This is a genomic window from Pseudomonas sp. DWP3-1-3b3 (assembly GCF_049896305.1).
Taxonomy (GTDB): Bacteria; Pseudomonadota; Gammaproteobacteria; order Pseudomonadales; family Pseudomonadaceae; genus Aquipseudomonas; species Aquipseudomonas azotoformans_A.
Genome location: NZ_JAFCUA010000003.1, coordinates 568,513 through 625,722, shown reverse-complemented (window position 1 = coordinate 625,722; position 57,210 = coordinate 568,513). Strand labels below are relative to the sequence as shown.

Sequence of the window (57,210 nt, the reverse complement as noted above, 5' to 3'; positions counted from 1 at the left end):
ACGACTGGGCGATAACATCTACTACTCACAGGGCTGCAGTGGCCATGGCGTGACGTATACGCACCTGGCCGGCAAGGTACTGGCGGAAGCGCTCAGAGGCCAGGCAGAGCGTTTTGACGCGTTTGCCGACCTGCCGCACTACCCGTTCCCGGGCGGGCAACTGTTGCGTACGCCGTTCGCGGCAATGGGCGCCTGGTACTACGGGCTGCGGGACAAGCTGGGTTTCTGACAGCGCGATGGGTGCCGGCAAGCCGGCGCCCATCATGAACCACCAAATCGCAGACACAAAAAACCCCGGTCTTTCGACCAGGGTCTTTGCTATCGGATCAAAGTAGCCAGAGGCTTGCTTTGTGCTTCAAGGCGTTCAGTGGGCCTTAAGGCAGATATGGCGCAGCGGACGGGACTCGAACCCGCGACCCCCGGCGTGACAGGCCGGTATTCTAACCGACTGAACTACCGCTGCGTATCGCTTGACCGGCTGAGCATAAAACCCTCAACCGTCTTTAAACATCTGATCAATCAGCCGAGGCTTTTCAATCTCAAGCCCGACGAATCAGACCTGGAAAATATGGCGCAGCGGACGGGACTCGAACCCGCGACCCCCGGCGTGACAGGCCGGTATTCTAACCGACTGAACTACCGCTGCGCGTCGGTGCAACCTTTAACGTTGCGTCTTGCCCTGGGGCAAAACTCTCAAGAAGTGGTGGGTGATGACGGGATCGAACCGCCGACCCTCTGCTTGTAAGGCAGATGCTCTCCCAGCTGAGCTAATCACCCTTTGCTTCGTTGAGGCCGCGAAATTTACGCAGGTATCGGACCTAAGTCAATAGCCTGCTTGAAGTTTTTCTGAAAAAGACAAAATTGCTTCAAGACGGCTACCCGCCCTACTCGCTGTAAATCATCTTCTTGCTCATGCCACCGTCCACGACAAACTCTTGCCCGGTGACAAACCCCGCCTGGCGCGACAGCAGCCACGCGACCATCGCCGCCACGTCTTCTACAGTGCCTACCCTGCCCGCCGGATGTTGCGCATGATCAGCATCACTCAACGGCTCGGCGCGACGAGCGGCCGGATCACGCGCATCGATCCAGCCAGGGCTGACCGCATTGACCCGCACTTCCGGGCCCAAGCTCATTGCCAGGGCGTGCGTAAGGGCCAGCAGGCCACCTTTGCTCGCCGCGTAGGCTTCGGTGTCCGGCTCAGACTGTCGAGCCCGGGTGGATGCCAGGTTGACGATGGCACCGCCATGGGCGCGCAGATAAGGCGCACAGTGCTTGGCCAGCAACATCGGCCCACTGAGATTCACCGCAAGCACTCGATTCCAGTACGCCAGGTCGAGGCTTTCCAGGGTGATATTGCGCGGGTCAGCCACCGCCGCATTGCAGACCAACGCATCCAGGCGCCCAAACTGCCCCAATACCTCGGCAACACCTTGGGCCACCTGCTTTTCGTCGGCCACGTCCATGCTGATAAACCAGGCGTTATCACCCAGCACCTTGGACACCTTGGAGCCACGCTCACGGTCCAGGTCGGTCAACACCACCTGCCAGCCTTCGCTGATCAGCCACGCAGCAATCCCAAGGCCAATGCCCCGCGCCGCGCCCGTCACCAGCGCGACGCGCCCGTTACTGGCTGCCGCAGCCTCCATGGACCACTCGATCACAAGGCCGCCAGCCCGCGAGCCAGGTCAGCTTGCAAGTCAGCGACATCCTCAAGGCCGACCGCAATGCGGATCAGGCTGTCACGGATACCCGCCGCTTCACGCTCCTGCGGTGCCAGACGACCATGGGAAGTGGTGCTCGGATGAGTAATGGTGGTCTTGCTGTCACCCAGGTTGGCAGTGATGGAGATCAGACGGGTCGCATCGATAAAGCGCCATGCGCCCTCTTTGCCACCCTTCACCTCAAAGCTCACCACCGCCCCGAAACCACGCTGCTGGCGCCGGGCCAACTCATGTTGCGGGTGGCTCTTGAGACCGGCGTAATGCACCTTTTCGATACCGTCCTGCTGCTCCAGCCACTCGGCCAACGCCTGGGCGTTGGCGCAGTGGGCCTTCATCCGCAGGTTGAGGGTCTCAAGCCCCTTGAGGAAGATCCACGCATTGAACGGACTCAAGGTCGGGCCAGCCGTGCGCAGGAAGCCGACGACTTCTTTCATCTGCTCGCTGCGACCCGCGACCACGCCACCCATGCAACGGCCCTGGCCGTCGATGAACTTGGTCGCCGAGTGCACGACAATGTCCGCCCCCAGCTTCAACGGCTGTTGCAGCGCCGGGGTGCAGAAGCAGTTGTCTACGACCAGCATCGCGCCCTTGGCATGCGCCACTTCGGACAACGCAGCGATATCCACCAGCTCGGCCAATGGATTGGACGGCGACTCGACGAACAGCAACTTGGTGTTGGCCTTGATCGCCGCATCCCAACCGGAAAGATCCGCCAGGGGCACGTAGTCCACTTCGATGCCGAAGCGCTTGAAGTACTTCTCGAACAGGCTGATGGTCGAACCGAACACACTGCGCGATACCAATACATGGTCGCCCGCACTGCACAGGCTCATCACCACCGCGAGGATGGCCGCCATGCCAGTGGCCGTGGCCACCGCCTGCTCAGCGCCTTCCAGTGCCGCGAGACGCTCTTCGAACGCGCGCACGGTCGGGTTGGTATAACGCGAATACACGTTGCCCGGCACTTCGCCAGCAAAGCGCGCAGCAGCATCGGCCGCCGTGCGGAACACATAGCTGGAGGTGAAGAACATCGGGTCACCGTGCTCAGCTTCCGGGGTGCGGTGCTGGCCGGCGCGCACAGCCAGGGTATCGAAAGCTACGCCATCGAGGTCGCTGTCCAACCGACCGGCATCCCATTCCTGACTCATGCTGCGACTCCTTACTCAATTCTTTATTTAAGATACAAAACCGGCCCCTCAGGGCCGGTTGTCACTCAGTTGTTGTACAGGTCGATGATCGCGCTGACCGCCTGGGTCTTGATCTTCGACGAGTCGTTACGCGCCTGCTCGATCTTGTTCAGGTAGGCCTCGTCGACATCACCAGTCACATACTTGCCGTCAAACACGGCGCAGTCGAACTGGTCAATCTTGATCTTGCCACCGCCGACCGCCTCGATCAGGTCCGGCAGGTCCTGGTAGATCAGCCAATCAGCGCCGATCAGGTCGGCCACGTCCTGGGTCGAACGGTTGTGAGCGATCAGCTCATGGGCGCTCGGCATGTCGATGCCGTACACGTTCGGGTAACGCACCGCTGGAGCTGCAGAACAGAAGTACACGTTCTTCGCGCCGGCTTCGCGGGCCATCTGGATGATCTGCTTGCAGGTAGTCCCGCGCACGATGGAGTCATCCACCAGCATTACGTTCTTGCCGCGAAACTCCAGCTCGATAGCGTTGAGCTTCTGACGCACCGACTTCTTGCGTGCAGCCTGGCCCGGCATGATGAAGGTACGGCCGATGTAGCGGTTCTTCACAAAGCCTTCGCGGAACTTGACGCCCAAGTGGTTGGCCAGCTCAAGCGCAGCGGTGCGGCTGGTGTCCGGGATCGGGATCACAACATCGATGTCGTGCTCAGGACGCTCGCGCAGGATCTTCTCGGCCAGCTTCTCGCCCATGCGCAGACGCGCCTTGTAGACCGAAACACCGTCGATGATCGAATCCGGACGCGCCAGGTAGACGTGCTCGAAGATGCACGGGGTGAGTTTCGGTGCCACGGCGCACTGACGGGTGTGCAGCTTGCCGTCTTCGGTGATGTACACCGCTTCGCCTGGCGCAAGGTCGCGGATCAGGGTGAAGCCCAGCACGTCCAGGGACACGCTTTCGGACGCGATCATGTACTCGACGCCTTCGTCGGTGTGACGCTGGCCGAACACGATCGGACGGATACCATGCGGGTCACGGAAGCCGACGATGCCATAACCGGTGACCATGGCCACCACGGCGTAGCCACCGACGCAACGGTTGTGCACGTCAGTGACGGCGGCGAACACGTCTTCTTCGGTCGGCTGCAGCTTGCCGCGCTGGGCCAGCTCATGAGCGAACACGTTGAGCAGCACTTCCGAGTCGGAGCTGGTGTTGACGTGGCGCAGGTCAGATTCGTAAATCTCCTTGGCCAGTTGTTCAACGTTGGTCAGGTTACCGTTATGCGCCAGGGTGATGCCGTACGGCGAGTTGACGTAAAACGGTTGAGCTTCGGCCGAGGTCGAGCTACCGGCGGTCGGGTAACGCACATGGCCAATGCCCATGTGCCCGACCAGGCGCTGCATGTGACGCTGATGGAACACGTCACGCACCAGGCCATTGTCCTTGCGCAGGAATAACCGGCCGTCGTGGCTGGTCACAATACCGGCAGCGTCCTGGCCGCGGTGCTGGAGGACGGTTAGCGCGTCATACAGCGCCTGATTGACGTTCGACTTACCGACGATACCGACGATGCCACACATGCGACGCAACCCCTACTTAATGAATCTTGACTGAACACAGCTTACTGAGGCGTTTTGGCCGGTAAGAGGTGTTCCTTGAACGGAAGATCAGCGGGTACGCTGATTCCGCTGGCCAGCCACTGACTGCTCCACCCCAAAATGAGGTTCTTGGACCAATCTGCAACCAATAGAAATTTTGGCACGAGTACCGACTCCTGCCACCACGAATCCTGCTGTACCGGCCCCAGGCTCAACAGCCCGACCGCCACGACCACCAGCAACGCGCCACGCGCGGCGCCAAAGGCCATGCCGAGAAATCGATCGGTCCCGGAGAGGCCGGTGACACGTATCAACTCGCCGATAAGATAATTGACCATTGCTCCCACCAGCAGCGTGGCGATGAACATGATGGCGCAGCCCGCGATGACGCGAGCCGAAGGTGTCTCGATGTATCCGGCCAGGTAGACCGACAATGAACCGCCGAACATCCAGGCTACGACTCCTGCAATGATCCACGTCAGCAACGACAATGCTTCTTTTACGAAGCCGCGGCTTAGACTGATCAAAGCGGAGATGGCGACGATTGCGACGATCGCCCAATCAACCCAGGTAAATGGCACAGTTCAGCCTACGGACAGATAAGGCGGCGCATTTTAGCAGAGCGTCGGGCTATCGGTAAGCTGTGATTGTCAGCGCCTTGCAAATCAGTAGTTTGGGGCGAGCGAATCCAACATCAACCCCACCATAAAACGAATGTGGGAGCTGGCTTGCCTGCGATAGGGCAGGCACATTCAACATCACTGTTGACTGACCCACCGCTATCGCAGGCAAGCCAGCTCCCACATCTGACTTGCATTCCAACCAGAGACTAGCGGTATTAACCGCGCTCAGGCTGAAAACGGGTCACAAACCCCTTGAGGTTCTGCTGGCGATCCAGCAGGTCCCGCAGGCGGTCCGCCTCGGCACGCTCGATCAGCGGACCGATAAACACACGGTTCTTGCCATCGGCGCTGCGGATATAGGCGTTATAGCCCTGACTGCGCAGCTTCTTCTGCAAAGCATCAGCGCCTTCGCGATTGCCCAGGCTGGCCACTTGAATCGACCAACTGATCGGCAGGCCATTCGGATCAATACGGCTCTGCCCCACATCCGGCTTGCCCGGTGCCGCCGGTTGCGGCACTACCGGCTTAGGTGCGGGCGCAGGCGCGGCAGGCTTGGCCGCTACGGTCGGCGCAGGTGCTGGCTTGACCACCGGCACGCTCGGCTGAACCGGCATCGACGGGGCTTGCTGGGCGGCAACCTCCGCATCGCTCGGCACCGGCTCTTCTTCCGGCAAGGCCTGGGGCTCAGGCACCACCACCGGCTCAACCTGTACTTGCGGCACCGCCGGCGCCTGGGGCGCAGCCGGCGCTTCGACGACCACTTGGCGCTCTTCGTCCTGACGCGAGAACAGCATCGGCAGGAAAATCACCGCCAACGCCACCAGCACCAGGGCTCCGACCATTCGCTGCTTGTATGCGCTATCCAGTAATGCCATGTGCAGCTTCCTCCGTGGAGCGCCGGGCCAACCACTCGAGCGCCTCGGCAACACAATAAAATGACCCGAACAACAGAATCTCATCATCGGGGGTGGCAACGGCGCACTGCGCTTCAAGGGCAGCGGTCACGCTTGCATACGACGCCACCGGCGCACCAAGGTTCTGCAAGGCCACTTGCAGCTCGGCGGCCGGACGGCTGCGCGAGGTATCCAGGGGCGCTACGGCCCACGCCTGGACATTGCCCAGCAAGGGCGCAACCACACCGTCCAGGTCCTTATCGGCCAGCAAGCCAAAGACTGCAAGGCGACGACCGACCGGCGGCGTGCGCGACAGGCGCTGCGCCAGGTACTCGGCCGCATGGGGGTTATGCCCCACGTCCAGCAACAGGTTCAGGCGCTTGCCTTGCCATTGGAACTCACGACGATCCAATCGCCCGACTACACGTGTCGCCAGCAAGGTGGCGGCAATCTGCTCAGCATTCCACGGCAGATCCAGCAGTAGATAGGCCTGCAGTGCGAGCGCGGCGTTTTCCATTGGCAGGTTCAGCAGCGGCAGGTCGCACAGCTCTACGGCCTGGCCGCGAGCATCGTGCCCACGCCATTGCCAGTACTGCGCACCGATTTCCAGATTGAAGTCGCGACCGCGCAGGAAAAACGGGCAATCCAGCTCGCGCACCTTGTCGAGCAAGGTATGCGGCGGATCCAGATCACCGCACAGCGCAGGCTTGCCCTGGCGGAAGATCCCGGCTTTTTCGTAGGCCACGGATTCGCGGGTATTGCCCAGGTAGTCGGCGTGGTCCACACCAATACTGGTGACCAACGCCAGGTCGGCATCCACCACGTTGACCGTGTCCAGACGCCCGCCCAGGCCGACTTCCAGCACCACCACATCCAGTTGCGCACGCTCGAACAGCCAGAACGCCGCCAGGGTGCCCATTTCGAAGTAGGTCAGGGAAATCTCGCCCCGACCGGCATCGAGCGCGGCGAAGGCTTCGCAGAGTTGCTCGTCGGTGGCTTCGACACCATTGAGCTGCACCCGCTCGTTGTAACGCAGCAGGTGCGGGGAATTGTAGACGCCGACTTTCAGCCCTTGAGCCTGTAGCAGCGCCGCGACAAAGGCACAGGTAGAGCCTTTGCCGTTGGTGCCGGTCACCGTGATCACACGCGGTGCCGGCCGGCCCAACCCGAGGCGGGCCGCTACCTGTTGCGAGCGCTCCAGGCCCATGTCGATGGCGGACGGATGCAACTGCTCAAGGTAGGCGAGCCATTCGCCCAGGGTACGTTGGGTCATAGGTTTGCAGGCACCGGCGGCACGACGATTGGTTCAACTTTAGGCGCGACGTACACAGGGGTCGGCAGGCCCATCATTTGTGCCAGCAGGTTACCCAGGCGTGGACGCAGCTCACCGCGCGGGATGATCAGGTCAATCGCACCGTGCTCCAGCAGGAATTCGCTGCGCTGGAAGCCCTCAGGCAGTTTTTCACGTACGGTCTGCTCGATCACACGCGGGCCGGCAAAGCCGATCAGCGCCTTTGGCTCGCCGACGATCACGTCACCCAGCATCGCCAGGCTGGCGGAAACGCCGCCGTAGACCGGGTCGGTCAGCACGGAGATGAACGGGATGCCTTCTTCACGCAGACGCGCCAGCACCGCAGAGGTCTTGGCCATTTGCATCAGGGAGATCAGGGCTTCCTGCATGCGCGCACCACCGGAGGCGGCGAAGCAGATCATCGGGCAACGGTTTTCCAAGGCGTAGTTGGCGGCGCGAACGAAGCGCTCACCGACGATGGCACCCATGGAGCCGCCCATGAAGGAGAACTCGAACGCCGACACCACGACAGGCATGCCCAGCAGTTTGCCGCTGACGGAAATCAGCGCGTCCTTCTCGCCGGTCTGCTTCTGCGCGCCGACCAGACGGTCCTTGTACTTCTTGCTGTCGCGGAACTTGAGGCGGTCAACTGGCTCCAGGTCGGCACCCAGCTCGTTGCGGCCTTCGGCGTCCAGGAAAATGTCGATGCGGGCGCGGGCGCCGATACGCATGTGGTGGTTGCACTTGGGGCAAACGTCCAAGGTCTTTTCCAGCTCCGGACGGTACAACACCGCGTCGCAGGATGGGCACTTGTGCCACAGACCTTCAGGAACCGAGCTTTTTTTCACCTCGGAACGCATGATCGAAGGGATCAGTTTGTCTACTAACCAGTTGCTCATGCTTTCTTTCTCCAGTACCGGTGGCTTGAACACAGCCCCGCGTATGCCCTTGAGCTAAATTCATATGTGGCGATGACACATGCTGGACGGGGTCAGACGTTCGACCGGCCTTTTCCCGCATGTATCCTCAGCCTTCCAGACAACCTGCCAGTGCAGGGTTGCCACTTCGTTTCCAGGCCACCCTCAGGCGGCGCGGGCTGTTTTACACAGTGGTAGTTATGGACGGCGGCAGACTGCCAGCCGTCACATCCCGCGCACAGCTTGCATAAATGCGCGAATCTTGTCGTGATCCTTGATGCCCTTGCCCTGCTCCACGCCGCCGCTGACATCCACGGCATAAGGCCGCACCTGTTCTATCGCCGCCCCGACATTGCCGGGGTTGAGCCCGCCAGCCAGGATAATCGGCTGGCTCAAGCCAGCAGGAATCAACGACCAATCAAACGCCTCACCGGTACCGCCGGGCACGCCTTCGACATAGGTGTCGAGCAGGATCCCGCGAGCGCCACCATAGGCCGCACACGCTGCCGCGATGTCATCCCCGGCCTTCACGCGTAACGCCTTGATATACGGACGCTGGTAGCTTTCACATTCGTCCGGCGTTTCGTCGCCGTGGAACTGCAGCATATCCAGCTGTACGGCATCCAGGGTCTCGTTGAGTTCGCAGCGACTGGCGTTGACGAACAACCCCACGGTGGTCACAAACGGCGGCAAGGCGGCGATGATCGCCCGCGCCTGCAACACGTTCACCGCTCGCGGGCTCTTGGCATAGAACACGAAACCGATGGCGTCCGCCCCCGCCTCGACTGCCGCCAGCGCGTCTTCTATGCGGGTAATCCCGCAAATCTTGCTGCGAACGGCTGACATGTCGTGGAAACCCCAGGGATTGGACCGAGAAAGTCCCGGATGGTAACAAAAGCTTTTCCGGGCGTCAGCCGCCAAGTTCGCTGAAACCTGTGAGGAAGTGTGGCCCGATGAAACGTTCCGGCAATTGGAACTCGTCGCGGTACTCCACATCCACCAGGTACAGGCCGAACGGATGCGCCGTGACCCCGCCCGTACGGCGGACGCGGCTTTCCAGCACTTCCCTGGCCCATTCCACCGGACGCTCGCCGGTGCCGATGGTCATCAGCACCCCGGCAATGTTTCGAACCATATGGTGCAGGAACGCACCAGCGCGAATATCCAGCACGATCATCTTGCCGTGACGAGTCACCCGCAGATGATGGACTTCCTTGATCGGCGACTTCGCCTGGCACTGGCCGGCACGGAAGGCGCTGAAATCATGCACCCCCACCAGATGCTGCGCGGCCTCGGCCATGCGCTCGGCGTCGAGCGGGCGATGGTTCCAGGTGATTTCTTCGTTGAGGTGCGCCGGGCGGATCTGGTCGTTGTAGATCACATAGCGATAACGCCGGGCGATGGCCTTGAAGCGCGCATGAAAATGCGCCGGCATGACCTTGGCCCAGCTGACGCTGACGTCATGGGGCAGATTGATATTAGCGCCCATCACCCAGGCCTTCATGGACCGTTCAGCCTGGGTGTCGAAGTGCACCACCTGACCACAGGCATGCACGCCCGCATCGGTACGCCCGGCGCACATCAGCGACACCGGCGAATCAGCGACTTTCGACAGTGCTTTCTCCAAGGTTTCCTGCACCGTCAGTACGCCGGACGCCTGACGCTGCCAGCCGCGATAGCGCGAGCCTTTGTATTCCACGCCCAGGGCGATGCGGTAAAAGCCTGCGGCCGCCATTTCGGCGGCCGCGTTATCTATATTTGCCAAGAACTGAGAGCCTGATGAGTTGCGCAAAGGCGGCCATTATGCCGATTTGTGCGGGTGCCCACAAAAGCAAAACGGCGACCCGAAGGTCGCCGCTGCATTGACGCTTGGCGGTCAGGCCAACCGGCCGAGCATTTCCTTGGCCTCGCCGCGCTGAGTTTCGTCGCCTTCGGTCAGCACTTCGCTGAGGATGTCCCGTGCACCGTCCGCATCACCCATGTCGATGTAGGCCTGGGCCAGGTCGAGCTTGGTGGCCACCTCGTCTGTGCCAGAGAGGAAGTCGAACTCCGGCTCATCGTCGCCCTTCGCCGCATCTTCTGCGGTGAAGGAAGGCTCGATGGACGGATGTTCCAGGCTCTGGGACAAACGATCCAGCTCGGCGTTGACATCGTCCAACTCGGAGGCAAAGGCGTCAGGCTTGGCGGCAGCTTCCGGCTCATCGGCCAGGGACAGGTCGAAGTCTTCCGGCAGGTCGAAGTCATCCAGGGCCGCCGGGGTCAGGGTGGGCGGCTCGACGGCCGGCACATCCTTCATCTGCTCTTCCAAGCCGGAGAGGAAGTCGTCATCCGATTGCGCCGACGCCGGAGCATCCAGCTGCAGGTCCAAGTCGAAGTCCGACAGGTCATCCGGCGTAGCTTGGGCTTCGGTCTGCTGTTGCAGCAGCGATTCGAAGGTCTGCTGATCGTCCTTCACCACGGCTGGGGAGGCTTCTTCCAGTTCATCCAGGCTCAGGTCAAAATCGGTGTCGAAGGCTTCGGGTTCCGCAGGAGCCTGGGCCGGGGCCGGCTTGTCTTCCAGCAGATCCTTGACGTACTGAGCGTCCAAGGCAGCCGCGGCCACCGCAGCACTGACGCCCGCCGCCAGCACGGCCATGGCCGGGAAGCGACTCTTGAGCTGCTCGACCTGGGCATGGTTTTCACCATTGGCCACCAGTTGGCGCTCCTGGGTCACGAAACCGTCCTTGTCGTTTTGCAGGCCGTAGACTTCCATCAGCTTCAAACGCAGGTCGCTACGCTTGGGTTCCTGCTTGATGGCCTGTTCCAGCACGTCGGCGGCCTGGTTCAGGTGGCCACGGTCGACAAGCGACTGGGCTTGGGCCAGTGCATCGCTGGAGTTCACCGGCGCAACGGCAACCGCCAGCGGCGCCAGTACCGAGGCGACGGTCGGCACGACGACTGCCGGCTCAGCCGCTGGGGCTGGCGCAGCGGCCAGCTTGACGGTTGGCGGCGGCACTTCCAGGCCTTCGAAGCTGTCTGGCGGCAGGTCCTGATCGATGTTCGAGGTGAACACCGGCTCTTCAGCCAGGGCACGCGCCATGCGCAGGTGTTTTTCTTCTTCGCGACGGGCATTGCGATGGCGCGCCCACAACAGCAGGAGCAGCAGCACCAGCAGGCCGGCGGCACCACCGATCACGCCAAGCACGATCGGATTGGTCAGCAGGTCGTTGAATTTACCTTCGACGCTGGCAGGCGCGGAATCGGCCTTGGCCGGCTCAGGCGTGGCGGGCGCAGGTGTTGCAACGGCGGCATCGGGAGCGGCCGGAGCAGCCGCCGGATCAACCGCCAACTGCGCAGGCATTGCCGCTGTGGCCGGCGTTGCTGGGGCGCCTTTCTCAGCCTGCAGACGCGCGAGCTGATCGTTTTTCAGCTGAATCAGCTTTTGCAGCTTGTCCAACTGGCTTTGCAGGTCGGCCGCGCGGCTTTTCAGCTCTTCGTTGTCGCGACGGGTGGTGTCCAGTTGCTCCTGGGTCATCGCCAGTTTGTCGCTCAACCCCACACTATCGCCGGCCTTGCCCTTGGCGCCCTTCTTGGCCGCTTCGGCGGAAACCAGGCTCAGGTTGTCCTTGGCGTTAGTGCTCGCCGGGGCATTGCCGGCCTGGGTGCGTTTGGTGGCATCCAGTTGCTGCTTGCCCGCTGCCGGGTTGGTGGCAGCACGTCGGCCTTGGCGCCAGGCGGCATTCTGCGCGCTGACTTCGGCGATCGCCTGGGGTTGCGGCAGCGCAGTGCTTTGTACGGGATCGGGCAGACGCAGGACCTGGCCGGTCTTCAAACGGTTGATGTTGCCGTCGATAAACGCGTCGGGATTCAGCGCCTGGATCGCCAGCATGGTCTGCTGTACCGAGCCGCCATTGCGGTTCTTCGCGGCAATTTCCCACAAGGTGTCGCGGGAGGTGGTGGTGTGCTGTGCCGGTTTGCTTGCAGCTGGCGCGCTGCTGGCCGGTGCCGCCAGACGCGGCGCAGGCGCGGCGGTCGTCGGTGCCGGCTGGTCGAACTTGGCCGGGTCGAGCAACACGCTGTAGTCGCGCATCAACCGGCCATTGGGCCATTGCACCTGCAACAGGAAGCGTACGTAGGAATCGGGCAACGGCTTGTTGGAGGTGACACGCACCACGCTGCGGCCGTTGGGGTTGATAACCGGGGTAAACGTCAGGTCATCAAGGAACGCCTGGCGATCCACGCCCGCATCCACAAAGGCTTGGGACGACGCCAGGCTTGGCGTGATCTCGGAAGCGGTGAGGCCACCGACATCGAGCAATTCGATTTCCACCGCCAATGGCTGGTTCAACTTCGACTTGAGGGTCATCTCCCCCAGCTGCAGCGCCTGCGCCATACCGGAGGACAGCGCCGAGGCGGCCGCTATTGCTAACACCAGTTTGCGAACTTGAACCATAGCCTCATCCTTTGTTTGAACACTCCCCGGCCTGCGAGAAGGTTGGTAACCGCTGCCATAAGGCATGGCGAGCCGATAGGTCACCGACGCGCAACTTTTCCTGCCTGGGGCCAAGCATAGCGCCTGGCTAGAATCAATCTACAAATTGCCGCCAAGTATCTTTTACGCAAGGCCTTTTATCAACAACTGCGCCAGCTGCACGGCGTTCAGTGCGGCGCCTTTGCGTACGTTATCTGACGTCAGCCACAGATTTAGTTCCGCCGGGTCATCCACACCTGCGCGAACCCGTCCTACATAGACCACATCCTGACCGACCGCGTCGCCCACCGCTGTAGGGTAGTCACCCTCCTCAACCCGCTCTATTCCTGGCGCTGTGTCGAGCAAACGGTTCACAGCGGCGAGATCAACCGGTGCACCCAGTTGCAGCGACACTGTCAGGCTATCGCCAAAAAACACCGGGGCTTGAACGCAGGTTGCGGAAATCTTTAGCAAAGGTAATTCCAGCACTGCTCGCAGTTCGTGTACGAGGCGCTTCTCCAGGGCTGTATGACCTTGGGCGTCTGGCGTACCGACTTGTGCCAGCAAGTTGAAGGCAACCTGCCGATCAAACAGTTTCGGCTCCAGCGGGCGCATGTTCAGCAACTCAGCGGTTTGTCGGGCCAATTCACTGACGGCTTCACGCCCCTGGGACGACATCGCCAGGTTGGCGGTAACGCTCACACGCTGGATATCCAACAGGCTGCGCAAAGGCGCGAGGACGACCGCCAGGTTGGTCGCAGAGGGGCTTGGACTGCCGAGCTGGAACGGTTTTTTCAAGCCATCAAGCACATGGGCATTGGCTTCCGGCACCACCTGCGGAGCCTGCTCGGCCGGCAAGGCGCCAGACAAGTCAATCACCGAACAACCCGCCGCCGTAGCACGCGGGGCGAAACTCAAGGTCACCGCCGGCCCCGCCGCGAAGAACGCGAGTTGCGCCTTATTGAAGTCGAATTCATCGACCTCCTTGACCCGCACGTTCTTGCCACGAAACGGCACCGATGCGCCGGCGGAATTGCTGCCCGCCAGCAAATACAGGGTGCCCACCGGGAAGCTCAACTCTTCGAGGATCTGCACCAGGGTTTCGCCAACGGTGCCGGTAGCGCCGATCACGGCGATTTCAAAGGTCTGGGTCATGGGGGCTGCCTCGGGCATTGCGGGGGGAGCGGCACTTTACCGGGTGGCTGGGGGTGAGGCCAATAAAAAACCCGCGCCTGTGACCAGTCGCGGGTTTTTCATATTGCTTCAAGCGATCAACGCTCCAGCAAGATCCGCAGCATGCGGCGCAGCGGTTCGGCCGCGCCCCACAGCAGTTGGTCGCCCACGGTGAACGCGCCCAGGTACTGGGTGCCCATGTTCAGCTTGCGCAGACGGCCCACCGGCACATTCAGAGTGCCGGTGACCTTGGTCGGGCTCAGCTCCTGCATGCTGATGTCGCGGTTGTTCGGCACCAGCTTGACCCACGGGTTGTGCTGGCTGATCAAGGCTTCGATATCGCTGATCGGTACGTCTTTGTTCAGCTTGATGGTCAGCGCCTGGCTGTGGCAGCGCATCGCGCCAATACGCACGCAAATGCCGTCCACCGGGATCGGGCTCTTGAAGCGGCCGAGGATCTTGTTGGTCTCGGCCTGGGCCTTCCACTCTTCACGGCTCTGGCCGTTCGGCAGTTCCTTGTCGATCCACGGGATCAGGCTGCCGGCCAATGGCACACCAAAGTTCTCGGTCGGGTAGGCCTCGCTGCGCATGGCTTCGGCCACACGGCGATCGATGTCGAGGATCGCGCTGGCCGGGTCGGCCAGTTGATCGGCAACGGCGGCGTGGGTCGCGCCCATCTGCTTGATCAGTTCACGCATGTTCTGCGCGCCGGCACCGGAAGCCGCCTGATAGGTCATCGCACTCATCCACTCGACCAGGCCAGCTTCGAACAGGCCACCCAGCCCCATCAGCATCAGGCTGACGGTGCAGTTGCCACCGACGTAGTTCTTGGTGCCCGCGTCCAGCTGCTGGTCGATGACCTTGCGGTTCACCGGGTCGAGGATGATCACGGCATCGTCCTGCATGCGCAGGCTCGACGCGGCGTCGATCCAGTAGCCCTGCCAGCCGGCTTCACGCAGCTTGGGGAAGACTTCGCTGGTGTAGTCGCCACCCTGACAGGTCAGAATCACGTCGAGGGTTTTCAGCTCTTCAATGTTGTAGGCGTCCTTGAGCGGAGCAATATCCTTGCCCACGGACGGCCCCTGGCCACCGACATTCGAAGTGGTGAAAAACACCGGCTCAATAAGATCGAAATCCTGCTCTTCCAGCATCCGCTGCATGAGCACGGAACCGACCATACCGCGCCAACCGATCAGACCTACACGTTTCATCGCAACTACACCTTGTTAAAAAGTGGGCCGCCTGCAGCAAACTTCTGCAAGGGGGCCCGAGAGATTACAGATTCCGCAGCGCGGCGACTACTGCGTCGCCCATTTCTTGCGTACCGACCTTGGTGCAACCCTGCGACCAGATGTCGCCAGTGCGCAAGCCCTGGTCCAGCACCAGGCTCACGGCCTTCTCGATCGCGTCCGCCGCGTCCGCCAGGTTGAAGCTGTAACGCAGCATCATCGAGACCGACAAAATCGTCGCCAACGGGTTGGCAATGCCCTGGCCCGCGATGTCCGGCGCCGAACCGTGGCACGGCTCGTACATGCCCTTGTTGTTGGTATCCAGGGAGGCCGACGGCAGCATGCCGATGGAACCGGTGAGCATCGACGCCTGGTCGGACAGGATGTCGCCGAACAGGTTGTCGGTGACGATCACGTCAAACTGCTTAGGTGCACGCACCAGTTGCATGGCGGCGTTGTCGACGTACATGTGGCTCAGTTCGACATCCGGGTAGTCCTTGGCCACTTCTTCGACAATTTCGCGCCACAACTGGCTGGAGGCCAGGACGTTGGCCTTGTCCACCGAGCAGACCTTCTTGCCACGCACGCGGGCCATGTCGAAACCGACACGGGCGATACGGCGGATTTCGCTCTCGCTGTACGGCAGGGTGTCGTAGGCCTGGCGCTCGCCATTTTCCAGCTCACGCACGCCACGTGGCGAGCCGAAGTAGATACCGCCGGTCAACTCGCGCACGATGAGGATATCCAGGCCCGCGACCACTTCCGGCTTGAGGCTCGACGCGTCAGCCAGTTGCGGGTAGAGGATCGCCGGGCGCAGGTTGCCGAACAGGCCCAGTTGCGCACGGATCTTCAGCAGGCCGCGCTCAGGGCGGATGTCACGTTCGATCTTGTCCCATTTCGGGCCGCCCACAGCGCCGAGCAATACGGCGTCGGCCGCACGGGCGCGGTCCAGGGTTTCATCGGCCAGCGGCACGCCGTGCTTGTCGATGGCCGCGCCGCCGATCACGTCGTGGCTCAGCTCGAAGCCCAGGCTGTACTTGCTGTTGGCGAGTTCCAGGACCTTGACCGCTTCGGCCATGATTTCCGGACCAATACCGTCGCCAGGGAGAATCAGAATCTGCTTGCTCATGCGTTCCTCATTTCATCAAGCGACCCGCCCGTGGGCAGGTCGGGAAAAATCAATCAGCGTTCGGCAAAGACCACCAGCACGTCGGTGCTGAAGGTGCCGTCGGCCTGAATTTCGTAGTAATCGCGCACTTCCTGGCCCATCGCCTTCTGCAACTCAAGGATGGCAGCGCGCAGTACTGCTGGCGTGCGCATGCGCTCGACCCATGAGGTGTATTCCAGGCGCAGACGCTGGCGACTGCTGGTGCGCACATGCAAGCCGGACTCGCTGAGCTGCTGCATCCATTCGGCGGCGGAATAATCACGCACGTGGCTGGTGTCACGCAGCACTTCGACGGTTTGCAGGTAAGTGTCCAACAGCGGGCTGCCCGGTGACAAGACGTCGACGAACGCCGCCACACCGCCCGGTTTGAGTACGCGGCGCACTTCGCGCAGGGCCAGGCCGAGGTCGCTCCAGTGGTGGGCCGAATAACGGCTGAACACGAAGTCGAACTCGCCATCGGCGAATGGCAGGCGTTCGGCGGCGCCGTGGACGGTGCGGATGTTGTCCAAACCGCGATCTGTCGCCGCAGCGGCAACCACGTCGAGCATCTGCTGGGACAGGTCGTAGGCGACCACTTCTTTAACCAGCGGCGCTACATGAAAGCTGACATGACCGGCACCGCAGCCCAAATCCAACAGTCGCGGATTGCCCTGCCCGGCCAGTTCGGCCTGTAGCAGCGCGAATTCGGTGCCTTGGGCGTGCACGGCACTGCTCAGGTAGGCGGAGGCTTGCTCGCCGAATTGTTTTTGCACGACTTGGGTGTGGGCGGTGGTGGTCATGGTGGCTTTCCTTGGGTTTTGGGGTGTTGGTACTGGCGCTATCGCAGGCAAGCCAGCTCCCACATTCAACTGTATTCACAGATCAAAATGTGGGAGCGGGCTTGCCCGCGATGGGGCCTGCACGGTTACCGCCAATCAGGCATCGCGAAACAACCAAGGCTGGCTCGCCCGGTGCTTGGCTTCAAACGCGGCAATCGCATCGCCGTCCTGCAAGGTCAGGCCGATATCGTCCAGGCCGTTGATCAGGCAGTGCTTACGGAACGCATCCACTTCAAAGTGATACACCTTGCCATCCGGACGGGTCACGGTTTGCGCCGCCAGATCGACGGTCAACTGGTAACCCTCGTCGGCCTCGACCTGCTTGAACAACTCATCCACTTCGGCATCGGTCAAGATGATCGGCAACAGGCCGTTCTTGAAGCTGTTGTTGAAGAAGATGTCGGCATAGCTCGGCGCGATGATGCTGCGAAAGCCGTATTCTTCCAGGGCCCACGGCGCGTGCTCGCGGCTGGAGCCGCAACCGAAGTTCTCACGGGCCAGCAATACGCTGGCGCCTTGGTAACGTTCGGCATTGAGCACGAAGTCCTTGTTCAGCGGGCGCTTGGAGTTGTCCTGGTAGGCGTAGCCCACGTCCAGGTAGCGCCACTCGTCGAACAGGTTCGGGCCGAAACCGGTGCGCTTGATCGACTTCAAGAACTGCTTGGGGATGATCTGGTCGGTGTCGACGTTGGCGCGATCCAAAGGGGCGACAAGGCCGGTGTGTTGGGTAAAAGCACGCATCGGGTATTCCTCAGATCAATTCGCGAACGTCGATGAAACGACCGTTGACGGCCGCCGCAGCGGCCATGGCCGGGCTGACCAGGTGGGTACGCCCACCGGCGCCCTGACGCCCTTCGAAGTTACGGTTGGACGTAGACGCGCAATGCTCGCCCGATTCCAAACGGTCCGGGTTCATCGCCAGGCACATCGAGCAGCCTGGCTCACGCCATTCAAAACCGGCTTCGAGGAAGATCTTGTCGAGGCCTTCGGCTTCAGCCTGGGCTTTAACCAGACCGGAGCCTGGCACCACGATGGCTTGCTTGATGGTCGACGCCACTTTGCGGCCCTTGGCGATCACCGCCGCGGCGCGCAGGTCTTCGATCCGCGAGTTGGTGCAGGAACCGATGAACACGCGGTCCAACTGAATGTCGGTGATCGCCTGGTTGGCCTGCAAACCCATGTACTTCAAGGCGCGCTCGATGGAACCGCGCTTGACCAGATCGGCCTCTTTGGCCGGGTCCGGCACATTCTGGTCAACGGCCAAGACCATTTCCGGCGAAGTGCCCCAGCTGACTTGCGGCTTGATCTGGGCAGCGTCGAGTTCAACCACGGTGTCAAACACCGCATCGGCATCGGAAACCAGGTCTTTCCAGGCTTCTACCGCAGCGTCCCAATCCGCGCCTGCCGGAGCGAAGGGGCGACCCTTGACGTATTCAACAGTCTTTTCGTCCGCCGCCACCATGCCCACACGGGCACCGGCTTCGATGGACATGTTGCAGATGGTCATGCGGCCTTCGATGGACAGGTCGCGAATGGCGCTGCCGGCGAACTCGATGGCATGGCCGTTACCGCCGGCGGTGCCGATCTTGCCGATCACGGCGAGGACGATGTCTTTAGCGGTTACGCCGAACGGCAATTTGCCCTCAACGCGAACCAGCATGTTCTTCATCTTCTTGGCGACCAGGCACTGGGTGGCGAACACATGTTCCACCTCGGAAGTGCCGATGCCATGGGCCAGGGCGCCAAAAGCACCGTGGGTCGACGTGTGGGAGTCACCGCAGACCACGGTCATGCCCGGCAAGGTCGCGCCCTGCTCCGGGCCGATCACGTGCACGATGCCTTGACGTACGTCATTCATCTTGAATTCGGTAATGCCATATTCGTCGCAGTAGTCGTCGAGGGTCTGTACCTGCAAACGCGACACCTGGTCGGCAATGGCTTCGATGCCGCCCTTGCGCTCAGGGGTGGTCGGCACGTTGTGGTCAGGTGTGGCGATGATGGAGTCGACGCGCCAAGGCTTGCGCCCCGCCAGACGCAGGCCTTCGAACGCTTGGGGCGAGGTCACTTCATGGATGATGTGACGGTCGATATAGATCAACGACGAGCCATCGTCGCGCCGTTTCACTTCATGGGAATCCCAAAGCTTGTCGTAAAGCGTTTTGCCGGCCATCAGTCGGTCCTCATCAGCGGTGTTTCTCTATGCCGGGCTTTTCAATAACCCTTTGGCTTGTGAGGCTGATGGTATGGCGCTACATTAAATAACTCAAATTCATATTTTTTATGCTTTGGATTACCAACTGGAATACCACAATGGACCTGGCCAACCTCAACGCCTTTATTGCCATCGCCGAGACCGGCAGCTTCTCCGGCGCCGGTGAACGCCTGCACCTGACCCAACCGGCCATCAGCAAGCGCATTGCCGGCCTGGAACAACAATTGAAGGTGCGCCTGTTCGATCGCCTGGGTCGCGAAGTCGGCTTGACCGAGGCTGGACGGGCCTTGCTGCCGCGCGCTTATCAGATTCTCAACGTGCTGGACGACACCCGCCGCGCCCTGACCAACCTGACTGGCGAAGTCAGCGGCCGCCTGACCCTGGCCACCAGTCACCACATCGGCCTGCATCGCTTGCCGCCGGTACTGCGCACGTTTACCCGGGAATACCCGAATGTGGCGCTGGATATTCAGTTCCTCGATTCGGAAGTGGCCTACGAAGAAATCCTCCATGGCCGTGCCGAAGTGGCAGTGATCACCCTGGCGCCCGATCCTCACAACCTGGTACGTGCCACCCCGGTCTGGGATGACCCGCTGGATTTTGTGGTCGCGCCGGAACACAGCTTGATCAGCAACGGCGGCATCAGCCTGGCCGATATTGCCGGCCACCCCGCCGTTTTCCCCGGCGGCAACACCTTCACCCACCATATTGTCAGCCGATTGTTCGAGGCCCAGGGCCTCACGCCGAACATTGCGATGAGCACTAACTACCTGGAAACCATCAAGATGATGGTGTCGATCGGCCTGGCCTGGAGCGTGTTGCCACGCACCATGCTCGATGATCAGGTGGCAAGTATCGCTTTGCCGGGCATACAGCTCAGTCGCCAGCTAGGCTATATCGTGCACACCGAAAGGACGCTGTCGAACGCTGCGCGGGCTTTCATGAGCCTATTGGATGCACAGGTCGATCTGCCAGGGATACCGGCATGAAGCTGTGCGGCCTCAAGGCCTGAATAAAACCGCGCCGAACGCCCATTGAGCCAAGGCCCTTTGATAATGCGCAACCCCGTCGATTCCGTGCCACCCCTGCCCCGCATCTACGCCCTTGACCCTCAAGCGGCGGAACAAAGCTGGGACAGCGCCCCGCAATTGCTGGCAGCGCTTAATGCTGCCCGGCTGGGGGCATGGTGCTGGGAAATCGACACCGGCCGCATCAGTTGGTCACGGGGCACCCAGGCGTTGTTTGGCTTTGACCCACGCCAGCCGCTGCCCAAGGATCTGGATTACCTCGACCTGCTGGCTCCCGAAGACAGCGCCCGCGTGGTGCGGGCGTTCCATGCAGTGTTGGCGGGCGAGCCGTTCGAACAGGCCATGCATCACCGTATCCAATGGCCGGATGGGAGCCTGCATTGGCTGGAAATCAACGGCAGCCTGGCGCCGGACAAGGCGGGACGGCGCCGTATGATCGGAGTGATCCGCGAGATCACCCACCAACGCGACCGCGAAGCCGCCCTCAGCCACTCCGAAAAACGCTTCGCCACGCTGTTCCACCTGTGTCCGAACATGGTCCTGCTGACCCGCCAGGCCGACGGCCTGATCAGCGAAGCCAACCAGTATTTCGAAATGCTGTTCGGCTGGCCGCTCGCCGACGCCATCGGCCGCACCACCCTGGACCTCGGCCTGTGGCGTCACCCGGAGCAACGCGCGCAGCTGGTGAAAGCCACCCAGCGCAAGGGCGAGCCGATCACCATGGAAGTGCAGTTTTGCGCCAGCAATGGCCAAATCCACGATGGCACCCTCAGTGCGCAGAAGGTCGAACTGGAAGGCGAGGCCTACCTGATCAGTACCTTTCTCGACACCACCGAGCGCAAAAACGCCGAACAAGCCCTCAAGGACAGCCAGGAACGCCTCGACCTGGCCCTGGACTCGGCGCAACTGGGCACCTGGGACTGGCACATCCCCACCGGCATGCTTTATGGCTCGGCCCGCGCTGCCCAATTGCACGGCCTGCCGCCGGAACCCTTCCATGAATCCTTCGACGCTTTCTTCGAGGGCATGCCCGATGACGAGCGCGAGAGCATGCGCAACGCCTACCGCACCCTGCGCGAAGGCCCGGCGGGCAACTATCAACTGACCTATCGCGTGCCCATGGAGGACGGCAGCTCGCGCTACCTCGAAAGTCGTGCGCGCCTGTACCGCGACGAGCACGGCGCACCGCTGCGCATGGCCGGCACCTTGCTCGACATCACCGACCAGGTCGAACGTGAACAACGCCTGACCGCCTCCGAAGAAAAATTCGCCAGCCTGTTCCAGGCCAGCCCCGACCCGATCTGCGTCACCTGCCTGGACAGCGGCGCGTTTATCGAGATCAACCCCGCGTTTACCCAGACCTTTGGCTGGACGGCCGCCGAAGTGATCGACAAGAGTGCCGAGCAGATCGGCCTGTGGGACGAATCCAGCAAGCGCCTGCAACGGATCGAACGGGTGATCCGCGAGCAGGCACTGAGCAATGTGGCAATTGTGGTGCATCACAAAAATGGCCAGGCGCTGACCTGTGTGATTTCCAGCCGGCTGATCAAAGTGGGGGACCAACCGTGTATCGTCACCACCTTGCGCGACATCACCCAGCAACAACGCTCGGAAGCCGCGCTCAAGGCCAGCGAAGAGAAATTCGCCAAGGCCTTCCATTCCAGCCCTGATGCGATTTCCATCACCGAGCGCGATACCGGCCGTTATGTGGAGGTCAACGACGGTTTCTGCCGGTTGACCGGTTATCGCGCCGAGGAAGCCATTGGCCTGACCCTCTACCAGATCGGCATCTGGGCCGACGAGAACCAGCGTGCCGCGCTGCTGGCCGAATTGCACATCAAGGGTCGTATCCATCACCTGGAAATGCTCTGGCACAACAAACGCGGCGAGTTACTGGCGGTAGAAGTCTCGGTTGAACCCATCACCCTCAACGAAACCCCGTGCCTGCTGCTGACCGCACGGGACGTGAGCCTGCTGAAAAACGCCCAGGCACAGATCCGTCACCTGGCCTACCACGACCCGCTGACCAACCTGCCCAACCGTGCCCTGTTGATGGACCGCCTGAGCCAGCAGATCGCTCTGCTCAAGCGGCATAACCTGCGCGGCGCATTGTTGTTCCTCGACCTTGACCACTTCAAGCACATCAACGATTCCCTCGGCCATCCGGTGGGCGACACGGTGCTGAAGATCGTCACCGCCCGCCTGGAAGCCAGCGTGCGCATGGAAGACACCGTGGCGCGCCTGGGTGGCGATGAGTTCGTCGTGCTGCTCAGCGGCCTGGACGGCACGCGCACGGAAGTCAGCCGCCAGGTCCAGGAACTGGCCGACACCTTGCGTGAACTGCTCTCGGAGCCGATGTTCCTGGATGGCCATCGCTTGCAAGTCACGCCGAGCATTGGCGTGGCGTTGATTCCCGATCACGGCTCCACGCCGGCGGACTTGCTCAAGCGCGCCGATATCGCCCTGTACCGCGCCAAGGACTCCGGGCGTAACACCACGCAGATGTTCCACAACAGCATGCAAAAAACCGCCAGCGAACGCCTGCGCATGGAGACCGATCTGCGCCTGGCCCTGTCGCGCGGCGAGTTCAGCGTGCATTACCAACCGCAGGTGGACGCGCGGGGCAACCGGATCGTCGGCGCCGAGGCCTTGGTGCGCTGGCAGCACCCACAACTGGGTGCGCAATCGCCCTCCGAATTCATCAAGGTGCTGGAGGACAGCGGCCTGATCCTTGAAGTCGGCACCTGGATCCTCGATGAAGCCTGCGCCGCCTTCCAACAGTTGATCGCGGAAGGCCTGGTCGACCCACTGAATTTCAGCCTGTGCGTGAACATCAGCCCGAGGCAGTTTCGCCAGAACGACTTCGTGGAGCGGGTGGAGCGCAGCCTCAAGCAGCACGAACTGCCATTCAGCCTGTTGAAACTGGAAATCACCGAAGGCATCGTGATCCAGAACCTGGACGACACCATCAGTAAAATGCGCCGCCTGAAAAAACTCGGCGTGAGCTTTGCGATGGATGACTTCGGCACCGGCTATTCATCGCTGACCTACCTCAAGCGCCTGCCGGTGGACGCGCTGAAGATTGACCAATCCTTCGTGCGTGACGCCACCCATGACCCCAACGACGCCGAGATCATCCGCGCCATTGTCGCCATGGCCCGCAGCCTGAACCTGGAGGTGATTGCCGAAGGCGTGGAAACCCAGGACCAACTCGCCTTCCTGCAGGGCCTGGGTTGCCATTTGTACCAAGGGTATTTGCACAGCCGACCGCTGCCCATGATCGGATTCAGGGAACGCTTGCTCGCGGGAGATGGGCGGGGTTAAACCAGCTTCAAGGCGTGACCGCCCTGCTGCATCCAGTGCGAACTGTTCAAGTCACGCTTGTCCCCATAAGCATCAAGGGCACCGTTTACCACGACAACGGAATGCCCGAAGTTCGCCAGGGTGCCTGGCACGCCTGACGCCAGTTCCTCCACGCTGCTTGGGCGAGTGAATGCATACAAGCCAAGGCGTCGTAACGCATCGCCCGGGACTTCCCCATCATTCAACGTTTTGAGGGCGGCATTGAAGCCCGCACCGGCGCGAAACTCATGGTTCTCCAGTTGGGCACGCTTGGCACTTGCGGCATACAGGAACACCGCATCCTCAATCAGGCCTTTATCCGTTCCATGGAAGTTGGCAGCCTCTCGTGCCTGGCTCAGCTCGGCATGGGTGAGGCGCACCGTGCAACCATCCCGCATGGCGATGCTGAAACCTTCTGGCGTTTCAGTGACACGCTTGAAGATCCCCAGAGGGTTTTGTCCATACTTCATCATCGCTGCCTTGATGGCCGACACCGTGACACAGTTACCCTCAACACCTTGATAGAAACCGCTCCAGATATCGGCAGGCTTGACCCCCACGGACACCGCCGAGAACTGCGCAGGCTTACCGTTGGGGTCGACGGGGACGTCTGCGGCAAGCTGGTAGCCGTAATCCTTGCTGACCGCCGCTTGTTCACCGTTGCTATGCTTGATGCCATCCACGACGAGCGCGCCTGAATAGTTGAAGGTAGGGGTGACGCCGACGCTGTGGGGTTCTCGTAGTTTTTCGGGCGACACAACCCGCAAAAAGCCGGTCAGCCCCATGCCCTTCAAGACGTTGTAAATGTGCTCTCCGCACAACGTGCTCGAGAGCACGGCATCAAACTCAGCATTGCCTTCAACCTGTTTGCGCTTGGCAAAGGCCGCCAGCATGAAATTGGCATCGGCGACCTTTTGCACATCTGGACCGGCAAACCTTGACGCTGCGCCAGTGCGCTGCAACTCCTGCTTTGACAGCGTCACTTCAAACCCGTCTTTCATAGTGATGCTGTACCCCGTAGCGGTCGCCTCCACACGCTCAAACATATCGGAGGGCGACGGACCAAACCTGAGCATCATCAGCTTGATGACCGCGGCATGGCTGCTCAGGTCAAAGACTTCGCCGAATTTTCGCGTGCCCTCAATGAAGCCCTGCATAACCCCAGCGGCCTCGGGTCGGACCTCCGAGGTGGCCGGGTCAACCTTGGGTACGACGGTAGGCGCAACGGGGGCCGGGACCACGGGAGGCTTCGGTACGTTATCGCTCATCAACGTATACAGGTAGGCTCGATCCGGTGAGCGCTCCCTGCCAAACTGATGCGCCTTGCCGGCGTAAATCAGGGATGAACCTGCGTCATAGCTGTCTGCTACGCCTTCCCCGCCCTCAGCCACAAGCGTTGCGGTGGCTACATGCTGAAGATGACGGGATAAACCCATACCTTTGAGCATGTTAAAGGTCGTTTCACCCTGCAGAGACTCCGTCAGCACCGACTGAAAATCGGGTAAATCCGGCGTACTGCCGCGCTCGAGTTGTTTACGCTTGATGAACACTGCCAGCGCAAAATGGGCACTGTCCAACACATCGCTATCACTGCCGGTAAAACGCGATGCAGACGCTGCCTGTTGCAACTCCTGTTTGGACAGATGCAGCCGATAACCATCTTTCATGGTCACGTCGTAAGCCTCACCGTTGTTCCTTACATCGGTGAACATATCGCCAGGGCTTGGGCCGAACTTGAGCATCATCAACTTGATGACTGCGCTGTGTGAACTCGCGTTGAAATGCTCGCCAAAGCCCCTCTCCGGCACATCAAAAGCTGGGATGCGAGACGCTTCAGGGTGCTTTGATAATGGCGGCACAAGGGGATTTAAGCGCGCAAAAGATCCAATCGCAAACGTACTCATATCGTTCACTCTTTGCTGAAACAGTGGGAGAGTTCGAGACCGGAAACCCGGATCAGGCGAGGTGATCAGATCAACGCAACGGCCTGTCCATCCCTAGGTCGATTGCCTTTGCGCCCGTATATCTCCTCGCAACCCTCCACGACGGCAACCGAATGTCCGCGCCTATTGACCATACCGATCAGAGACGGGTCAGCTAATTCACTCACCTTGACCCTCTTCATGTGGTCCTTCAACCCCAGCCGCAGGAAGCCTTCGCCAGGTTTGTTCCTGTCTTCGTCTTCACCATTATTGAGCGTCGTGATCGCCGCATTGAAACTTCTGCTCGCCCATCCGTCATTGTTCTCCATCTGCGCACGCTTGGCGGAACAGGCAAACAGGAAGTGGGCATCCTTGAGCATTTCTGGATCACTCATGCCGACAAAGTTGGAACCGCGTATAGCCGCCTGCAACTCGGACTTGCTCAGCGTCAATTCAAACCCGTCACGCATAACAACTTTATAACCCTGCTCATTGGCCTCCACAGACTTATAAATATCCTTTGGGCTTTGACCAAACTTCGCCATCGCCGCCTTGATGGCGGAAATCGTTACGCAATTACCATTACTTCCCTGGCGAAAACCAGTCCAGATGTTGTTGGGCTTTTCACCTTTGCGTTTGTTGGAGAGCCCGGGAATGTATTCGTTTCGCTTGTCTGTCAGTGTCGCGTCGTCAGCGGGTTTCACGTGGGGCTGCGGAATGGGTACGTCGTTGTTTTTCGGCACCGGCGGGCGTACGCCTTTATCCAAGATGGCCTGCAACTGGTTGAAGAACTGCATGAACAAGTCCTTAAGCATACCCAACACGGCCTCGGGGTCTGCGGTGTTCCCGATATTCCTAGGCTGCGACGCTGCGGGTGAGGCCTGTGTCGCAGTGCGCACACTGTTTCGGCTGGCAGAATCGAGTGAAGCGCTACCTGAAAAACCTGACGCGCCATAAGGATCAATAGTGGGTCGTGTAATAGGAAGATGGTTAATCGACAACATGACTTCATACCTCATTGAGGAGGCTCCCTGACCACATCGGCCAGGGAACGATCATTACAGTGGTGTTTAACGCTTCAAGGCAGCAGGCTCAGAAGCGTGAGCGGAGGCTGGACCTGGAGAACCGGCTATGGGAGTGCCTGGCGAAATCGTCCGCCAAGTTATCGGGTGCGGGGGATGTAAGCTCCGGCGTGGGTTTTGTGTCGATGTTGGGCGTTACCACCGGCGGCGGCGTGGGTTGTGCGTCGACCTTCGGCGTTACCACCAGCGGCGGCGCAGGTTGTGTTTCAACCTTTGGCATCACCACCAGCGGCGGCGTGGGTTGTGCGTCGACCTTCGGCGTTACCACCGACGGCGGCGTGGGTTGTGCATCGACCTTTGGTGCCACCACTGACGGCGGCGTGGGTTGTGCGTCGACTTTCGAGGTAACCCGGGGTTGTGGCGGGTTTTTTTCGTCCGTATGCGGGCAATGGCAGTTCTGCACCTGCACAGTCACGTTGATATCAGACGACAGCTTATTCTGCTGTGCAACGTCGGTGAGGGCAGTCGTTACCTGCTTGGCATTGGGCTTACCGTCCGGCGTGACAGTCACTTGCGCAGGCCTATCTGGCGTGACGCGTGTATCTAGCTTGGGCTCCACCTTTGCCTTGGCGTCTGCTTGCGGCATGACCTTGGGTTGCAGTCCCGTATCCATGGCAACCTTGGTATCGGCACCGGGCATCACTTTTGGCTTGGTATCCGCTTCTGCAGTGACCTTGGGTTGGACGCCGGGATCCGTGGCAACCTTATTATCAGCAGCTGGCATCACTTTTGGCTTGGTATCCGCTGCAGGTGCTACCTTGCTCTGGGCCGCCGTATCCGCAACGATCTTGGCGTCCGGGCCGGGCTTCACCTGGGGCTGAGCATCCGCCTCACCGGGCAACTTGGGCAGCACCCCCATACCGGCGAGCATGCTACGCATCGCCTTGACCGCGAACTCAAACATGGCAAACAACTTTTCCAGCGACTCCTTATTCATCGGCACATGAGTATCTTTAGAGGCGGGATTAGTGTCCTTCAGAAACTTATTTACACTGTCCATCGAAGGAGATAACCCAGGTGTTTTATCCGTTTGCAAAGGAGACTGATTAAGTTGAGCGTAACCTGTATTCATCGGCACGAACTGTTGGGTCGAGACATTAGACATTTTCTTATTCCTATGACTTTGCCCAACTCCTGCAGTGGCAGGAGAGAGACAGTTATTGACTTGGTGCGTTAAAAAACGGCGAGTTCGAAAAACTCGTAAGGTTCGTGGGGCGTAACGACAATGAGTTCCGAAAAAACGCGGCTTATATAAGGAAACCAATTGAGCGCCAGGGGTGTTTGCCTATGGACAAACCGAGAAAAAGCCAGGCCGTGTACGCCTAAAGCGCTTTTTGGACTGGAAACTTAATGCAACACCCTCTGAACAAAGTAACTTAAAGAAAACAACACGCTCACCTTACAAGCGAAACCTATGTTAATTGACGCGCACACAAGTACTTTACCGCACACTAAAAAACACACAAATTCAAAACTTAGTTGCAGTCAAGCTCAAACACTCATAGACACTTGCATATATCTCGAAATAACACTTCACCCGCATTAGCAACACAACGACTGAAACCTACTCCAAACGGCAGACAATGACGCCAAACGTATTTTTCAGACAAAAAAAAGGCACCTTTCGGTGCCCTCTATCGCAATGATTGAAACACTTATATATGTAAACCTAATCTTGCAGCGTAACCGATTGTTCACGCTGACTGGGCATCCCCAGCAATCGCCCGACCTGCTCAAGGTCGGTTTCCCTACGCATCAGCGTAAACAACTCCACCGCCTCAGGGTAATTGCGGGTGAGCATCGCCAGCCATTGCTTCAAACGCCCCGGCGCCTGACGCTCAGTCAGTTGCGCCACCGACTGGGTCCAGAAATCCTGAAGCATGGGTTGCATCTCGGCCCAGGTCATCTCGATCACTTCCTCGCCTGCCCGCGCCGCAGCAATCTGCCGCGCCAGGTCCGGACGTGCGACCAGGCCCCGGCCCAGCATGATGTCTTCGGCACCACTGACTTCGCGGCAGCGCTTCCAGTCTTCAACGCTCCAGATATCACCATTGGCGAACACCGGTACCTTGACCACGTCTTGTACGCGCGGGATCCACTCCCAGTGAGCAGGCGGTTTGTAGCCGTCAGTCTTGGTCCGCGCATGCACCACGATGTGTGCCGCGCCACCCTCGGCCAGGGCCGTGGCACAGACCAGGGCGCCGTCCGGGCTGTCGAAACCCAGGCGCATCTTGGCGGTGACCGGAATGTGCGCCGGTACGGCGCGGCGCACGTGTTCGACGATCTGGTTGAGCAGCTCCGGCTCCTTGAGCAGCACTGCCCCGCCACGGGACTTGTTGACGGTCTTGGCCGGGCAGCCGAAATTCAGGTCGATGACCTGCGAGCCCAGCTCACACGCCAAGGCGGCGTTTTCCGCCAGGCAGACCGGGTCGGAGCCGAGCAATTGCACACGCAGCGGCACGCCGGCAGCGGTATGGGCGCCGTGCAGCAGTTCCGGGGCGAGCTTATGGAAATACGCGGGGGTAAGCAGGCGGTCGTTGACGCGGATGAACTCGGTCACGCACCAGTCAATACCGCCGACACGGGTGAGAACGTCCCGCAGGATGTTGTCGACCAACCCCTCCATGGGCGCCAAAGCAATTTGCATGGAAAACACTCAACAAAAATCGTGGCGCAGTTTACTGGGTTTCCTACAGCAACCGTTAACCCCCTGTCAGGGCGGGGCCATAACCGTCGAGAAATTCTGCGGGCATGCGCTTGGGCTTGCCGGTGGAGAGTTCAATGCAGACAAAGGTGGTTTGCGCACGCAGCAGGGTCGCGCCATCACGCGGGCGAAACAGCTGGAAGCGCCGGGTCATCTTCAGGCGCTGGTCCCAGTCGACGATCCAGGTGGCCAATTGCAGCTCGTCGCCTTCGTAGCCGGCGGCCAGGTAGTCGATCTCATGGCGCACCACTGCCATGGCGCGGTCCAGGCGGCGATACTCGGTCAGGTCCAGGCCCAAACGCTGGGAATGACGCCAGGCACAGCGCTCCAGCCAGGACACATACACCGCGTTGTTGGCGTGCCCCAGGCCGTCGATATCTTCAGGGGCCACCTGCAGATCGATGATAAACGGCGTTGCCAAATCCCAGCCCATGCCTTGCTCCCGGTCGATTAACGTATCCGGGGCAGTGTATCAGGCCGTTTGCCGCGCCTGTAGACGACGGCCGGCCAGCAGCACCAACACAGCCTCGATCACGCGCGGATCGGCCAGCACTTTCTGGTGACCGCCCTGCTCCAGGCGCAGCAGACGGCTGTCAAACCAGGCTTCGTGAATAGCTTGAGAGGCTTTGACCGGGACGAACGTATCGTCTTCGGCGTGCACGATCAGGCCAGGGATATTCATCTGGTAATGGGCCACATCCAGATGCTTGAGCGGCATGCCAAAGGTCTGCTCGACTTCCTGGATGAACGCCGAGCGTGCCCGCGCCGGCAAACCGACCATTTTGGTGAAGCCCCGCAACACATCCAGAAAGCGTGACGGTGCGGCAATGCTCACCAACGCCTCGGTGCGCAAGCCCAACTGCACCGCCAGCATCGCACTGGCACCCCCCATGGAATGACCGATCACCGCATGCAGCGCCGGCAACTCGGCAGCGGCTTCGAGCATGGCACGGGCGAACAGCAGCACATGGGCTTCACGCCCTGGCGAACGGCCATGGGCGGGACCGTCGAGGGCAATCACCGAGTAACCGTTGTCGACCAATGCCGTGATCAGGCTGGCGAATTGAGTGGGCCGCCCTTCCCAACCGTGCATCAACAACACCGCCGGCCCCTGGCCCCAGCGCAAGGCGGACAGACCGAAGCGTAAGGTGATGCGCTCCGATTGCGCCAGCAGCGGCAGCTCCCAAGCGCGCGGCGGCAGGTCGCGGGGGGTCATGAAGGCGCGGCGCATCTTGTTGGCCACCGTTTGCGGTGCCAGGTGCCCCAGGGTGCCGTTGAAGCGACGAATCCAGGTTAACGTGCCCATCATGACAGCCCTCTTCTAGCGCACGGCCGACTTGGCAGCGCGCAGCACACGGTCAGACAACTCACCCGGCCCCAAGGCGCGAGCCAAGGCCAGGCCACCGATCATCAGCGCCATGTCCGCCAGGGCTTTGTCGGTGTCTTCAGGGCTGGCGGCGAGTTGCGCGGCCATCAGCTCGCAGTGCTCGTTCAGCGCCTGGCGGAACTCATCCGGCAGGCGGCTCATCTCACCGACGGTCGCCGGGATCGGGCAGGCCTGGGCGGTAGAGTCACGGTGCTTGCGCGACAGATAGAACGCCGCCACCAGGCTTCTGCGCTCCTCACCGGTCAACTGGGCGTCCATGTCATCAATCGACGCACGACGCTTGGCCAGCAGCTGAGTGAAGGCCTCCAGCATCAGTGCGTCCTTGCTTTCGAAGTGCGCGTAGAAACCACCGACGGTCAGCCCCGCCGCGCCCATGACTTCACCCACACTCGGTTCGGCCGGGCCGCGCTGGATCAACGCGGCGCTGGCGGCCTGCAGAATGCGTTCGCGGGTTTGCGCTTTTTTATCGCTCATCATTGCCTCCGATGTTCATGGGTTGAATATTATTACCATAATAATATTTGGCAAGCCACAGGCGTGACCGCTGGTCAGAAGAGAAGAAGGGGATTAAAGAGAGATTTGGCCAAACGCCAGACAAACAAAAGGGCCATTCAATAATTGAATGACCCTTAAAAATCCCGCAGAGCGGGTAATCGTGGCGTCCCCTAGGGGACTCGAACCCCTGTTACCGCCGTGAAAGGGCGGTGTCCTAGGCCACTAGACGAAGGGGACACAAACCTTCTGTACACTGATCAGGCTGAGACTGATCGATCCAAGGACGGTGTGGCCGGAACCTTGGAACTGTAAATTGGTGGAGCTAAACGGGATCGAACCGTTGACCTCTTGCATGCCATGCAAGCGCTCTCCCAGCTGAGCTATAGCCCCGGATTTTTCGTCTCGCGACGCAGCAGGCCTTGCGAACTGCTTGTTGAAACTGGCGTCCCCTAGGGGACTCGAACCCCTGTTACCGCCGTGAAAGGGCGGTGTCCTAGGCCACTAGACGAAGGGGACAAAACCTTCTGTACAACTGATCAGCGCTGAGAGCTGATCGATTCAAGGACGGTGTGGCCAGACCTTGAACCTGTAAATTGGTGGAGCTAAACGGGATCGAACCGTTGACCTCTTGCATGCCATGCAAGCGCTCTCCCAGCTGAGCTATAGCCCCTCATCGGTGAGGACGGGGCGAATCTTAATGGCGCTTTGGAAGTGTGTCAAATTTATTTTCAACATTTTCCAAAATTTTTTGCCGGGATAACAATCACTTACCGTCGAAACCCCGGAAAACCGGGGTTTCGCCGTTTCAATCGCGTGCTTAAGCGATAGCGCCCAGCAGCTTTTCCCACTCTTTGTTTTCTTTCTTCGACACACCACCAAGCAAATCAAGGGCTTGGCGCAGGCGGAAACGGGTCAGGTCCGGGCCGAGGATTTCCATCGCATCCAGCACCGACACCGAACTGGCCTGCCCGGTGATCGCGGCAAACATCAACGGCATGGCATCGCGCAATTTCAGTTCCAGGGATTCCACCACCGCCTGGATCGTCGCGGTGATCGCATCTTTCTCCCACTGGCGCAGGCTTTCCAGCTTCCACAGGATCAACTGCATCAGCTGGCGAACCTGGTCACCGGAGAGTTTCTTCGACTCGAACAGCTTAGGATCCGGATTTACGCCCCCGGCAAAGAAGAAACTGGCCAACGGTGCGACCTGGCTGAAGGTCTCCACCCTGCCCTGCACCAGCGGCGCGATCTTCATCATGTACTCAGGGTTCAACGCCCACTGCTGCACGCGGCTGGCGAATTCTTCCACCGGCAGGTCACGCAGCCACTGGCCGTTGAGCCACGACAGTTTCTCGATATCGAAGATCGGCCCGCCCAGGGACACGCGGGACAAGTCGAAGTTATCGACCATTTCCTGCAACGAGAACTTCTCGCGCTCGTCCGGCATCGACCAGCCCATACGACCCAGGTAGTTGAGCATCGCTTCCGGCATGAAGCCCATGCGCTCGTAGAACGTCACCGAAGTCGGGTTCTTGCGCTTGGACAGCTTGCTCTTGTCCGGATTACGCAGCAGCGGCATGTAGCACAGCTGCGGCTGTTCCCAGCCGAAGTACTCGTAGAGCAGGATCAGTTTCGGCGCCGATGGCAACCACTCTTCGCCGCGCAGCACGTGGGTGATGCCCATCAGGTGGTCGTCGACCACGTTGGCCAGGAAGTACGTCGGCAGGCCGTCGGTCTTCATCAGCACTTGCATGTCCATGCGGTCCCACGGGATCTCGACGTCACCGCGCAGCATGTCCGGCACCACGCACACGCCTTCGCTTGGTACTTTCATGCGGATCACGTGAGGCTCGCCGGCCGCGAGGCGCTGGGCCACTTCCTCTTTCGACAGCAGCAGCGCACGGCCATCGTAGCGTGGGGTTTCGCCACGGGCCTGTTGCTCGGCACGCATCTGGTCCAGTTCTTCTGCGGTGCAGAAGCAAGGGAAGGCATGGCCCATGTCGACCAGTTGCTGGGTGTACTGCTTGTAGATGTCGCTGCGCTCGCTCTGGCGATACGGGCCGTGCGGGCCGCCGACGTCCGGGCCTTCGGCCCAGGTAATGCCCAACCAGCGCAGGGCATCGAAAATCTGCTGTTCCGACTCACGGGTGGAACGCAGTTGATCGGTGTCTTCGATCCGCAGGATGAATTCACCGCCGTGCTGCTTGGCAAAGCAGTAGTTGAACAAGGCGATGTAAGCAGTGCCGACGTGGGGATCCCCAGTGGGCGATGGCGCGATGCGCGTGCGGACGGTGGTCATGGCAGGTCTCGAATGGGCGATAAAACTGAAAATTGAAACAAGGGGCGAATGGTAACACCAGCTTGGGGGGTTCTGGCAGACCGAGGTGCCTGCATTCGCGAGCAAGCCCGCTCCCACAGTTGACCGCATTCTCATGTCGGAAATCGGTCAAGTGTGGGAGCGGGCTTGCTCGCGAAGAGGCCATCACAGCCCCTACAAGATCAAACAGCCAGCAACCGCTCCCGCAACTTGCCGATCTCGTCCCGCGTCTGCGCCGCCGCCTCGAACTCCAGGTCCCGCGCCAACTGGTACATCTTCTCTTCCAACTGGCGGATGCGCTTGGTGATCTCACTCGGCGAGCGCAGTTCGTTCTCGTACTTGGCGCTTTCCTCGGCGGCCTTGGCCATGCCTTTGCGCTTCTTGCTGCGCGAGCCCGGCACGGTGGCGCCTTCCATGATGTCGGCAACGTCCTTGAACACGCCCTTGGGCGTGATGCCATTTTCCAGGTTGAACGCAATCTGCTTGTCGCGACGGCGCTGGGTCTCACCAATCGCCCGCTCCATGGAACCGGTAATGCGGTCCGCATAGAGAATCGCCCGGCCATTGAGGTTCCGTGCCGCACGGCCGATGGTCTGGATCAACGAGCGTTCAGAGCGCAAAAAGCCCTCCTTGTCCGCATCGAGAATCGCCACCAGCGACACTTCCGGCATGTCCAGGCCTTCACGCAGCAGGTTGATGCCCACCAGCACATCAAAGGTGCCCAGGCGCAGGTCGCGGATGATCTCCACGCGTTCCACGGTGTCGATGTCCGAGTGCAGGTAGCGCACGCGCACACCGTGGTCGGCCAGGTAGTCGGTCAAGTCTTCGGACATGCGCTTGGTCAGCGTGGTGACCAGCACCCGCTCTTCCAGGGCCACGCGCTTGGTGATTTCCGAGAGCAGGTCGTCGACCTGGGTGAGCGCCGGGCGGATCTCGATTTCCGGGTCGACCAGGCCGGTCGGCCGCACCAGTTGCTCGATCACGCGGCCGGCATGCTCGGCCTCATAGTTGCCCGGCGTGGCGGACACAAAGATGGTCTGCGGGCTGATGGACTCCCACTCATCAAAGCGCATCGGCCGGTTATCCAGTGCCGACGGCAAGCGGAAACCGTATTCCACCAGGGTTTCTTTACGCGAACGGTCGCCCTTATACATCGCGCCCACTTGCGGCACGCTGACGTGGGACTCGTCAATCACCAGCAGCGCGTCAGGCGGCAGGTAATCGTAAAGCGTCGGCGGCGGCGCGCCGGATTCGCGGCCCGACAGGTAACGCGAGTAGTTTTCGATGCCGTTGCAGTAGCCCAGCTCCAGGATCATCTCCAGGTCGAAACGGGTGCGCTGCTCCAGGCGCTGGGCTTCCACCAGCTTGTTATTGGAACGCAGGTACTCCAGGCGCTCGGCCAACTCGACTTTGATGCCCTCAATGGCGCCCATCAGGGTTTCACGCGGGGTCACGTAGTGGCTTTTCGGATAGAAGGTGAAGCGCGGCAGCTTGCGGATCACCTCGCCGGTCAACGGGTCGAAGGCCGACAGGCTCTCGACTTCATCGTCGAACAGCTCGATGCGGATCGCTTCCAGGTCGGATTCCGCCGGGTAGATGTCGATCACATCGCCGCGCACGCGGAAGGTGGCGCGGGCAAAGTCCATGTCGTTGCGGGTGTATTGCAGGCTGGTCAGGCGGCGCAACAGCTCGCGTTGATCGAGCTTGTCGCCGCGATCGACGTGCAGCACCATCTTCAGATAGGTTTCCGGGCTGCCCAGGCCGTAGATGCACGACACGGTGGTGACGATGATCGCGTCCTTGCGCTCCAGCAAGGCCTTGGTCGCCGACAGCCGCATCTGCTCGATGTGGTCGTTGATCGACGCATCCTTCTCGATAAAGGTATCGGAGGACGGCACGTAGGCTTCGGGCTGGTAGTAGTCGTAGTAGGAAACGAAGTACTCCACCGCGTTGTTCGGGAAGAACGCCTTGAACTCGCCGTAGAGCTGCGCCGCCAGTGTCTTGTTCGGCGCCAGCACCAGGGTGGGCCGGTTGATCTGCGCAATGACGTTGGCGATGCTGAAGGTCTTGCCCGACCCGGTCACCCCGAGCAGGGTCTGGTGCGCCAGCCCGGCTTCGATGCCTTCGACCATCTGGCGAATGGCTTCCGGTTGATCGCCGGCGGGTTCAAAGCGGGTGACGAGCTGGAAATCCGACATAACGTACCTCGTGAAGTCACCCCAGACTCAAAACCGCCAGGGACGAAATAGCTCAGCAACCCGCGAATAATCATCGCAGGTTGCAGGAAAAAACCATGATAGCTGTAGAAGTGGTGGCGAATGTGACGGGTTTCAAGGCAATCGTCCTACACGCCTTTACCGATCAATGTTGCAATAAGACTAACGGTCAGCAAATAAACCGAAAAACTTGGCCGAAAAGCCGTTTCGGCTGTCGCCTCAGGCGGTGATGGTCTCTATACTAACTCCCCGTTTGTGCACCGCTCTAGTGCATTCGGCTGGAGCGCGACACGTCCCTCCTACCCCCCATAGAGCTGCCGCAAAAATGAGCCTGTTCTCCGCTGTCGAAATGGCACCACGCGATCCAATCCTGGGCCTCAACGAAGCATTCAACGCCGATACACGAACCACCAAGGTCAACCTTGGCGTGGGCGTTTACTGCAACGAGGAGGGGAAGATTCCACTCTTGCGTGCCGTTGCCGAAGCGGAAGCCATTCGCGTGGCGCAACACGCCGCCCGTGGCTACTTGCCAATCGACGGCATCGCGGCTTACGACAAGGCCGTGCAAACCCTGCTGTTCGGCGATGAGTCGCCACTGCTGAACGCCGGCCGCGTCACCACCGTGCAAGCGGTAGGCGGCACTGGCGCGCTGAAACTGGGTGCTGACTTCCTCAAGCAGCTGCTGCCAAACGCCGTCGTCGCCATCAGCGACCCGAGCTGGGAAAACCACCGCGCCCTGTTCGAAACTGCCGGTTTCCCGGTGCAAAACTACCGTTACTACGACGCCGCCACCCACGACGTGAACCGTGCCGGCCTGCTCGAAGACCTCAACGCCCTGCCGCCCCAGTCCATCGTGGTGCTGCACGCCTGCTGCCACAACCCGACCGGCGTCGACCTGAGCCCGACCGACTGGCAGAACGTGCTGGACGTGATCAAGGCCAAGAACCTGGTGCCGTTCCTCGACATGGCCTACCAGGGCTTTGGCGACGGCATCCACGAAGACGCCGCCGCCGTGCGCCTGTTCGCTGAATCGGGCCTGACCTTCTTTGTGTCCAGCTCGTTCTCCAAGTCGTTCTCCCTGTACGGCGAACGGGTGGGCGCACTGTCCATCGTCGGCGACTCCAAGGAAGAAAGCGCGCGCATCCTGTCCCAGGTCAAACGCGTGATCCGCACCAACTATTCCAACCCGCCGACCCACGGCGCGGCGATCGTTGCAGCGGTACTGAACAACCCTGAACTGCGCGCCCAGTGGGAAGCCGAACTGGCCGAAATGCGCCTGCGCATCCGTGGCATGCGCGAGCAGATGGTGGCCGAACTGGCCAAGGCTGCTCCCGGCCACGACTTCAGCTTCGTCGGCCGCCAGCGTGGGATGTTCTCCTACTCCGGCCTGACCGTTGAGCAAGTCACCCGCTTGCGCAGCGAGTTCGGCATCTACGCCCTCGACACTGGCCGTATCTGTGTGGCGGCGTTGAACCAGTCGAACATTGATGCAGTCACAAAGGCAATCGTTCAGGTGCTGTAAACCTGCAGCTGTTGCACCAGAAGGGGAAGCCGATGGCTTCCCCTTTTTCGTCTCCAGCCCCTAGACTGAACCTTGACCGCCCCTTTGCTGTGAGAATGCTATGAGAAACGACGACCTGGACCTGCGCGCCGACCGCGACGAACTGCATGACTACGCCCCACGCGCACCGCAACCCAAGCGCCAGAAAAGCCTGGTGCTGCAAGTGGCGCTGGGTGTGTTTCTCGGTGGTTTGGCGCTATGGCTGTTGCAATTGGGTGCGACTGCACTGATGGCGAAGCTGGCGATGGGCACCCTGCAATTGGGCGGCTAAGCCGCACGAATCGCCCCCTGCTCCTCCAACAACTTCACAAAACTGTTCAAACTCTGCGACACCGTCCCCCGCCGCCAGATCAGCCAGGTGTGCAGGATCCGGAAGTTGTCCGTCAGCGGCCACACACTCACCGCCGTCGACCCCGGCATGCTGTCGAGCATGCTGCGTGGCATCAGCGCCAGGCCCGCACCGGCGCTGACGCAGGCGAGCATGCCGTGGTAGGACTCGATCTCGAAGATCTTGCCCGGCACCGCGCCGTCCTGTGCAAACCAGCGTTCCAGGTGATGCCGGTATGAACAGTTGGAGCGAAAGGTGTAGATGCTCTCGCCATTCACGTCCTGCCCACGGGTGATCGGCGCATGATGCAGCGGCGCAATCACCACCATCTCTTCCTCGAACACCGCCACGCCTTCCAGGGTCGCGTGCAGCAGCGGGCCGTCGACGAACGCCGCCGTCAGCCGCCCGGACAACACGCCCTCGATCATGGTGCCCGAAGGCCCGGTACTCAGGTCCAGCTCGACCTTGGTGTGTTTCTGGTTGTACGCCGCCAGCAACGCCGGGATACGCACCGCCGCCGTGCTTTCCAGCGAACCCAGGGCAAACGCGCCTTGGGGCTCCTCGCCCGCCACGGTTGCGCGGGCTTCCTGCACCAGGTCGAGGATGCGCCGCGCATAACCGAGGAAATTCCACCCGGCCGGTGACAGACGCAGGCGGCTTTTCTCGCGGATGAACAACTCCACACCCAAGTCCTGCTCCAGTTGCTTGATGCGCGTCGTCAGATTCGACGGTACCCGATGAATCAACTGCGCGGCGGCACTGATGCTGCCTTGCTCGGCAACGGCCTTGAAGATTTCCAGTTGCACCAGATCCACATCATTCTCCAATCGTGAATATATTGCTTAATATTATTCAGTTTCCAGAAAAGAGATAGCCCCGTAGGCTGAACCCACTTAATTCACTCAGCAGGACGGTGCCATGAACGCGACTACCCACGCCCTTTCGATCAACCCGGCCAACGGCGAAACGGTCGGCAGCTACCCGTATGAAACCGCGCAGCAACTGGACGCCGCCCTCGACCGCTCCACCCTCGCCTTCCGCACCTGGCGCCGCCAGCCGGTAAGCCAGCGCGCCGAGTTGCTGCTGAGCCTGGCCAGCGCCCTGCGTGAACAAGCCGAAGACATGGCGCAGATGATCACCCTGGAAATGGGCAAACCCATCGCCCAGGCCCGTGCCGAAATCGAAAAATGCGCGCAACTCAGCGAGTGGTACGCCGCTCATGGCCCGGCCATGCTCGCCCCGGAGCCGACGCTGGTGGACAACGGCAGCGCCCAGATCGAATACCGCCCACTGGGCCCGATCTTCGCCGTGATGCCGTGGAACTTCCCGGTATGGCAAGTGCTGCGCGGCGCCGTGCCGACCATGTTGGCCGGCAACACCTACGTGCTCAAACATGCGCCGAACGTGATGGGCAGCGCCTATCTGATCCAGCTGGCGTTCCAGAAGGCCGGTTTCGCCGATGGCCTGTTTGAAGTGGTCAACGTGACCAACGAGGGCGTGTCCAAGGCTATTGCCGACCCGCGCATCGCCGCCGTCACCCTCACCGGCAGCGTGCGTGCCGGCGTCGCCATCGGCTCTCAGGCCGGTGCCGCGCTGAAAAAATGCGTGCTGGAGCTGGGCGGTTCCGACCCCTTTATCGTGCTCAACGACGCCGACCTCGACGCCGCCGTGCAAGCCGCGCTGATCGGGCGCTTCCAAAACAGCGGCCAAGTCTGCGCCGCCGCCAAACGCCTGATCATCGAGGAAGGCGTAGCGCAAGCCTTCACCGCCAAATTCCTCGAGGCGAGCCGTGCCTTAGTGATGGGCGACCCAATGTCAGCCACCACCTACATCGGCCCGATGGCGCGCTTCGACCTGCGCGACGAGTTGCACGGCCAGGTCCAGGCCACCCTGGAAGAAGGCGCGACCCTGCTGCTGGGCGGCAATAAAGTACCCGGCGCCGGTAACTACTACGAGCCGACCGTACTGGCAGGCGTCACCGACCAGATGACCTCGTTCAAACAGGAACTGTTCGGCCCGGTCGCTTCGATCATCACCGCCCGCGACGCCGACCATGCGGTGGCCCTGGCGAATGACAGCGAGTTCGGCCTCACGGCGAGCATCTTCACCACCGACCCGACCAAGGCGCGCGACATCGCCAACCAGCTGGAAACCGGCGGCATCTTCGTCAATGCCTTCAGCGTTTCCGACCCTCGGGTAGCGTTTGGTGGGGTGAAAAAGAGTGGTTTCGGCCGCGAGCTGTCGCACTTTGGCGTGCGGGAATTCTGCAACGCGCAAACGGTGTGGCTGGACCGCAAGTAACACGCTTGGGTGGCGCGGGAAAGGGTCGTGGCTATCGCCCTCCCAGCCCCGCCACCAAGGCTTCCAGCACCACACTGACCTTGGGCAACGCCTGGCGATTCCTGACCCAGGCCAGCCTGATCGCAGCCCCCTCGGTAGCCAGTTGCGGCAGCACCTCAACCAGCTTGCCTTCCTCCAGCGATGGCCGGACCACCCACGACGGCAGTTGCACGATCCCACAACCGGCCAACGCAGCCTGCATCAAGCCATCGCCATTGCCGATCACCAGGTGCGGCGCCATCTGCCAGCGCCGTGCAGCGCCCTGTTCACCGGCGAAGTTCCAGGGGCTGACGCGTCCGTCCACCCAGCCGTAGGCGAGGCACTGATGCCGTTCAAGCTCACGCTCGCACGTCGGGGTGCCATGGTTCGCCAAGTAATCCGGCGAGGCACACAACGTATGCCATTCGTGCGCGAGCACCCGCTGTTCGATCGTTTCTGGCCAGCCCTGCGCTTCACCGACACGCACCACCAGATCCACCCCCTCCTTGAATGGGTCCACTAACCCGTCACCGAAGGAAATGTGCGGCACCAAGGACGGAAAAGCCTGCCGCAAAGGCAGCAGCACCGGCAACACCCGCACGCGCCCAAACACATTGGGCAGATCAATGCGCACACGTCCACGCGGCTCGCTTTGCTCGGCGCGCAGCGACAGCTCGGCCTCCTCCAGGTCAGCCAGCACCCCCGTACAGGTACGGTAAAACGCCACGCCGGCCTCAGTGAGGGACAAGCGCCGCGTTGTGCGCAGGAACAGTCGAGCGCCCAGGCGCGTTTCGAGCCGCGCGATGCTTTTGCTGATGGCCGAGGCAGTCAGGCTCATTTTCTCGGCAGCGGCGGTAAAGCTGCCGTAGTCCGCGACACACACAAACACATCAATCCCTTTCAAGCGTTCGGAAGAAAACATGCATGCCCCGCATTTGTGAATTTAGATCAGCAAAACTGATAATTAACATCCTAAATCAGAATTCAACTCAACAGTAAGCTATGGTCAATGAAACCGGTACTGAGGCTCGGATGCTGACCACGCTGAAAAACTACCCCTTGACCGTCAACCTGCTGCTGAGTGCGTCACTGGTGTTGACCCTCGCCAGGGCCATCACCTTGCCCTATCTGGTGATCTACCTGTCGAGCCAGTTCGAATTGGACGTCGCCGACATCGGCTTGGTGATCGGCAGTTCGCTGATCCTCGGCTCATTGTTGAGCCTGTACGGCGGTTTCCTGGTGGACAGCCAGCCAGGCTACCGCTTGATCCTGGGCTGCTGCGCGGTGTTCACTTGCGGGTTTCTGGCAGCGTTTGCCGCACGGGACCTGTGGGTGTTCTACGCCTGCCTGGTCGCGATCAACCTGGCGTACGCTGTCATTGATATCGCGGTCAAATCAGGATTTGGCCGGCTACTGCCTGTCGATGCGCGCAGCGAGGCGTTTTCGATCAAATACACCCTGACCAACATCGGCTACGCCGTCGGCCCTTTTCTCGGTGCGGGATTGGCCGCGCTCGCCATCAGCCTGCCCTTCCTGGCGTCGGCGATACTGGGCGCCGGTTTTTTCATCGTCTACGCCGTGTGGGGTGACAAGCACGCAATGCCCGTGGACACAAGCCAGCCCGGCGCGCCGTTCCTGGCGGTTGGCAAAGTGCTGCTCAGTGATTACCGGCTGGTGTGTTTTACCCTGGGCGGAGCACTCAGTGCCGTGGTGTTCGGCCAATTCACCGCTTACCTCTCGCAATATCTGATCGTCACCACGACACCTGAAATGGCATACCGGATAATCAGCAGCGTGGTGGCCACCAACGCGCTGATGGTGATCAGCCTGCAATACGTGATCGGCAAGCGAATCACCCATCAGCACTTGAATCTGTGGCTCGCAGGTGGGTTGGGCATGTTCATCGTCGGCCTGGCGGGGTTCGGCTTGTCCACCTCGCTGATGTTCTGGGTGGTATCCATGACGGTCTTCACGCTGGGAGAGATCATCGTGTTCCCTGCCGAGTACATGTTCATCGACATCATCGCCCCCGATCATCTGCGGGGCATGTACTACGCTGCGCAAAACCTGGGCAACGTTGGCGCGGCCTTGGGCCCGGTGCTGTGCGGGATGGTGTTGGCGACACACCCCGCCCCCACCATGTTCTACATGCTCGCGCTGTTCGTTATCGCCGGCGGGTTGCTCTACAGCCTCGGTGCGTCGCTGGCAGCCAGGGTGAACGCTCCCACCTGAACCTCAGCAACGGACATGCCGACGCACGCACTGCACCAACCCGTCCAGCGCCTGCGATTTGACCGGCGCAAGCACGCAAACGGTGTGCTCGCGCTCGTCTTCCTTCACCGTCAGGGTGTAATGCACCTGGCCCGGATTACCAGGCGCAGGTGCATGGCTTTGCGGCAATTGAAAGAAATCGCACGCCTCGACAAGCCGCCGCAGTTCCTGCTGGTCTTGCTCCGGCAGCGCGTCCAACTCCACCGTCTGTGGCTTGGCCAAGCCCGGAAAATAACCGGGGCCGCCGTTTTCCTTGATCGAAATTTGCATGGCTGTTCCTCACGTCAGACAGAAATGCCGACCGCCTTCCAACCGTCCTTGACCGCCTTCTGTTCATCCTTGTTCGCGCCGTAGAGGCGGCCTGCCACATCGTAAGTGATGCGCGCAAAGCGCAGGAACCCCGAGTTGGGCCGCAGCCGGGCATCCCGCAGCGCGTCGTACCAGATACGCCCGGCCCGTTCCCAGGCGAACCCGCCGAGCTTGGTCGCCACCTGATAGAACGCATGGTTGGGAATACCGGAATTGATATGCACCCCGCCATTGTCCTCGTAGGTCTGCACAAAATCATCCATGTGCCCCGGCTGAGGGTCCTTGCCCAGCAGTTTGTCGTCAAACGCCGTACCGGGGGCTTTCATCGAGCGCAGGGCGGTGCCTTTGATCTTTTGGGTGAACAGCCCTTTGCCGATCAGCCAATCAGCGTCTTGCGCGCTTTGCTTCAAGGCATATTGCTTGATGAGCGAGCCGAACACATCCGACAGCGACTCGTTCAACGCTCCGGACTGATTGAAATACATCAGCTTGGCCTCGTCCTCGGTGACGCCATGGGCCAACTCATGGCCAATTACGTCAAGCGCCACCGTGAAGCGGTTGAACAACTGCGCATCCCCATCGCCAAACACCATCTGGGTCGAGTTCCAGAAGGCATTGTTGTAGTTCTGGCCAAAATGCACCGTAGCGTCCAGCGCCATACCGGCGTCGTCGATGGAGTTGCGATCAAAGACCTGGTCGAAAAAATCGAAGGTGGCGCCCAAGCCCTCGTAGGCTTCGTCCACCGCGGCATCCCCGCTGGCGGGTTGCCCCTCACCACGCACCAACGTGCCCGGCAGGCTGTCGGTGCCCTCGGCGCTGTAGATCGAGCGGCGCTTATCGCCGCCCATGGCCAGCGCCATGTGCGCCGGTCCTTTGGCAGGTTCGGCGACCATGCGCAACGAGCGAAACGTCGTGTCCTTGGCGCGGGTGCGCAACGCGACCTCCCGTTGCGCTTTATCACCGTTGCGCGCGATCTGGTCGAGCATATAGGGCGGGATCAAGCAAAAAATCGGATGGCGATGCGGCTGACAAACACACATGGGCTGGCTCCATCTGGCAGGTGACAACGTCCGGGTCATCGATTCAGGATAGTCCCCAGGGGTTAACGCATGTCATCAATTGTCATTAACCTATGTTGCAGTCGTGTTTATCCAAGGAGGACTGACCGATGCCAGCACGTAAAACCAAAACCGACCTTGCATACCGCCCCAGGCTCGCTGACCTGCGCCCGTTGATCGCACCTAGTCCCACGTTGCTGGAGGCACGGGCGGCGACGCCACGCGTCACCCCCGCCAAAGACTTGAAGGGCCGGCGCGGCTACGTCGAGGACTTTCTCGGCAGCTTCGGGGTGCCCTGGCCCACGGTGGAAGTGGCCTTGGCGGAGGATGCACAGAAGCGCCTGGACTACACGCATTTCTCGATCACGATGTCACGCGCCAAGCGGCTTGCGCTGTATGTGGGCGTCAACATCGATGGTGGTCAGCACGTCGACATCATTCGCAGCAACGACGCCTGGGCCTATGACGGCCGCTTACCCGTCGATGCGCAGGTGGGCGAAGCGCTGTATGCCAGCAATGGCCTGGATCGCGGCCACCTGGTCCGCCGACAAGACCCCAACTGGGGCGACGAGGCGCAAACCGCCAACCTCGACACCTTCCATTTCACCAACTGCTCGCCGCAGATGAGCGGGTTCAACCAGAAGACCTGGCTGGAGCTCGAAGACTACATCCTCGATAACACCCAACGCTGGAAAGCCCGCGCCACGGTGTTTACCGGCCCGGTGTTCGCCGACGACGACCGAATGTACCGAGGCGTGCAGATCCCCAAGGCGTTCTGGAAAGTGGTCGCCTACCTCAGCGACAACGGCAAGCCTAGCGCGAGTGCCTACATGATTGACCAGAGCCGCGAACTGGGCCAGCTTGAGCTGGTGTTCGGCCAGCTCAGGACCTACCAGCGCAGCGTGATCCAGATAGAGCGCCTGACCGGTCTGCGCTTCGGCAACCTGGCCGACTACGACGGCTTCAGCAACGAAGAGCGCGCCACCGGCACGCGGATTGAAGCGCTGATACAGGGGCCTGAAGACATTCGTCTCTGACCCTCGCTGTCATTGCGCACTGATGTAATGAAACTGCGCCTGCGACTTCTCGACCGCCGCACGCACGAGGTCTTTCTGTGCGTCGGTGCCCGAGTAGTAGATCTGCAAACCCTTCAAGTCCTGCCCTTCGACGGCTTTGCCGATCACGGCAACATCGACCGGGGTGCCGGCCCCCATGATCAAGAAGAACACATCGCCCAAGCGCTTGGTATTCAGCAATTCGCTCCTGAGGCTGGCAGCGTTTTGGTCACCGGCCAGGGAAATCGCCAGGGTGTCGCCGAACATCCCACTTTTAGGGATGCTCATCGTGTGCAAGCGCAGCTTGTCTGAGTCGGCGGGCATCGACTTGACATAGGCGGTGGAGGCCTCGTCGAGGATCTGCTTTTCAGATTTACCCTGGGTGGCACAACCGGCCAGGGTGGCGATAAAGACGAGCGCGACAAATGATTTCACGGTGTATTCCTTGTGATAAAGCGATCCATGGGCTGCGCATCATAGGAGCCTCACCGCCAGAGAGCTACCGTTGAATTCACGACCTCCCGTTCAACCGCGCGATCGACTACCATACCGCGCCGGTTCCCAAACGGGACTAATAGGGAATCCGAAGCGCGGCACACCCGCGCCAATCGGAACTGCCCCCGCAACTGTAGGTGCTGAGCCTGCTCCTTGATGCCACTGGACCTTGTCCGGGAAGGCCGGAGCCGGGCGACGACGCATCAGTCAGGAGACCTGCCGGCTCGAGCTCAACTACTAACCGGCGGGGTGTCCGGGAAGGACATTCTTGCCTGCCTCTCTCGCAGCGTTCAAGGGTGTATTTCCGAACGGCACGCACGCTTCACTCGGAGATAGCCCCATGCTGCCACGCGTTACCGCCCTGCTTACCGGCCTGGGTTTCTGTGCCCTGGCCCAAGCCGCGCCCACCCACTACCCGCTGACCGTGGAAAACTGCGGCAGCACCCTAACCTTTCAGCAAGCCCCGGCCCGCAGCGTGACCATCGGCCAGGCCGCCACCGAAATGCTCTACGCCCTGGGCGTGGGCGACAATGTGGTCGGCACTTCGCTGTGGTTCAACAGCGTATTGCCGCAGTACAAGGCGCAGAACGACAGCATCGAACGCCTGGCCAACAATGAACCGAGCTTCGAAGCCGTGATCGCCAAGCGCCCGCAGCTGGTGGCCGCCGAGCTGGAATGGGTGGTCGGGCCGCAAGGCGTGGTCGGCACCCGCGAGCAATTCCATGAACTGAAAATCCCCACCTACCTGCTGCCCTCCGACTGCGAAGGCAAGGACAACCTGGTGGGCGCCGACGGCACGCGGCTGGAGCCGTTCCGTATCGAGACCATTTACAAAAGCATCAGCCAACTCGCCGAGATCTTCGACGTGCAGGCGCGTGGCCAACAGTTGAACGACGAACTCAAGGCGCGCCTGGCCAAATCCGTTGCCACCGTGCAAAGCAAGGGCCTCAAGCAAGCCAGCGCGTTGGTATGGTTCTCCAGTTCCGAGATGGCCAGCGACCCTTATGTGGCCGGCCACAAGGGCATTCCGCAATTCATGCTGGAAACCCTCGGTTTGCATAACGTCGTGCAGTCGGACGAAGAGTGGCCCGCCGTCGGCTGGGAAACCCTCGCCAAGGCCAACCCGACCGTGCTGGTGATCGCGCGCATGGACCGCCGCCGCTACCCCGCCGACGACCATGAAAAGAAACTCGCCTTCCTGCGCAGCGACCCGGTGACCCGCAACATGGACGCGGTGAAAAACAACCGCATCATCATCCTCGACGCGATGGCGCTGCAGGCCAGCATCCGCACGTTCGACGGCCTTGAACAACTGGCCACGGCCATCGACGGCTACGACCTGTCCAAATGATCCGAACCCTACTCGCCCTGGCCCTGCTGCTGGCTGCTGTATTGGCTGGCGTCGCCATCGGCGAAACCGCCATCTCGCCGCAGGTGGTACTCCAGGTCCTCGCCAACAAACTGTGGGCGGCCGGCTACGTGCTCGACCCCATCGACGAAGGCGTGGTGTGGAACTACCGCCTCACCCGCGCCCTGGTCGCCGCTGCGTGTGGTGCTGGGCTGGCGACCTGCGGCGTGATATTGCAATCGCTGTTGCGCAACCCGCTGGCCGATCCGTACCTGTTGGGCATCAGCGCCGGCGCTTCGACCGGCGCAGTGCTGGTGGCGTTGATGGGCGTGGGCGGCGGCTTGATCTCGCTGTCGGCGGGGGCTTTTGTCGGCGCCATGGCCGCGTTTGCGCTGGTGATCCTGCTCGCGCGCGCCAGCGGTTCGGCCAGTGGCACCGGCCAGATCATCCTGGCGGGCATTGCCGGGTCGCAGCTGTTCAATGCGCTCACCGCGTTCCTGATCACCAAATCCGCCAGTTCCGAACAGGCGCGCGGCATCATGTTCTGGTTGCTCGGTAACCTCAGTGGCGTGCGCTGGCCTTCGGTGTGGCTGGCGGTGCCGGTGGCGGTTGCAGGCTTGGCGGTGTGCCTGTGGCACCGTCGCGCCCTGGATGCGTTTACCTTCGGCAGCGACTCGGCGGCGTCCCTCGGTATTCCGGTGCGCCGCGTGCAGTTCGTGCTGGTGGGCTGCGCGGCCTTGGTGACGGCGGTGATGGTGTCGATTGTCGGTTCCATCGGCTTTGTCGGGCTGGTGATTCCCCACGCCGTGCGCCTGTTGCTTGGCACCGGGCATTCGCGCTTGCTGCCGGCCAGTGCGTTGGGCGGCGCGTTGTTCTTGATTGCGGCGGATGTGTTGTCGCGCACCTTGATCAAGGGCCAGGTGATTCCGGTCGGCGTGGTCACGGCGCTGGTCGGTGCGCCGGTGTTTGCGCTGATCCTCATTGGTCGGAGGAATGCGCGATGACCGTGCTGAGCTGCACAGGATTGGGTTTCAAAGTGCGCGAGGCGCAGTTGCTGAGCGACATTCATCTGGACGTTCAGCCGGGCGAAACCCTCGGTATCGTCGGGCCGAACGGCTCCGGCAAATCCACCTTGCTCAAGTTGCTCGCCGGGCTGCGCACCCCAGCGTCCGGCGAAGTGCTGCTGGGCGGCCAGCGCCTGGGCAAGCTGTCGCGCCGCGCCATCGCGCAGCAACTGGCGGTGGTGGAGCAGCAGGCCGACACCGACGACGCCATCCGCGTGTTCGACGCCGTGGCGCTGGGCCGCACCCCTTGGTTGTCGGCGCTGAGCCCGTGGTCACCGGAGGACGACGCCATCGTCAACCAGGCCCTGCACGACGTCGACGCCACCCACCTGAGCCATCGCGCCTGGCGCAGCCTCTCGGGCGGTGAGCGCCAGCGCGTGCACATCGCCCGTGCGTTGGCGCAACGGCCGCAGATCCTGTTGCTGGATGAACCGACCAATCACCTGGATATCCAGCATCAACTGGGCATTTTGAAGGGGGTGCAAGGGTTGCCCGTCACCACCTTGATTGCCCTGCATGACCTGAACCAGGCGCTGACCTGCGATCGGCTGGCGGTGCTGGATCACGGGCGGTTGGTGGCGTTGGGCAAACCACTGGAGGTGTTGACGCCGCAGCGCTTGCAAGAGACGTTCGGCGTACAGGCACACTACCTGACAGACCCGTTCGATGGCGCACAGATACTGCGTTTACGCCCGAACTAAGCCTCTTGAAGCGAACGCTGGGTGTGACGTGACAAGGTCACGAACAACTCGGGCACCTGATAGATCAGCGCCTGGCGGATCAGCGGATGGTTCTGGCAAAACGCCTTGAGATTGAAGCGGACCTCACGGCCGAGGTTGGCGTTGATCAGTACCAGGTCAAATGCACGGTCGCCACAGCCGAGCAGCGTCGTCAGCTCGTCCAGGCTCGACACCGGCGCAATGGCGTAATAGCCCTGGTGGTTGAAGTCACGCTCCAGGCGCAGGCGCCGTTCGTGCTGGGTGTCGGCAATCATCACGCGCAAGCCCTTGTTGATCATGACCGGCTCCCGACGGCCGCAGCCGAGTGATGCAACCAGCCCAGCAGATCGCTGCCGCTCATGGGCCGTGCATGCCAATAGCCTTGGCCGAGGGTGCAGCCCAGCGCCAGCAATGCGCGGTGTTGCTCAGCCGTTTCGATGCCTTCGATCACCACCGACATGTCCAGCGCCTCACCCAAGGCCAACGTGCTGCCGATGACCGCCAGGCAGCGCGGCTCATGCTTGAGGTTGCGTACAAACTCCGCATCCAGCTTGATTTCATTGAAGGGCAACTGACACAGGCGCTGCATCGAGGAAAACCCGGCGCCGAAGTCATCGATCGACAAGCGACAGCCCATCATCCGCAGGCGCACCAGGCTTTCCAGGCTGACATTCGGGGTTTCGAGCAGGCCGCTTTCGGTGATTTCAAAGGTGACATGGCTGCCCGCCACACCGTGGCTCTGCAGGATCTGCTTGATGTTGCCAGCCAACTCGCGATTGGCCAACTGGCTGGCGCTCAGGTTGAACGCCATGTTCAACAGGCTGCCTTGGCACCTCGCTTGTTCGTGCACGGCCAAGGACTGGTGCATCTGCAGGTACAAGCCCTCATCCAGCAAACCGTGGCGTTCCAGCGCCGGCAAAAACACGGCGGGCGACACGATGCCTCGCGTGGGATGCTGCCAGCGTGCCAACACTTCTACCCCGCACACGGCGCCGCTGCGCAGGTTGAACTTGGGTTGGTAATACGCCTGCAATTGCTCCTCGGCCAGCGCTCGGCGCATCTGGGCTTCGGTGGCACACTCGGGTGCGTCATCGGGTGGGCAGGCTGCGATAGGCCGGGCATGCAACTGCTTTTTTAGCAATGCTTCCAGCGCCCCCGCCTGCAAAGGTTTTTCCACATCCCCGAGGAACTCCAGCCCCAGCAACGAGACGATCTGGCGCACCGCACGGCGCAAGTCCGGCGACAACGAGCTGCTGATGATGATCGACCCGACCTGCCCGCTGGCGCCGACGCGCTGGATGAACTCAACGCCGTCCATGCCTTCCATCTGCAAGTCACAGAGGGCGATGTCCACCGGGCCTTCGCGGTCCAGCAGGGCCAGGGCCTGGGCACCGTCCGCAGCTTCGAACACCGTGGCACAGCCCAGGTGTTCAAGCATTTTGACGGCAACGGAGCGCTGGAAAGCATGGTCTTCCAATACCAGGACACGTAGCGCAAAGGTCATGAGGGCGGGACTCGTCTGTAGAGAAGTGCCCCATTGTTTCGCGACTTGGCCTAAGTGGACCTAGGAAACGTCTCTACACTTGTAGGAAATTTCCCAAGAACGCCCACACCTCACGCCAGGTAATCCTCCAACTGCTCCGCCAAGTGCTCCATCGACTGTTGCAAGGTATCCACGGCCGCCGTCAGCGCCGCCGCGTCCAGCCCTTGGGCCGCCGACTCAAGTGCCTCGCACGCGTGGATCAAGCCGGCGGCGCTGATAATCCGCGCACCGCCCTTGACCCGGTGGGCCAGGTCAGCGAGCCCTTGCACATCGTGCTGGGTAAACAAACGCATGAGCTTGGCCATGTCGCCGTCATTGCTCACGGCCAGGTCGCCCAGCAGGCGTTTGACCGACGCCTGGTCGCCACGGGCCAGTTGCTCCAGGCTGCTGATGTCGATGTCTTCCAACGGTGGCATGTCGGCCCGCGCGTCGGGTTGAACCACCGCCAGGGGTTTGACTTGCGCCAAGCGTGCGCTCAGGTCCTTGAGGCTGATCGGCTTGAACAGGCAGTCATCCATGCCGGCCTCGACGCAGCGCACTTTTTCTTCGGCCAAGGCATTGGCGGTAAAGCCCAGCACCAGGCCGCGATGCAAACCGCGCGCGGCCTCTTCGGCGCGAATTGCCCGCGCCAACGCATAGCCATTCATGATCGGCATATTGCAGTCGGTGATGACCACATCGAACAGTTCATTGCGCCAGGCCCGCAGGCCGTGGGCGCCGTCTTCGGCGTCGGTGACCCGGTGGCCCAGGTAACCCAGTTGCTCCGACAACAACAGCCGGTTCGCCGGATAGTCGTCGATCACCAGGATATTCAGGGCCTCGCCAGCCACCTGGGGCTCAACCTCGGCCACGGGTGCACAAGGTTCCAGGATCGGTGCATCCAAGCGCACTTCAATCTGCGTGCCCTGCCCCAACGTGCTGTCCAGGGTCAGGGTGCCGCCCATCATTTCGCACAGGGTGCGGCTGATCACCAGCCCCAGCCCCGAGCCGCCACGGGGCGCCTGGCCATGGTTGTCTGCCTGGGTAAACGGGCTGAACAGGCGTTGCTGGTCTTGTGCGGAGATACCGCGCCCACTGTCCTCCACGCGCAAGCACAGGGCCAGGCGTTCCTGCCCCGGCAAGACGTGCGCCCTGGCGACCAGGCGCACCTGGCCGGCATCGGTAAACTTGATCGCATTGCTCAGCAGGTTGGACAACACCTGCTTGAAACGCTGCGGGTCGATCAGCACCTCGGTACTGACCTGTGCCTCCAGGTCCAGCTGCAAGCGCAGTTGTTTCTGTCGGGCGAGACCATCGAACACCCGCGCCACCGACTCGATCAGTTCACGCAGGTTGGCCCGCTCCGGCGCCAGCGACAGGCGCCCGGATTCAATGCGCGCAATGTCGAGAATATCGCCAATCAGGTCCAATAAGCCCCGCGCCGCCCCTGAGGCGACCTCGATGGCCGAACGGTCGAGCACCCCCTTGTCGGCTTTTTTCATCGCCAGTTCGAGCATGCCAATCACCGCATTCATCGGCGTGCGGATCTCATGGCTCATGGTCGCCAGGAACGTGGTCTTCGCCCGGTTGGCTGCGTCAGCGTCATCCTTGGCGACTTGGAGTTCCTGCACCAAGCGCTGCCGCTCGCTGAGTTCTTCGCTCAACGCCCGCTCGGCCTCGCGCCGCTTGCCGATCAACCAGCGCAAATAGCCGATCCAGCCCAAGGCCAGTGCCAGCAATACCGCCGCGATGGCAAAGCCCTGGAGAATCGCGCTGCGATTGCGCAGCCAATAGCTGTCGTCGATGACCACCTCGTTGCGCCAGCGGTTGGTCAGCTCGTCCATTTCCTCGGGGGTGATGCTGAGCAGCGCCTTATCGAGGATCGAATACAACTCCAGCGCGCCGCGATTGGTCGCCAGGGCGATCCGCGCCGGCATCGTCCCAACGGTGCTGGTGACCTGCAAGCGATTGCGGTACTGCCGGGAGATCATGTAGCGCGCACTGATCAAGGAATTGATCGCGCCGTCCACTTCGCCCTTCGCCACCATGGCCATGGCGTCGACGGCATTTTTCGCCGGCACCAGTTGCACCTGGGGGAACTGCTCCAGCAGGTATTCACGCATCACATTGCCCTGGACCAGGGCCAGGCGCTTGCCGGCCATCTGGTCGAGGGTCTGGGGCTTGTCATCGCCGATGGGCGTGACCAGCACAAACGGGTTGGTCAGGTACGGCCGCGTGAAGCGCAAGGCATTTTCACGCTCGACACTGGGGGTAAACGCGGCCAGCATATCGGCCTTGCCGCTGGTGACCTGGTCGATCAGGTCCTGCACCGACTCGGCGCGCTGCAGATCGAATTGCAGTCCGGTGCGCAGGCTGACCTTGGCCAGCACATCGGCGCTGATGCCACGGAAGTTGCCGTCTTCATCGACAAACGTCAGCGGCAGGAAGTTTTCATTGATCGCCACCGTCACCCGTGGATGCTGCTCCATCCAGCGTTGTTCGCTGTTGCTGAAGTGCAGCGTCTGCCGACCCGGCATGCTCGCGCCCCCGGCACTCCAGCGACGCAGGATGGTCATGCGCTCCGCCGCCGGGATCGTCGTGAGCGCCGTATTGAGGATGCGCAGCAAGCGCTCGTTGCTGCGGCTGACGGCAAAGGCGAACGGCTGTACTTCCATCTGCGAGAAGTCGCTGAGCTGGACGTTGTTCAGGTAGTTCTTGTTGATCAGGTAGTTGGAACTGATGGAGTCGCCCAGGTAGACATCGGCCTGGCCGAACGCAACCGCGCCGATCGCACTCAAGGTCGACGGAAACAGTTGCACGGTCGCCTCGGGGTAAAACGCCTTGACCGCGTCCGGCGGCAGGTAGTGATAGAGCATCGCCACGTGCTTGCCCGCCAGGTCCGGCGGCAGGTTCTGGCTGTCACCGATCCGCGTGACCAATACTGGCTGGTCGTTGGCGTACTCCTGGGACAGGGCCAGCCCAGGGTCCGCGGCCTCAAAACCATTGGCCGTGCCGAGCATGTCGATCTCACCGCTTTTCAGCGCGGCTATCACCTCGGCGCGCGAGCTGTAGCGGCGCACATCGACCTGCATGTGCAGCAACTGCGCGATCAGTTGTGCATAGTCCGCGGTGATGCCCTGGTAGTCGTCACCATTGCCGGTCATGCCGAAGGGCGAGTAGTCCGGGGCCGAAGCGCCCAACACCAGCGTGCGTTTGTGGCGCAACCAGTTCCAGTCGGGCTCGTCGAGGCCGACCGAGTAATCTTCCACCGTCGAACGCCCGAGCAGGTGCAACGACTCGCTGGAGGCCAGTGCGGGCGGTGCCGCCGCCAGCGCCCCCAGCAACAGCAGGCCGGCCACGTAGGTTCCGAGAAATCGCTTCATCTAGATCAGGCTGTTGCGCTTGGCGAAATCGGCCAGGTACACCACGGACTTCACCTTGAGTTTTTCGATCAGTCGCGTCTTGTAGGTGCTGACGGTCTTGTTGCTGAGCAGCATCGAGTCACCGATTTCCTTGTTGCTCAGGCCCAGGGCCAATTGCTGCAAAATCGTCAGCTCGCGATCGGACAAGCTCTGGATCAACTCCAGGTCCGTCGCATCGGCATCACTGCGCCGCACCGAACTGGTGGCCAGATTGGGAAAGAAGGTATAGCCGCCCATCACGGCCTTGATAGCCTTGACCAGTTCGTCCAGGCCATTGGTCTTGGAGATGAATCCAGCCGCACCGGCCTTCATGCAGCGCATCGAATAGAACAGCGCCGACTGGGAGGTCAACACCAGCACTTTGGTCGGCACGCCCAGGCCGCTGATCCGCGAAATGACTTCAAGCCCGTCCAACTTGGGCATGGTGATGTCCAGCACCACCAGGTCCGGCGCATGCTCGCGCACCAGCTGCACCGCGTCGGCACCGTTGTCCGCCTCGGCGACCACTTCAAAGTGTTCCTGGTTGAGCAACATCTTGACGGAAGAGCGAATGAACGGGTGATCGTCCACAACTATCGCTTTATGCATACAGACCTCTGTAAGACAGCCGACGTACGAGCGTGCCAACGCCATGGACGGCATAAGGCCTCATCCATGAAATGCACTCGCCGAAAATACATGAGCATCGCTCAATTGTAGGAAATTTCCTAAGAATTACCGCGCCGTGCAGGGAAGTTTTCACGGCGCAATGACCGCCTTGTCCAGCCACTGCAACAAGTCCCTTCCGGTCATGGGCCGCGCCAGGTGATAACCCTGGCCAACTTCGCAGCCGAGTTCCAGCAAACCCGCGCACACCCGAGGGCTGCTGACGCCTTCGATAACCAGGGTCATGTCCAGCGAACGCACCAGAGCCCGTGTACCGGCAACCATCGAGCGATTGCGCAAACGGTCCAGGCGCTGCACGAACTTGCCATGCAGCTTGATCTGGTTGAACGGCAGTTGGCACAGCGACTTGAGCGAGGAAAACCCCAGGCCGAAATCGTCCAGTGACAAACCGCAACCCAGCAGTTTGAGGCGCAGCAGGTTCTCGCGGGTCTGTGGCGCACACACCAGTACGCCGTTTTCCGCCAGTTCGAAGGTGAGTGTCGAACCCTTGAAGCGATGACGTTCCAGGGCCTGCCGGATGTGCTCGACCAACGCTGGGCTGGCCAGTTGCGAGGCATGCAGGTTGAACGCCAGCATCAGGCTCACGCCCTGGTGACGCAGAATCCCCAGCACCCCCAAACCCTGCTCCAGCAATTGCGTGAACATCTGGTCGATCAAATCATAGGCCAGCACCGCCCCCAGGAAATCGGCCGGCAGTAATACACCGCGCGCCGGATGCTCCCAGCGCACCAGGGCTTCCACTCCGGTGACTGCCTTGCTGTGCAAGTGCAGTTGCGGTTGGAACCAGGCGCGGAACTCACCCAGGGCCAGGCCACGGCGCACCTCGTCTTCGGTGGGTAGAAGGCCACGCTCCCCCGCCTGTTTTTCCAGCACCTGTCCTGGTGGAAAGGTCATCGTCTACCCCATCACTCAACCGAACCGAGAGCCGACATAGTGGCGAGCGAGGTGGACACAGGTCGTAGCTTCTATCCGACAGGCCTGTAGGAAAATTCCGACACAAAGCCCTCAATAGTAAATCACCTGCACCACCATCACGGCTTCGAACGGCCCGACCTGCGGGTCGCCCAACGCCACGACGGAGGCGCTGAAGGGCACGTCGATGTGGCTGACGTTGGCCGCGAACACTGCCAGGGGAAACGGCTCGTTGATCGGCACCAGATTGTTGCGGGCGTCGCGTACCTGGATGCCGAACTGGCTGTCCGCCTTCGGCAATACGTTGTAAAGGCCCTGCTGATTGGCCGTCACCAGCGTGGCGCCGATGTTCAGGGCGGTGCTGCACTTTTTCTCCAGGGCCAGGCTGAACGGCTTGGTAGGGTTGGGCGGCGAGAAACCGGTGGTGGTTTTCTGGATCACGCCGAAATCCACAATGCCCGGCTCCGGGGTCACGGTGACGTCCACCGTGCACGCGGTGCCGACGATGTTCTGCAAACCACTGAGCTGGAAACGGAAGTTGCCGGTCGGGTTGCTCGGCCCACCGTTAAGGCCATACAGGCCGTCAAACTGGAACACATCGTAGGTGTCCTGTGAGGGTCGCTGCAGCGGCTGCAGCCCACGCTTGCGAATCACCACCTGGAACGCGATGCTCGGTCGGGCCAGGGAACACGGCAGCATCTCGGCATTGTTGGTCGCCCCAGGACAGCCACGGGAAACGAAACCAGTGTTCACGCCCTGGGTCGGGTTGGAACTCCAGTCGCCGTCCCAAGCGGTGACCTGCCGGTAGACCAAACCAAACTCGATACCCCACGCCGTCGCGTTGAGGCCCGCAGGATTACCGTAGAAATAGATCGGGTCATCTTCCAGGTAGTGGAGGTCGCGCAGCTTCCAGCAGTCGGCCGGCACCACATGGGTCTTCGAACGCCAGATGATCGTGCCGTCCGGCACCGTATCCGGCACCGACACCGGGCCGATGTATTCACTCAGGTAACTGCCGTCATCCAGTGACTTGCACAACAGCGCCCATGACGTCTGGGAAAACACCAGCAACAACGCCGCCAGGCACAGCCTCGGGCCCCAACCGGTCATGGCTTCACGGCCTGGCACGCGGTGGCAGTGCAGGTGAACAGCGTGTCGGTCTGCCCGCCGAAATCATTCATGTTCGACACCCGCAACTCGCTGAACCCAAGGCTGGCCAGCGGCAAACGTGCGCTGGCATGGGGTGCGATCATCACTGTTTCCACTGGCATCTTGGTTTTCTGCGGGCCCACCAGCAGGCCGACCACGGTGATGTGGAACGGCGTCGGGTTGCTCACTTGCAATTGCTTGGCCGCCGGGTCGATCACCAGGCTCAGCCCCTCGGCCATGTCGGCGCCGCGTTCACGCTTCACCGAGGCCGGGCGATAGAACAACTTGATCTTCGACTGCAAGGCGATCTGCATCGCATTGACCGCCTCGCTCTTGGGCGGGATCTCACGGATGTTGAGGTAGAACACCGATTCACGGTCCGTGGGCAGCGTGGTCTGCGGCAACTTCACAATACGCAGCACGCTGCTCTCATTCGGCTCGATACGTTGCAGCGGCGGCAGCACCATGAACGGCGTGGTGATTTTCTTGCCCTGCTCGTCCTCGATCCAGGACTGCACCACAAACGGCAGTTGCAGGTTCTTGTTGCTGACCGTGACGCTCACCGAAGTGGCGCTCTCTTCGAAAATCACGCGGGTGCGGTCCGGCACCACGGCCGCGTTGGCCAACAACGGCACACACAGCACGGCCAGGCGCGCGATACGGTTGAACATCAATCGAGACATCAGGGAACACTCCAAGTCAACGGATTAGGGGGGTCACAAACACCGCACGGGTGTCGGGATGTTGGTCACGACGTCTTCCGGCGGCAGCACCGCCAATGCACAGACATGGCTGTCGTCCCAGCGCGCCACCAGCTCGGCCCCGGCCTTGGCGCCGAGCAAATATGTGATGCCCGCCTCCCCGACGATGCCGACTTCCTTGTGGGTGTGTTTGTCCTGCACCGACGCCCCGAACGGCACCACCTGGCCATTGGCCTGGGTCAGTTCGACATAGGCGTTGTAGCCCTGGGCGGCAGCGAAGTTGACGTAGCCGATGGCGCCCTCAGTCAACGCCAGGCGCTGGATCGGGTTGGACACTTCGGTCTTGAGCGGCAGTTTTTCGATGTTCACCCGCGCCTCATAGGCCTGGAACGCCGGCAGCCCATCCATCACCGTGTAGCCGTCGCGGTTGGAGCGCGCCTGTCCGGTGAAGGCCACGTCCGGCACGCCGTCGGTCGACACCAACAACCGCGTATCGCCATTGGAGCCATTGCCATGGGCCGTGACGCCGTAGCGGGTCACCACCAACGAGCTGTCGAACTCGCCGGTCAGAGAGCGGTAGGTG

General features: G+C 61.3%; 49 protein-coding genes, 7 tRNA genes and 1 riboswitch (2 of these 57 cut by a window edge). Of the genes, 11 read left to right on the top strand and 45 right to left on the bottom strand.

The features are described from left to right. Window positions 1–229, top strand: the end of a protein-coding gene (locus ACP7BX_RS12840; protein WP_426131871.1) for an NAD(P)/FAD-dependent oxidoreductase. 1,055 nt of this gene lie to the left of the window's left edge; the window shows 229 of its 1,284 coding nt (coding positions 1,056–1,284); its start codon lies beyond the left edge, outside the window; its stop codon occupies window positions 227–229. Window positions 230–386: 157 nt separating this feature from the next. Here ACP7BX_RS12840 and ACP7BX_RS12835 read toward each other — a convergent pair. The 19 genes from ACP7BX_RS12835 to leuC all read right to left on the bottom strand — a co-directional run bounded on the left by ACP7BX_RS12835 (window position 387) and on the right by leuC (window position 19,193). After that, a tRNA-Asp gene (locus tag ACP7BX_RS12835) sits at window positions 387–463 on the bottom strand. A 106-nt stretch (window positions 464–569) separates the two neighbouring features. Next, window positions 570–646 (bottom strand) — tRNA-Asp (locus ACP7BX_RS12830). Window positions 647–701: 55 nt separating this feature from the next. Then, window positions 702–777: transfer RNA gene (locus ACP7BX_RS12825), tRNA-Val, on the bottom strand. 107 nt (window positions 778–884) lie between these two features. After that, window positions 885–1,649, bottom strand: coding sequence for an SDR family oxidoreductase (locus ACP7BX_RS12820; protein ID WP_033901791.1), 765 nt, complete (start codon window positions 1,647–1,649; stop codon window positions 885–887). Window positions 1,650–1,660: 11 nt separating this feature from the next. After that, a complete protein-coding gene (locus ACP7BX_RS12815; RefSeq protein WP_426131873.1) occupies window positions 1,661–2,872 on the bottom strand; it encodes an O-succinylhomoserine sulfhydrylase in 1,212 nt (403 codons plus the stop codon). Window positions 2,873–2,937: 65 nt separating this feature from the next. After that, on the bottom strand, window positions 2,938–4,443 hold the full coding sequence (gene purF / locus ACP7BX_RS12810; RefSeq protein WP_015884965.1) for an amidophosphoribosyltransferase: 1,506 nt from the start codon (window positions 4,441–4,443) through the stop codon (window positions 2,938–2,940). 41 nt (window positions 4,444–4,484) lie between these two features. Beyond that, window positions 4,485–5,042: a CvpA family protein gene (locus ACP7BX_RS12805; RefSeq protein ID WP_003192538.1), complete on the bottom strand. Its 558-nt coding sequence runs from the start codon at window positions 5,040–5,042 to the stop codon at window positions 4,485–4,487. A 257-nt stretch (window positions 5,043–5,299) separates the two neighbouring features. Continuing rightward, the gene (locus ACP7BX_RS12800; protein WP_426126826.1) at window positions 5,300–5,959 is read right to left on the bottom strand and encodes an SPOR domain-containing protein; all 660 of its coding nucleotides are present in this window, start codon (window positions 5,957–5,959) and stop codon (window positions 5,300–5,302) included. Further along, window positions 5,943–7,250, bottom strand: coding sequence for a bifunctional tetrahydrofolate synthase/dihydrofolate synthase (gene folC / locus ACP7BX_RS12795; RefSeq protein ID WP_177052943.1), 1,308 nt, complete (start codon window positions 7,248–7,250; stop codon window positions 5,943–5,945). Before folC ends, ACP7BX_RS12800 begins: the two co-directional genes overlap by 17 nt. Then, window positions 7,247–8,167, bottom strand: a complete 921-nt coding sequence (gene accD, locus ACP7BX_RS12790; RefSeq protein ID WP_016976632.1) for an acetyl-CoA carboxylase, carboxyltransferase subunit beta — start codon at window positions 8,165–8,167, stop codon at window positions 7,247–7,249. Before accD ends, folC begins: the two co-directional genes overlap by 4 nt. A gap of 243 nt (window positions 8,168–8,410) precedes the next feature. Then, window positions 8,411–9,031, bottom strand: coding sequence for a phosphoribosylanthranilate isomerase (locus ACP7BX_RS12785; protein WP_033901797.1), 621 nt, complete (start codon window positions 9,029–9,031; stop codon window positions 8,411–8,413). Window positions 9,032–9,095: 64 nt separating this feature from the next. After that, complete coding sequence (gene truA / locus ACP7BX_RS12780) at window positions 9,096–9,920, bottom strand: tRNA pseudouridine(38-40) synthase TruA (protein WP_033901798.1); 825 nt, start codon at window positions 9,918–9,920, stop codon at window positions 9,096–9,098. A 141-nt stretch (window positions 9,921–10,061) separates the two neighbouring features. Then, window positions 10,062–12,617 carry a FimV/HubP family polar landmark protein gene (locus tag ACP7BX_RS12775; protein WP_426126823.1) on the bottom strand — a complete coding sequence of 852 codons (2,556 nt, stop codon included), beginning with the start codon at window positions 12,615–12,617 and terminating at the stop codon, window positions 10,062–10,064. A gap of 162 nt (window positions 12,618–12,779) precedes the next feature. Further along, window positions 12,780–13,790 carry an aspartate-semialdehyde dehydrogenase gene (locus tag ACP7BX_RS12770; protein ID WP_426126821.1) on the bottom strand — a complete coding sequence of 337 codons (1,011 nt, stop codon included), beginning with the start codon at window positions 13,788–13,790 and terminating at the stop codon, window positions 12,780–12,782. 116 nt (window positions 13,791–13,906) lie between these two features. Continuing rightward, the gene (asd, locus tag ACP7BX_RS12765; protein ID WP_033901801.1) at window positions 13,907–15,019 is read right to left on the bottom strand and encodes an aspartate-semialdehyde dehydrogenase; all 1,113 of its coding nucleotides are present in this window, start codon (window positions 15,017–15,019) and stop codon (window positions 13,907–13,909) included. A 64-nt stretch (window positions 15,020–15,083) separates the two neighbouring features. Continuing rightward, a complete protein-coding gene (gene leuB, locus ACP7BX_RS12760) occupies window positions 15,084–16,166 on the bottom strand; it encodes a 3-isopropylmalate dehydrogenase (protein ID WP_033901802.1) in 1,083 nt (360 codons plus the stop codon). A gap of 53 nt (window positions 16,167–16,219) precedes the next feature. Continuing rightward, window positions 16,220–16,984 (bottom strand): class I SAM-dependent methyltransferase, encoded by a 765-nt coding sequence (locus ACP7BX_RS12755; protein ID WP_426126818.1) that lies wholly within the window; start codon window positions 16,982–16,984, stop codon window positions 16,220–16,222. Window positions 16,985–17,119: 135 nt separating this feature from the next. Next, window positions 17,120–17,764 (bottom strand): 3-isopropylmalate dehydratase small subunit, encoded by a 645-nt coding sequence (leuD, locus tag ACP7BX_RS12750; protein WP_426126816.1) that lies wholly within the window; start codon window positions 17,762–17,764, stop codon window positions 17,120–17,122. Between the two features lie 10 nt (window positions 17,765–17,774). Beyond that, the gene (leuC, locus tag ACP7BX_RS12745; protein ID WP_028617121.1) at window positions 17,775–19,193 is read right to left on the bottom strand and encodes a 3-isopropylmalate dehydratase large subunit; all 1,419 of its coding nucleotides are present in this window, start codon (window positions 19,191–19,193) and stop codon (window positions 17,775–17,777) included. Window positions 19,194–19,333: 140 nt separating this feature from the next. Here leuC and ACP7BX_RS12740 point away from each other — a divergent pair, with 140 nt between their 5' ends. Next, window positions 19,334–20,224 (top strand): LysR family transcriptional regulator, encoded by an 891-nt coding sequence (locus tag ACP7BX_RS12740; protein WP_033901806.1) that lies wholly within the window; start codon window positions 19,334–19,336, stop codon window positions 20,222–20,224. Between the two features lie 66 nt (window positions 20,225–20,290). Continuing rightward, window positions 20,291–23,587, top strand: coding sequence for an EAL domain-containing protein (locus ACP7BX_RS12735; protein ID WP_426126814.1), 3,297 nt, complete (start codon window positions 20,291–20,293; stop codon window positions 23,585–23,587). Here ACP7BX_RS12735 and ACP7BX_RS12730 read toward each other — a convergent pair. The 13 genes from ACP7BX_RS12730 to uvrB all read right to left on the bottom strand — a co-directional run bounded on the left by ACP7BX_RS12730 (window position 23,584) and on the right by uvrB (window position 35,710). Next, window positions 23,584–25,509, bottom strand: a complete 1,926-nt coding sequence (locus ACP7BX_RS12730; protein ID WP_426126812.1) for a hypothetical protein — start codon at window positions 25,507–25,509, stop codon at window positions 23,584–23,586. The genes ACP7BX_RS12735 and ACP7BX_RS12730 overlap by 4 nt on opposite strands. 65 nt (window positions 25,510–25,574) lie before the next feature. Continuing rightward, window positions 25,575–26,324, bottom strand: a complete 750-nt coding sequence (locus ACP7BX_RS12725; protein ID WP_426126810.1) for a hypothetical protein — start codon at window positions 26,322–26,324, stop codon at window positions 25,575–25,577. Window positions 26,325–26,619: 295 nt separating this feature from the next. Then, window positions 26,620–27,714: a hypothetical protein gene (locus tag ACP7BX_RS12720; RefSeq protein ID WP_426126808.1), complete on the bottom strand. Its 1,095-nt coding sequence runs from the start codon at window positions 27,712–27,714 to the stop codon at window positions 26,620–26,622. A 564-nt stretch (window positions 27,715–28,278) separates the two neighbouring features. After that, the gene (locus tag ACP7BX_RS12715) at window positions 28,279–29,256 is read right to left on the bottom strand and encodes a tRNA dihydrouridine synthase (protein WP_038845577.1); all 978 of its coding nucleotides are present in this window, start codon (window positions 29,254–29,256) and stop codon (window positions 28,279–28,281) included. Window positions 29,257–29,311: 55 nt separating this feature from the next. After that, a complete protein-coding gene (locus ACP7BX_RS12710) occupies window positions 29,312–29,746 on the bottom strand; it encodes a thioesterase family protein (protein ID WP_314535046.1) in 435 nt (144 codons plus the stop codon). Between the two features lie 39 nt (window positions 29,747–29,785). Further along, window positions 29,786–30,619, bottom strand: coding sequence for an alpha/beta hydrolase (locus ACP7BX_RS12705; protein ID WP_426126840.1), 834 nt, complete (start codon window positions 30,617–30,619; stop codon window positions 29,786–29,788). A 15-nt stretch (window positions 30,620–30,634) separates the two neighbouring features. Further along, window positions 30,635–31,174 carry a TetR/AcrR family transcriptional regulator gene (locus ACP7BX_RS12700; RefSeq protein ID WP_010209050.1) on the bottom strand — a complete coding sequence of 180 codons (540 nt, stop codon included), beginning with the start codon at window positions 31,172–31,174 and terminating at the stop codon, window positions 30,635–30,637. 182 nt (window positions 31,175–31,356) lie between these two features. Further along, window positions 31,357–31,432: transfer RNA gene (locus tag ACP7BX_RS12695), tRNA-Glu, on the bottom strand. Window positions 31,433–31,509: 77 nt separating this feature from the next. Then, window positions 31,510–31,585 (bottom strand) — tRNA-Ala (locus tag ACP7BX_RS12690). A gap of 50 nt (window positions 31,586–31,635) precedes the next feature. Continuing rightward, window positions 31,636–31,711 (bottom strand) — tRNA-Glu (locus tag ACP7BX_RS12685). Between the two features lie 78 nt (window positions 31,712–31,789). Further along, window positions 31,790–31,865, bottom strand: a tRNA-Ala gene (locus ACP7BX_RS12680). 147 nt (window positions 31,866–32,012) lie between these two features. Next, window positions 32,013–33,494: a glutamate--tRNA ligase gene (gene gltX / locus ACP7BX_RS12675; protein ID WP_015884987.1), complete on the bottom strand. Its 1,482-nt coding sequence runs from the start codon at window positions 33,492–33,494 to the stop codon at window positions 32,013–32,015. 200 nt (window positions 33,495–33,694) lie between these two features. Continuing rightward, on the bottom strand, window positions 33,695–35,710 hold the full coding sequence (uvrB, locus tag ACP7BX_RS12670; RefSeq protein WP_038845574.1) for an excinuclease ABC subunit UvrB: 2,016 nt from the start codon (window positions 35,708–35,710) through the stop codon (window positions 33,695–33,697). A gap of 343 nt (window positions 35,711–36,053) precedes the next feature. On the opposite strand from uvrB, the gene ACP7BX_RS12665 reads away from it, so the two are divergent. Beyond that, window positions 36,054–37,250 carry an amino acid aminotransferase gene (locus tag ACP7BX_RS12665; RefSeq protein WP_426126805.1) on the top strand — a complete coding sequence of 399 codons (1,197 nt, stop codon included), beginning with the start codon at window positions 36,054–36,056 and terminating at the stop codon, window positions 37,248–37,250. A 100-nt stretch (window positions 37,251–37,350) separates the two neighbouring features. Continuing rightward, the gene (locus ACP7BX_RS12660; RefSeq protein ID WP_314529848.1) at window positions 37,351–37,560 is read left to right on the top strand and encodes a hypothetical protein; all 210 of its coding nucleotides are present in this window, start codon (window positions 37,351–37,353) and stop codon (window positions 37,558–37,560) included. Here ACP7BX_RS12660 and ptrR read toward each other — a convergent pair. After that, window positions 37,557–38,432: a putrescine utilization regulator PtrR gene (ptrR, locus tag ACP7BX_RS12655; protein WP_038845568.1), complete on the bottom strand. Its 876-nt coding sequence runs from the start codon at window positions 38,430–38,432 to the stop codon at window positions 37,557–37,559. The genes ACP7BX_RS12660 and ptrR overlap by 4 nt on opposite strands. 103 nt (window positions 38,433–38,535) lie before the next feature. Between ptrR and ACP7BX_RS12650 the strand changes: the two genes are divergently transcribed. Continuing rightward, on the top strand, window positions 38,536–39,918 hold the full coding sequence (locus ACP7BX_RS12650) for an aldehyde dehydrogenase family protein (protein ID WP_426126803.1): 1,383 nt from the start codon (window positions 38,536–38,538) through the stop codon (window positions 39,916–39,918). Window positions 39,919–39,949: 31 nt separating this feature from the next. On the opposite strand, the gene ACP7BX_RS12645 is transcribed toward ACP7BX_RS12650, so the two are convergent. Then, window positions 39,950–40,858 (bottom strand): LysR substrate-binding domain-containing protein, encoded by a 909-nt coding sequence (locus ACP7BX_RS12645; RefSeq protein ID WP_426126801.1) that lies wholly within the window; start codon window positions 40,856–40,858, stop codon window positions 39,950–39,952. 110 nt (window positions 40,859–40,968) lie between these two features. Between ACP7BX_RS12645 and ACP7BX_RS12640 the strand changes: the two genes are divergently transcribed. Next, complete coding sequence (locus tag ACP7BX_RS12640) at window positions 40,969–42,168, top strand: MFS transporter (protein WP_426126799.1); 1,200 nt, start codon at window positions 40,969–40,971, stop codon at window positions 42,166–42,168. 3 nt (window positions 42,169–42,171) lie between these two features. Here ACP7BX_RS12640 and ACP7BX_RS12635 read toward each other — a convergent pair whose 3' ends face one another. Together ACP7BX_RS12635 and ACP7BX_RS12630 are read right to left on the bottom strand one after the other, a co-directional pair. Then, a complete protein-coding gene (locus tag ACP7BX_RS12635; RefSeq protein WP_033901819.1) occupies window positions 42,172–42,477 on the bottom strand; it encodes a protealysin inhibitor emfourin in 306 nt (101 codons plus the stop codon). A gap of 14 nt (window positions 42,478–42,491) precedes the next feature. Then, a complete protein-coding gene (locus ACP7BX_RS12630) occupies window positions 42,492–43,556 on the bottom strand; it encodes a M4 family metallopeptidase (RefSeq protein WP_426126797.1) in 1,065 nt (354 codons plus the stop codon). 128 nt (window positions 43,557–43,684) lie between these two features. Between ACP7BX_RS12630 and ACP7BX_RS12625 the strand changes: the two genes are divergently transcribed. Next, window positions 43,685–44,611, top strand: coding sequence for a DNA/RNA non-specific endonuclease (locus ACP7BX_RS12625; RefSeq protein ID WP_426126795.1), 927 nt, complete (start codon window positions 43,685–43,687; stop codon window positions 44,609–44,611). Window positions 44,612–44,620: 9 nt separating this feature from the next. Here the strand turns inward: ACP7BX_RS12625 and ACP7BX_RS12620 are convergent, their stop codons facing one another. Next, complete coding sequence (locus ACP7BX_RS12620) at window positions 44,621–45,064, bottom strand: hypothetical protein (protein ID WP_426126793.1); 444 nt, start codon at window positions 45,062–45,064, stop codon at window positions 44,621–44,623. A gap of 103 nt (window positions 45,065–45,167) precedes the next feature. After that, window positions 45,168–45,362, top strand: a riboswitch (cobalamin riboswitch). 102 nt (window positions 45,363–45,464) lie between these two features. On the opposite strand from ACP7BX_RS12620, the gene ACP7BX_RS12615 reads away from it, so the two are divergent. The 3 genes from ACP7BX_RS12615 to ACP7BX_RS12605 are packed head-to-tail and all read left to right on the top strand — an operon-like array spanning window position 45,465 to window position 48,237. After that, window positions 45,465–46,475: an ABC transporter substrate-binding protein gene (locus tag ACP7BX_RS12615; protein WP_426126792.1), complete on the top strand. Its 1,011-nt coding sequence runs from the start codon at window positions 45,465–45,467 to the stop codon at window positions 46,473–46,475. Next, the gene (locus ACP7BX_RS12610; protein ID WP_269131401.1) at window positions 46,472–47,476 is read left to right on the top strand and encodes a FecCD family ABC transporter permease; all 1,005 of its coding nucleotides are present in this window, start codon (window positions 46,472–46,474) and stop codon (window positions 47,474–47,476) included. Before ACP7BX_RS12615 ends, ACP7BX_RS12610 begins: the two co-directional genes overlap by 4 nt. Beyond that, window positions 47,473–48,237: an ABC transporter ATP-binding protein gene (locus tag ACP7BX_RS12605; RefSeq protein ID WP_033901825.1), complete on the top strand. Its 765-nt coding sequence runs from the start codon at window positions 47,473–47,475 to the stop codon at window positions 48,235–48,237. The genes ACP7BX_RS12610 and ACP7BX_RS12605 overlap by 4 nt, the downstream gene beginning before the upstream one ends. Here the strand turns inward: ACP7BX_RS12605 and ACP7BX_RS12600 are convergent. The 8 genes from ACP7BX_RS12600 to ACP7BX_RS12565 form a co-directional block, all read right to left on the bottom strand. Further along, a complete protein-coding gene (locus ACP7BX_RS12600) occupies window positions 48,234–48,554 on the bottom strand; it encodes a response regulator (RefSeq protein ID WP_426126789.1) in 321 nt (106 codons plus the stop codon). The two genes, ACP7BX_RS12605 and ACP7BX_RS12600, sit on opposite strands and share 4 nt — an antisense overlap. After that, entirely contained in the window at window positions 48,551–49,759 is a 1,209-nt protein-coding gene (locus ACP7BX_RS12595; protein ID WP_426126787.1) for an EAL domain-containing response regulator, read from the bottom strand. The genes ACP7BX_RS12600 and ACP7BX_RS12595 overlap by 4 nt, the downstream gene beginning before the upstream one ends. 110 nt (window positions 49,760–49,869) lie before the next feature. Continuing rightward, on the bottom strand, window positions 49,870–53,160 hold the full coding sequence (locus ACP7BX_RS12590; RefSeq protein WP_426126785.1) for a transporter substrate-binding domain-containing protein: 3,291 nt from the start codon (window positions 53,158–53,160) through the stop codon (window positions 49,870–49,872). Continuing rightward, window positions 53,161–53,787 carry a response regulator transcription factor gene (locus ACP7BX_RS12585; RefSeq protein ID WP_033897124.1) on the bottom strand — a complete coding sequence of 209 codons (627 nt, stop codon included), beginning with the start codon at window positions 53,785–53,787 and terminating at the stop codon, window positions 53,161–53,163. 150 nt (window positions 53,788–53,937) lie between these two features. Next, on the bottom strand, window positions 53,938–54,759 hold the full coding sequence (locus ACP7BX_RS12580) for an EAL domain-containing protein (RefSeq protein WP_426126783.1): 822 nt from the start codon (window positions 54,757–54,759) through the stop codon (window positions 53,938–53,940). Between the two features lie 111 nt (window positions 54,760–54,870). Further along, the gene (locus ACP7BX_RS12575; protein ID WP_426126781.1) at window positions 54,871–55,887 is read right to left on the bottom strand and encodes a fimbrial protein; all 1,017 of its coding nucleotides are present in this window, start codon (window positions 55,885–55,887) and stop codon (window positions 54,871–54,873) included. Beyond that, complete coding sequence (locus ACP7BX_RS12570) at window positions 55,884–56,609, bottom strand: fimbrial biogenesis chaperone (RefSeq protein WP_038843411.1); 726 nt, start codon at window positions 56,607–56,609, stop codon at window positions 55,884–55,886. The genes ACP7BX_RS12575 and ACP7BX_RS12570 overlap by 4 nt, the downstream gene beginning before the upstream one ends. Before the next feature lie 33 nt (window positions 56,610–56,642). Further along, on the bottom strand, window positions 56,643–57,210 hold the 3' end of the coding sequence (locus ACP7BX_RS12565; RefSeq protein ID WP_426126779.1) for a fimbria/pilus outer membrane usher protein. Its footprint extends 1,811 nt past the window's final position; 568 of the gene's 2,379 nt are visible here — the last part of the coding sequence; its start codon lies off the right edge, out of view; its stop codon occupies window positions 56,643–56,645.

Excerpts from the sequence above, each read along its gene's own strand:
- ACP7BX_RS12640 (WP_426126799.1), top strand. The coding sequence starts at position 40,969 with ATGCTGACCACGCTGAAAAACTACCCCTTGACCGTCAACCTGCTGCTG.
- leuB (WP_033901802.1), bottom strand. The coding sequence starts at position 16,166 with ATGAGCAAGCAGATTCTGATTCTCCCTGGCGACGGTATTGGTCCGGAA.
- ACP7BX_RS12700 (WP_010209050.1), bottom strand. The coding sequence starts at position 31,174 with ATGAGCGATAAAAAAGCGCAAACCCGCGAACGCATTCTGCAGGCCGCC.
- ACP7BX_RS12735 (WP_426126814.1), top strand. The coding sequence starts at position 20,291 with ATGCGCAACCCCGTCGATTCCGTGCCACCCCTGCCCCGCATCTACGCC.
- ACP7BX_RS12665 (WP_426126805.1), top strand. The coding sequence starts at position 36,054 with ATGAGCCTGTTCTCCGCTGTCGAAATGGCACCACGCGATCCAATCCTG.
- ACP7BX_RS12650 (WP_426126803.1), top strand. The coding sequence starts at position 38,536 with ATGAACGCGACTACCCACGCCCTTTCGATCAACCCGGCCAACGGCGAA.
- ACP7BX_RS12605 (WP_033901825.1), top strand. The coding sequence starts at position 47,473 with ATGACCGTGCTGAGCTGCACAGGATTGGGTTTCAAAGTGCGCGAGGCG.
- uvrB (WP_038845574.1), bottom strand. The coding sequence starts at position 35,710 with ATGTCGGATTTCCAGCTCGTCACCCGCTTTGAACCCGCCGGCGATCAA.
- ACP7BX_RS12740 (WP_033901806.1), top strand. The coding sequence starts at position 19,334 with ATGGACCTGGCCAACCTCAACGCCTTTATTGCCATCGCCGAGACCGGC.
- ACP7BX_RS12800 (WP_426126826.1), bottom strand. The coding sequence starts at position 5,959 with ATGGCATTACTGGATAGCGCATACAAGCAGCGAATGGTCGGAGCCCTG.
- ACP7BX_RS12715 (WP_038845577.1), bottom strand. The coding sequence starts at position 29,256 with ATGCAAATTGCTTTGGCGCCCATGGAGGGGTTGGTCGACAACATCCTG.
- asd (WP_033901801.1), bottom strand. The coding sequence starts at position 15,019 with ATGAAACGTGTAGGTCTGATCGGTTGGCGCGGTATGGTCGGTTCCGTG.
- ACP7BX_RS12630 (WP_426126797.1), bottom strand. The coding sequence starts at position 43,556 with ATGTGTGTTTGTCAGCCGCATCGCCATCCGATTTTTTGCTTGATCCCG.
- ACP7BX_RS12625 (WP_426126795.1), top strand. The coding sequence starts at position 43,685 with ATGCCAGCACGTAAAACCAAAACCGACCTTGCATACCGCCCCAGGCTC.
- accD (WP_016976632.1), bottom strand. The coding sequence starts at position 8,167 with ATGAGCAACTGGTTAGTAGACAAACTGATCCCTTCGATCATGCGTTCC.
- ACP7BX_RS12725 (WP_426126810.1), bottom strand. The coding sequence starts at position 26,324 with ATGCAGTTCTTCAACCAGTTGCAGGCCATCTTGGATAAAGGCGTACGC.
- purF (WP_015884965.1), bottom strand. The coding sequence starts at position 4,443 with ATGTGTGGCATCGTCGGTATCGTCGGTAAGTCGAACGTCAATCAGGCG.
- ACP7BX_RS12770 (WP_426126821.1), bottom strand. The coding sequence starts at position 13,790 with ATGACCCAGACCTTTGAAATCGCCGTGATCGGCGCTACCGGCACCGTT.
- ACP7BX_RS12660 (WP_314529848.1), top strand. The coding sequence starts at position 37,351 with ATGAGAAACGACGACCTGGACCTGCGCGCCGACCGCGACGAACTGCAT.
- ACP7BX_RS12595 (WP_426126787.1), bottom strand. The coding sequence starts at position 49,759 with ATGACCTTTGCGCTACGTGTCCTGGTATTGGAAGACCATGCTTTCCAG.
- ACP7BX_RS12570 (WP_038843411.1), bottom strand. The coding sequence starts at position 56,609 with ATGTCTCGATTGATGTTCAACCGTATCGCGCGCCTGGCCGTGCTGTGT.
- ACP7BX_RS12710 (WP_314535046.1), bottom strand. The coding sequence starts at position 29,746 with ATGGGCTGGGATTTGGCAACGCCGTTTATCATCGATCTGCAGGTGGCC.
- folC (WP_177052943.1), bottom strand. The coding sequence starts at position 7,250 with ATGACCCAACGTACCCTGGGCGAATGGCTCGCCTACCTTGAGCAGTTG.
- ACP7BX_RS12755 (WP_426126818.1), bottom strand. The coding sequence starts at position 16,984 with ATGACCACCACCGCCCACACCCAAGTCGTGCAAAAACAATTCGGCGAG.
- gltX (WP_015884987.1), bottom strand. The coding sequence starts at position 33,494 with ATGACCACCGTCCGCACGCGCATCGCGCCATCGCCCACTGGGGATCCC.
- ACP7BX_RS12575 (WP_426126781.1), bottom strand. The coding sequence starts at position 55,887 with ATGACCGGTTGGGGCCCGAGGCTGTGCCTGGCGGCGTTGTTGCTGGTG.
- ACP7BX_RS12720 (WP_426126808.1), bottom strand. The coding sequence starts at position 27,714 with ATGTCTAATGTCTCGACCCAACAGTTCGTGCCGATGAATACAGGTTAC.
- ACP7BX_RS12645 (WP_426126801.1), bottom strand. The coding sequence starts at position 40,858 with ATGTTTTCTTCCGAACGCTTGAAAGGGATTGATGTGTTTGTGTGTGTC.
- ACP7BX_RS12785 (WP_033901797.1), bottom strand. The coding sequence starts at position 9,031 with ATGTCAGCCGTTCGCAGCAAGATTTGCGGGATTACCCGCATAGAAGAC.
- ACP7BX_RS12775 (WP_426126823.1), bottom strand. The coding sequence starts at position 12,617 with ATGGTTCAAGTTCGCAAACTGGTGTTAGCAATAGCGGCCGCCTCGGCG.
- truA (WP_033901798.1), bottom strand. The coding sequence starts at position 9,920 with ATGGCGGCCGCAGGCTTTTACCGCATCGCCCTGGGCGTGGAATACAAA.
- ACP7BX_RS12815 (WP_426131873.1), bottom strand. The coding sequence starts at position 2,872 with ATGAGTCAGGAATGGGATGCCGGTCGGTTGGACAGCGACCTCGATGGC.
- leuC (WP_028617121.1), bottom strand. The coding sequence starts at position 19,193 with ATGGCCGGCAAAACGCTTTACGACAAGCTTTGGGATTCCCATGAAGTG.
- ACP7BX_RS12820 (WP_033901791.1), bottom strand. The coding sequence starts at position 1,649 with ATGGAGGCTGCGGCAGCCAGTAACGGGCGCGTCGCGCTGGTGACGGGC.
- ACP7BX_RS12610 (WP_269131401.1), top strand. The coding sequence starts at position 46,472 with ATGATCCGAACCCTACTCGCCCTGGCCCTGCTGCTGGCTGCTGTATTG.
- ACP7BX_RS12580 (WP_426126783.1), bottom strand. The coding sequence starts at position 54,759 with ATGACCTTTCCACCAGGACAGGTGCTGGAAAAACAGGCGGGGGAGCGT.
- ACP7BX_RS12705 (WP_426126840.1), bottom strand. The coding sequence starts at position 30,619 with ATGGGCACGTTAACCTGGATTCGTCGCTTCAACGGCACCCTGGGGCAC.
- ACP7BX_RS12615 (WP_426126792.1), top strand. The coding sequence starts at position 45,465 with ATGCTGCCACGCGTTACCGCCCTGCTTACCGGCCTGGGTTTCTGTGCC.
- ACP7BX_RS12590 (WP_426126785.1), bottom strand. The coding sequence starts at position 53,160 with ATGAAGCGATTTCTCGGAACCTACGTGGCCGGCCTGCTGTTGCTGGGG.
- ACP7BX_RS12600 (WP_426126789.1), bottom strand. The coding sequence starts at position 48,554 with ATGATCAACAAGGGCTTGCGCGTGATGATTGCCGACACCCAGCACGAA.
- ACP7BX_RS12635 (WP_033901819.1), bottom strand. The coding sequence starts at position 42,477 with ATGCAAATTTCGATCAAGGAAAACGGCGGCCCCGGTTATTTTCCGGGC.
- ACP7BX_RS12585 (WP_033897124.1), bottom strand. The coding sequence starts at position 53,787 with ATGCATAAAGCGATAGTTGTGGACGATCACCCGTTCATTCGCTCTTCC.
- leuD (WP_426126816.1), bottom strand. The coding sequence starts at position 17,764 with ATGCGTGCTTTTACCCAACACACCGGCCTTGTCGCCCCTTTGGATCGC.
- ACP7BX_RS12730 (WP_426126812.1), bottom strand. The coding sequence starts at position 25,509 with ATGAGTACGTTTGCGATTGGATCTTTTGCGCGCTTAAATCCCCTTGTG.